71 protein-coding genes, 1 rRNA gene and 1 other annotated feature (2 of these 73 only partly in view) are annotated in these 55,225 nt (G+C 48.1%); of the genes, 69 read left to right on the top strand and 3 right to left on the bottom strand.

The genetic code is table 11. The features are described 5' to 3' along the window. The 4 genes from BJP58_RS16775 to gltX all read left to right on the top strand — a co-directional run. Positions 1-350 carry the end of a PIN/TRAM domain-containing protein gene (locus BJP58_RS16775; RefSeq protein ID WP_194544710.1) on the top strand. 739 nt of this gene lie to the left of the window's left edge, so only the last 350 of its 1,089 coding nucleotides appear in the window; the start codon falls outside the window, past its left edge; its stop codon occupies positions 348-350. Between the two features lie 77 nt (positions 351-427). After that, on the top strand, positions 428-1,123 hold the full coding sequence (gene ispD / locus BJP58_RS16770) for a 2-C-methyl-D-erythritol 4-phosphate cytidylyltransferase (protein ID WP_233355097.1): 696 nt from the start codon (positions 428-430) through the stop codon (positions 1,121-1,123). Continuing rightward, on the top strand, positions 1,120-1,608 hold the full coding sequence (gene ispF, locus BJP58_RS16765) for a 2-C-methyl-D-erythritol 2,4-cyclodiphosphate synthase (RefSeq protein WP_071221032.1): 489 nt from the start codon (positions 1,120-1,122) through the stop codon (positions 1,606-1,608). Before ispD ends, ispF begins: the two co-directional genes overlap by 4 nt. A gap of 70 nt (positions 1,609-1,678) precedes the next feature. Then, positions 1,679-3,142 carry a glutamate--tRNA ligase gene (gene gltX, locus BJP58_RS16760; RefSeq protein WP_071221031.1) on the top strand — a complete coding sequence of 488 codons (1,464 nt, stop codon included), beginning with the start codon at positions 1,679-1,681 and terminating at the stop codon, positions 3,140-3,142. A 254-nt stretch (positions 3,143-3,396) separates the two neighbouring features. On the opposite strand, the gene BJP58_RS16755 is transcribed toward gltX, so the two are convergent. Continuing rightward, positions 3,397-3,621, bottom strand: a complete 225-nt coding sequence (locus tag BJP58_RS16755) for a hypothetical protein (RefSeq protein ID WP_194544708.1) — start codon at positions 3,619-3,621, stop codon at positions 3,397-3,399. A gap of 181 nt (positions 3,622-3,802) precedes the next feature. On the opposite strand from BJP58_RS16755, the gene cysE reads away from it, so the two are divergent. The 61 genes from cysE (at position 3,803) to BJP58_RS16450 (ending at position 50,463) form a co-directional block, all read left to right on the top strand. Next, entirely contained in the window at positions 3,803-4,492 is a 690-nt protein-coding gene (gene cysE / locus BJP58_RS16750; RefSeq protein WP_194544960.1) for a serine O-acetyltransferase, read from the top strand. Positions 4,493-4,550: 58 nt separating this feature from the next. Then, a complete protein-coding gene (gene cysS, locus BJP58_RS16745) occupies positions 4,551-5,957 on the top strand; it encodes a cysteine--tRNA ligase (protein ID WP_194544707.1) in 1,407 nt (468 codons plus the stop codon). After that, a complete protein-coding gene (locus BJP58_RS16740; protein ID WP_194544706.1) occupies positions 5,954-6,397 on the top strand; it encodes a Mini-ribonuclease 3 in 444 nt (147 codons plus the stop codon). The genes cysS and BJP58_RS16740 overlap by 4 nt, the downstream gene beginning before the upstream one ends. A gap of 87 nt (positions 6,398-6,484) precedes the next feature. Then, complete coding sequence (rlmB, locus tag BJP58_RS16735; RefSeq protein ID WP_113061177.1) at positions 6,485-7,237, top strand: 23S rRNA (guanosine(2251)-2'-O)-methyltransferase RlmB; 753 nt, start codon at positions 6,485-6,487, stop codon at positions 7,235-7,237. Positions 7,238-7,242: 5 nt separating this feature from the next. Continuing rightward, positions 7,243-7,761, top strand: coding sequence for an NYN domain-containing protein (locus tag BJP58_RS16730; RefSeq protein WP_071221026.1), 519 nt, complete (start codon positions 7,243-7,245; stop codon positions 7,759-7,761). Positions 7,762-7,966: 205 nt separating this feature from the next. Continuing rightward, a complete protein-coding gene (gene sigH, locus BJP58_RS16725; RefSeq protein WP_194544959.1) occupies positions 7,967-8,611 on the top strand; it encodes an RNA polymerase sporulation sigma factor SigH in 645 nt (214 codons plus the stop codon). Positions 8,612-9,186: 575 nt separating this feature from the next. Then, positions 9,187-9,336, top strand: a complete 150-nt coding sequence (gene rpmG, locus BJP58_RS16720) for a 50S ribosomal protein L33 (protein WP_006212941.1) — start codon at positions 9,187-9,189, stop codon at positions 9,334-9,336. A gap of 24 nt (positions 9,337-9,360) precedes the next feature. Next, complete coding sequence (secE, locus tag BJP58_RS16715) at positions 9,361-9,552, top strand: preprotein translocase subunit SecE (protein ID WP_006212940.1); 192 nt, start codon at positions 9,361-9,363, stop codon at positions 9,550-9,552. Between the two features lie 21 nt (positions 9,553-9,573). After that, complete coding sequence (gene nusG, locus BJP58_RS16710) at positions 9,574-10,107, top strand: transcription termination/antitermination protein NusG (RefSeq protein ID WP_006212939.1); 534 nt, start codon at positions 9,574-9,576, stop codon at positions 10,105-10,107. Between the two features lie 71 nt (positions 10,108-10,178). Further along, positions 10,179-10,604, top strand: coding sequence for a 50S ribosomal protein L11 (gene rplK, locus BJP58_RS16705; RefSeq protein WP_076326233.1), 426 nt, complete (start codon positions 10,179-10,181; stop codon positions 10,602-10,604). A gap of 80 nt (positions 10,605-10,684) precedes the next feature. Then, complete coding sequence (rplA, locus tag BJP58_RS16700) at positions 10,685-11,377, top strand: 50S ribosomal protein L1 (protein ID WP_009591966.1); 693 nt, start codon at positions 10,685-10,687, stop codon at positions 11,375-11,377. 69 nt (positions 11,378-11,446) lie between these two features. Beyond that, positions 11,447-11,605 (top strand) — a sequence feature (ribosomal protein L10 leader region). Positions 11,606-11,663: 58 nt separating this feature from the next. Further along, positions 11,664-12,167, top strand: a complete 504-nt coding sequence (rplJ, locus tag BJP58_RS16695) for a 50S ribosomal protein L10 (RefSeq protein WP_009591975.1) — start codon at positions 11,664-11,666, stop codon at positions 12,165-12,167. Between the two features lie 67 nt (positions 12,168-12,234). Then, positions 12,235-12,597 (top strand): 50S ribosomal protein L7/L12, encoded by a 363-nt coding sequence (gene rplL, locus BJP58_RS16690; protein ID WP_076326231.1) that lies wholly within the window; start codon positions 12,235-12,237, stop codon positions 12,595-12,597. 183 nt (positions 12,598-12,780) lie between these two features. After that, complete coding sequence (locus BJP58_RS16685; RefSeq protein ID WP_194544958.1) at positions 12,781-13,386, top strand: class I SAM-dependent methyltransferase; 606 nt, start codon at positions 12,781-12,783, stop codon at positions 13,384-13,386. Between the two features lie 348 nt (positions 13,387-13,734). Then, positions 13,735-17,280, top strand: a complete 3,546-nt coding sequence (gene rpoB / locus BJP58_RS16680; protein WP_071221023.1) for a DNA-directed RNA polymerase subunit beta — start codon at positions 13,735-13,737, stop codon at positions 17,278-17,280. Positions 17,281-17,373: 93 nt separating this feature from the next. Then, positions 17,374-20,988, top strand: a complete 3,615-nt coding sequence (rpoC, locus tag BJP58_RS16675) for a DNA-directed RNA polymerase subunit beta' (RefSeq protein ID WP_194544705.1) — start codon at positions 17,374-17,376, stop codon at positions 20,986-20,988. A gap of 171 nt (positions 20,989-21,159) precedes the next feature. Continuing rightward, positions 21,160-21,411, top strand: a complete 252-nt coding sequence (locus tag BJP58_RS16670; RefSeq protein ID WP_015737626.1) for a ribosomal L7Ae/L30e/S12e/Gadd45 family protein — start codon at positions 21,160-21,162, stop codon at positions 21,409-21,411. Positions 21,412-21,551: 140 nt separating this feature from the next. Next, complete coding sequence (rpsL, locus tag BJP58_RS16665) at positions 21,552-21,971, top strand: 30S ribosomal protein S12 (RefSeq protein ID WP_006212930.1); 420 nt, start codon at positions 21,552-21,554, stop codon at positions 21,969-21,971. Positions 21,972-22,024: 53 nt separating this feature from the next. Further along, positions 22,025-22,495, top strand: coding sequence for a 30S ribosomal protein S7 (gene rpsG / locus BJP58_RS16660; RefSeq protein ID WP_006212929.1), 471 nt, complete (start codon positions 22,025-22,027; stop codon positions 22,493-22,495). A gap of 48 nt (positions 22,496-22,543) precedes the next feature. Further along, positions 22,544-24,625 (top strand): elongation factor G, encoded by a 2,082-nt coding sequence (fusA, locus tag BJP58_RS16655; RefSeq protein ID WP_090914106.1) that lies wholly within the window; start codon positions 22,544-22,546, stop codon positions 24,623-24,625. Between the two features lie 95 nt (positions 24,626-24,720). Further along, positions 24,721-25,911: an elongation factor Tu gene (tuf, locus tag BJP58_RS16650; protein WP_194544704.1), complete on the top strand. Its 1,191-nt coding sequence runs from the start codon at positions 24,721-24,723 to the stop codon at positions 25,909-25,911. A gap of 456 nt (positions 25,912-26,367) precedes the next feature. Next, positions 26,368-26,676: a 30S ribosomal protein S10 gene (rpsJ, locus tag BJP58_RS16645; protein ID WP_009589214.1), complete on the top strand. Its 309-nt coding sequence runs from the start codon at positions 26,368-26,370 to the stop codon at positions 26,674-26,676. 41 nt (positions 26,677-26,717) lie between these two features. Continuing rightward, entirely contained in the window at positions 26,718-27,341 is a 624-nt protein-coding gene (gene rplC / locus BJP58_RS16640) for a 50S ribosomal protein L3 (RefSeq protein ID WP_009589211.1), read from the top strand. A 26-nt stretch (positions 27,342-27,367) separates the two neighbouring features. Beyond that, entirely contained in the window at positions 27,368-27,991 is a 624-nt protein-coding gene (gene rplD, locus BJP58_RS16635) for a 50S ribosomal protein L4 (protein WP_071221019.1), read from the top strand. Next, on the top strand, positions 27,991-28,284 hold the full coding sequence (gene rplW, locus BJP58_RS16630) for a 50S ribosomal protein L23 (RefSeq protein ID WP_006212919.1): 294 nt from the start codon (positions 27,991-27,993) through the stop codon (positions 28,282-28,284). The genes rplD and rplW overlap by 1 nt, the downstream gene beginning before the upstream one ends. Before the next feature lie 29 nt (positions 28,285-28,313). Next, a complete protein-coding gene (gene rplB, locus BJP58_RS16625) occupies positions 28,314-29,144 on the top strand; it encodes a 50S ribosomal protein L2 (protein ID WP_076326223.1) in 831 nt (276 codons plus the stop codon). Positions 29,145-29,215: 71 nt separating this feature from the next. Then, positions 29,216-29,491, top strand: coding sequence for a 30S ribosomal protein S19 (gene rpsS, locus BJP58_RS16620; RefSeq protein ID WP_006212917.1), 276 nt, complete (start codon positions 29,216-29,218; stop codon positions 29,489-29,491). Positions 29,492-29,527: 36 nt separating this feature from the next. Beyond that, positions 29,528-29,860, top strand: coding sequence for a 50S ribosomal protein L22 (gene rplV, locus BJP58_RS16615; protein WP_015737624.1), 333 nt, complete (start codon positions 29,528-29,530; stop codon positions 29,858-29,860). 13 nt (positions 29,861-29,873) lie between these two features. Continuing rightward, entirely contained in the window at positions 29,874-30,539 is a 666-nt protein-coding gene (rpsC, locus tag BJP58_RS16610; RefSeq protein ID WP_006212915.1) for a 30S ribosomal protein S3, read from the top strand. A gap of 2 nt (positions 30,540-30,541) precedes the next feature. Continuing rightward, a complete protein-coding gene (gene rplP / locus BJP58_RS16605) occupies positions 30,542-30,976 on the top strand; it encodes a 50S ribosomal protein L16 (RefSeq protein WP_009589221.1) in 435 nt (144 codons plus the stop codon). Next, positions 30,966-31,163, top strand: coding sequence for a 50S ribosomal protein L29 (rpmC, locus tag BJP58_RS16600; RefSeq protein WP_007132561.1), 198 nt, complete (start codon positions 30,966-30,968; stop codon positions 31,161-31,163). Before rplP ends, rpmC begins: the two co-directional genes overlap by 11 nt. Positions 31,164-31,208: 45 nt before the next feature. Further along, on the top strand, positions 31,209-31,475 hold the full coding sequence (gene rpsQ, locus BJP58_RS16595; RefSeq protein ID WP_009589223.1) for a 30S ribosomal protein S17: 267 nt from the start codon (positions 31,209-31,211) through the stop codon (positions 31,473-31,475). Positions 31,476-31,511: 36 nt separating this feature from the next. After that, on the top strand, positions 31,512-31,880 hold the full coding sequence (gene rplN / locus BJP58_RS16590) for a 50S ribosomal protein L14 (RefSeq protein ID WP_006212911.1): 369 nt from the start codon (positions 31,512-31,514) through the stop codon (positions 31,878-31,880). Positions 31,881-31,957: 77 nt separating this feature from the next. After that, positions 31,958-32,314, top strand: coding sequence for a 50S ribosomal protein L24 (gene rplX, locus BJP58_RS16585; RefSeq protein WP_006212910.1), 357 nt, complete (start codon positions 31,958-31,960; stop codon positions 32,312-32,314). 28 nt (positions 32,315-32,342) lie between these two features. After that, positions 32,343-32,885, top strand: a complete 543-nt coding sequence (gene rplE, locus BJP58_RS16580; RefSeq protein WP_007132558.1) for a 50S ribosomal protein L5 — start codon at positions 32,343-32,345, stop codon at positions 32,883-32,885. Positions 32,886-32,931: 46 nt separating this feature from the next. Beyond that, on the top strand, positions 32,932-33,117 hold the full coding sequence (locus tag BJP58_RS16575) for a type Z 30S ribosomal protein S14 (protein WP_074961883.1): 186 nt from the start codon (positions 32,932-32,934) through the stop codon (positions 33,115-33,117). A 33-nt stretch (positions 33,118-33,150) separates the two neighbouring features. Further along, on the top strand, positions 33,151-33,549 hold the full coding sequence (rpsH, locus tag BJP58_RS16570) for a 30S ribosomal protein S8 (RefSeq protein WP_006212908.1): 399 nt from the start codon (positions 33,151-33,153) through the stop codon (positions 33,547-33,549). 29 nt (positions 33,550-33,578) lie between these two features. Next, complete coding sequence (rplF, locus tag BJP58_RS16565) at positions 33,579-34,121, top strand: 50S ribosomal protein L6 (protein ID WP_071221018.1); 543 nt, start codon at positions 33,579-33,581, stop codon at positions 34,119-34,121. A 111-nt stretch (positions 34,122-34,232) separates the two neighbouring features. After that, positions 34,233-34,601, top strand: a complete 369-nt coding sequence (rplR, locus tag BJP58_RS16560; protein WP_071221017.1) for a 50S ribosomal protein L18 — start codon at positions 34,233-34,235, stop codon at positions 34,599-34,601. Between the two features lie 26 nt (positions 34,602-34,627). After that, on the top strand, positions 34,628-35,125 hold the full coding sequence (gene rpsE, locus BJP58_RS16555; protein WP_009589212.1) for a 30S ribosomal protein S5: 498 nt from the start codon (positions 34,628-34,630) through the stop codon (positions 35,123-35,125). Between the two features lie 12 nt (positions 35,126-35,137). After that, positions 35,138-35,323: a 50S ribosomal protein L30 gene (gene rpmD / locus BJP58_RS16550; RefSeq protein ID WP_006212904.1), complete on the top strand. Its 186-nt coding sequence runs from the start codon at positions 35,138-35,140 to the stop codon at positions 35,321-35,323. Positions 35,324-35,369: 46 nt separating this feature from the next. After that, positions 35,370-35,810 carry a 50S ribosomal protein L15 gene (gene rplO / locus BJP58_RS16545; protein ID WP_006212903.1) on the top strand — a complete coding sequence of 147 codons (441 nt, stop codon included), beginning with the start codon at positions 35,370-35,372 and terminating at the stop codon, positions 35,808-35,810. Beyond that, positions 35,810-37,108 carry a preprotein translocase subunit SecY gene (gene secY, locus BJP58_RS16540; protein WP_194544703.1) on the top strand — a complete coding sequence of 433 codons (1,299 nt, stop codon included), beginning with the start codon at positions 35,810-35,812 and terminating at the stop codon, positions 37,106-37,108. Before rplO ends, secY begins: the two co-directional genes overlap by 1 nt. Positions 37,109-37,197: 89 nt before the next feature. Then, positions 37,198-37,842: an adenylate kinase gene (locus BJP58_RS16535; protein WP_194544702.1), complete on the top strand. Its 645-nt coding sequence runs from the start codon at positions 37,198-37,200 to the stop codon at positions 37,840-37,842. A gap of 5 nt (positions 37,843-37,847) precedes the next feature. Next, on the top strand, positions 37,848-38,600 hold the full coding sequence (gene map / locus BJP58_RS16530; RefSeq protein ID WP_006212900.1) for a type I methionyl aminopeptidase: 753 nt from the start codon (positions 37,848-37,850) through the stop codon (positions 38,598-38,600). Positions 38,601-38,609: 9 nt separating this feature from the next. Further along, positions 38,610-38,915, top strand: a complete 306-nt coding sequence (locus BJP58_RS16525; protein ID WP_194544701.1) for a KOW domain-containing RNA-binding protein — start codon at positions 38,610-38,612, stop codon at positions 38,913-38,915. 2 nt (positions 38,916-38,917) lie between these two features. Continuing rightward, positions 38,918-39,133 carry a translation initiation factor IF-1 gene (gene infA, locus BJP58_RS16520; protein ID WP_006212898.1) on the top strand — a complete coding sequence of 72 codons (216 nt, stop codon included), beginning with the start codon at positions 38,918-38,920 and terminating at the stop codon, positions 39,131-39,133. Positions 39,134-39,264: 131 nt separating this feature from the next. After that, complete coding sequence (gene rpmJ / locus BJP58_RS16515) at positions 39,265-39,378, top strand: 50S ribosomal protein L36 (RefSeq protein WP_003333770.1); 114 nt, start codon at positions 39,265-39,267, stop codon at positions 39,376-39,378. 20 nt (positions 39,379-39,398) lie between these two features. Next, a complete protein-coding gene (rpsM, locus tag BJP58_RS16510) occupies positions 39,399-39,767 on the top strand; it encodes a 30S ribosomal protein S13 (protein ID WP_006212897.1) in 369 nt (122 codons plus the stop codon). 19 nt (positions 39,768-39,786) lie between these two features. Continuing rightward, complete coding sequence (gene rpsK, locus BJP58_RS16505; RefSeq protein ID WP_009589209.1) at positions 39,787-40,182, top strand: 30S ribosomal protein S11; 396 nt, start codon at positions 39,787-39,789, stop codon at positions 40,180-40,182. 134 nt (positions 40,183-40,316) lie between these two features. Next, positions 40,317-41,261, top strand: a complete 945-nt coding sequence (locus BJP58_RS16500) for a DNA-directed RNA polymerase subunit alpha (RefSeq protein ID WP_071221012.1) — start codon at positions 40,317-40,319, stop codon at positions 41,259-41,261. 39 nt (positions 41,262-41,300) lie between these two features. Beyond that, positions 41,301-41,666: a 50S ribosomal protein L17 gene (gene rplQ / locus BJP58_RS16495; protein ID WP_194544700.1), complete on the top strand. Its 366-nt coding sequence runs from the start codon at positions 41,301-41,303 to the stop codon at positions 41,664-41,666. Positions 41,667-41,978: 312 nt separating this feature from the next. After that, on the top strand, positions 41,979-42,761 hold the full coding sequence (gene truA / locus BJP58_RS16490) for a tRNA pseudouridine(38-40) synthase TruA (protein WP_194544699.1): 783 nt from the start codon (positions 41,979-41,981) through the stop codon (positions 42,759-42,761). Between the two features lie 308 nt (positions 42,762-43,069). After that, complete coding sequence (gene rplM, locus BJP58_RS16485; protein WP_071221009.1) at positions 43,070-43,507, top strand: 50S ribosomal protein L13; 438 nt, start codon at positions 43,070-43,072, stop codon at positions 43,505-43,507. Between the two features lie 20 nt (positions 43,508-43,527). Next, positions 43,528-43,920 (top strand): 30S ribosomal protein S9, encoded by a 393-nt coding sequence (rpsI, locus tag BJP58_RS16480; RefSeq protein WP_006212891.1) that lies wholly within the window; start codon positions 43,528-43,530, stop codon positions 43,918-43,920. Positions 43,921-44,240: 320 nt separating this feature from the next. Further along, entirely contained in the window at positions 44,241-44,693 is a 453-nt protein-coding gene (locus tag BJP58_RS16475) for a MarR family winged helix-turn-helix transcriptional regulator (RefSeq protein WP_071221008.1), read from the top strand. A gap of 9 nt (positions 44,694-44,702) precedes the next feature. After that, on the top strand, positions 44,703-46,352 hold the full coding sequence (locus BJP58_RS16470) for an MDR family MFS transporter (protein WP_194544698.1): 1,650 nt from the start codon (positions 44,703-44,705) through the stop codon (positions 46,350-46,352). Positions 46,353-46,541: 189 nt separating this feature from the next. Continuing rightward, entirely contained in the window at positions 46,542-47,234 is a 693-nt protein-coding gene (locus BJP58_RS16465; protein ID WP_194544697.1) for a phosphoadenylyl-sulfate reductase, read from the top strand. Positions 47,235-47,291: 57 nt separating this feature from the next. Next, positions 47,292-48,461, top strand: a complete 1,170-nt coding sequence (sat, locus tag BJP58_RS16460; RefSeq protein WP_194544696.1) for a sulfate adenylyltransferase — start codon at positions 47,292-47,294, stop codon at positions 48,459-48,461. Between the two features lie 70 nt (positions 48,462-48,531). Then, positions 48,532-49,305: an N-acetylmuramoyl-L-alanine amidase CwlD gene (cwlD, locus tag BJP58_RS16455; RefSeq protein WP_194544695.1), complete on the top strand. Its 774-nt coding sequence runs from the start codon at positions 48,532-48,534 to the stop codon at positions 49,303-49,305. A 63-nt stretch (positions 49,306-49,368) separates the two neighbouring features. Continuing rightward, positions 49,369-50,463 carry an Mrp/NBP35 family ATP-binding protein gene (locus BJP58_RS16450; protein ID WP_194544694.1) on the top strand — a complete coding sequence of 365 codons (1,095 nt, stop codon included), beginning with the start codon at positions 49,369-49,371 and terminating at the stop codon, positions 50,461-50,463. An 81-nt stretch (positions 50,464-50,544) separates the two neighbouring features. Here BJP58_RS16450 and gerD read toward each other — a convergent pair whose 3' ends face one another. Further along, positions 50,545-51,255 carry a spore germination lipoprotein GerD gene (gene gerD, locus BJP58_RS16445; RefSeq protein WP_194544693.1) on the bottom strand — a complete coding sequence of 237 codons (711 nt, stop codon included), beginning with the start codon at positions 51,253-51,255 and terminating at the stop codon, positions 50,545-50,547. 238 nt (positions 51,256-51,493) lie between these two features. On the opposite strand from gerD, the gene BJP58_RS16440 reads away from it, so the two are divergent. Then, on the top strand, positions 51,494-52,087 hold the full coding sequence (locus tag BJP58_RS16440; protein WP_076326206.1) for a KinB-signaling pathway activation protein: 594 nt from the start codon (positions 51,494-51,496) through the stop codon (positions 52,085-52,087). A gap of 69 nt (positions 52,088-52,156) precedes the next feature. Here the strand turns inward: BJP58_RS16440 and pdaB are convergent, their stop codons facing one another. Continuing rightward, positions 52,157-52,960, bottom strand: coding sequence for a polysaccharide deacetylase family sporulation protein PdaB (gene pdaB / locus BJP58_RS16435; protein ID WP_071221000.1), 804 nt, complete (start codon positions 52,958-52,960; stop codon positions 52,157-52,159). 94 nt (positions 52,961-53,054) lie between these two features. Here pdaB and BJP58_RS16430 point away from each other — a divergent pair, with 94 nt between their 5' ends. The 3 genes from BJP58_RS16430 to BJP58_RS16420 all read left to right on the top strand — a co-directional run. Beyond that, positions 53,055-53,663 (top strand): stage II sporulation protein M, encoded by a 609-nt coding sequence (locus BJP58_RS16430; protein WP_194544692.1) that lies wholly within the window; start codon positions 53,055-53,057, stop codon positions 53,661-53,663. A 211-nt stretch (positions 53,664-53,874) separates the two neighbouring features. Further along, positions 53,875-54,105, top strand: a complete 231-nt coding sequence (locus BJP58_RS16425; RefSeq protein WP_009592811.1) for a hypothetical protein — start codon at positions 53,875-53,877, stop codon at positions 54,103-54,105. A gap of 368 nt (positions 54,106-54,473) precedes the next feature. Next, positions 54,474-55,225 (top strand): 16S ribosomal RNA (locus tag BJP58_RS16420); it runs 804 nt beyond the window's last position.

The following is a 55,225-nucleotide window of genomic DNA, read 5'->3' as shown; positions in this document are numbered from 1 at the left end:
GCAAGCTGGTGAAGCTGGCCAAAGTGCTTCAGGGCAAAGTGGTCACCAATGATTTTAACTTGAATAAGGTTTGCGAGCTGCAGGGTGTGTCGGTCCTGAACATTAATGATCTCGCTAACGCGGTCAAACCGGTGGTCCTGCCAGGGGAAGAAATACTGGTACAGATTATCAAGGACGGCAAGGAGCATGGTCAAGGCGTCGCGTATCTGGATGACGGCACGATGATTGTCGTGGAGGGCGGGCGCGAGTACATCGGCACGATGATGGAAGTGCTCGTTACCAGCGTACTGCAAACCTCGGCGGGCCGAATGATCTTCGCAAAACCAAAACTGTTGGAAAAAGCCCAGTAAAGGGGTATGATGGGGATATACATATCCGCTATTCGTCCGTTTAGGGCGTGTTGGGTTAGACAGGAGTTTGGTGCTTGATGAGTAACTTTGGCGCTGTCATTGTAGCGGCGGGAAAAGGAACGAGGATGGGCACCCGGGAGAGCAAGCAGTACCTGGCTCTGAACGGAAAGCCCATTATCGTTCATACGCTTGAAGCATTCAGCCGGATACCATGGCTGCAGGAAATTGTGCTTGTGACGGGGATGGAGGATGTCCATCGCTGCGAATCCTGGATACAGGAATACGGTTTGGACAAGGTGTCCGCTGTAATCCCGGGGGGAAGCGAGAGGCAGCAGTCCGTATACCAAGGCATCAAGCAAATTTCTTCAGAATGGGTAATGATACATGACGGCGTAAGACCGTTTGTAACGCAAGAGGAGATTGAAGCCTGCCGCGATGCGGCAATCCGCGAGGGCGCCTCGGTACTTGGGGTTCCCGTGAAGGATACGATTAAACAGGTGAACGGTAAGGGGCAGATTACAGGCACCCCGGACCGTCAAAGTCTGTGGGCCGTTCAGACCCCACAGGCTTTTCGTCTTTCCGACCTGCTGTCCGCCCATGAGGCAGCGGCGAAGGATGGGTTTACAGGCACCGACGATGCCATGCTGATGGAGCGGGCAGGACATCCGGTAACCGTGGTGGAGGGGAAATACAGCAATATTAAAATCACCACGCCGGAGGATCTGGAATATGCAGCTTTTTTACAGAAACGTAAGGGAGAGGACATGGAATGATTCGAGTAGGACAGGGGTTTGACGTACATCAGCTTGTAGAAGGAAGGCCGTGCATCATCGGAGGCGTCACGATTCCTTATGAGAAAGGGCTTCTCGGGCACTCCGACGCCGACGTGCTGCTGCACGCCGTAACGGACGCGATCCTGGGGGCGCTTGGGCTCGGCGACATTGGGCGCCACTTTCCCGATAACGATCCTGCCTTTAAAGACGCCGACAGTCTGAAGCTTTTGGAGCAGGTATGGGTCATGGCCAAGGAACGCGGGTATACACTTGGTAATATCGATTCCACGATTATTGCGCAGAAGCCAAAGATGGCGCCTTATATTCCGCAGATGGCGGAAGTGATCGCCAAAGCGCTGGATGCTGAGGTGGATCAGGTGAACGTGAAGGCGACCACTACCGAGCAGCTCGGGTTTACCGGCAGGGGCGAAGGAATCGCCGCGCAATCGGTTGTCTGCCTCGTAAAAGGTGTGCTATCATCTTGAAGTATGTGTTCAATAAGGGGATATTTTGAGCTAGGAATCTTGAAAGAATAGGGAAGCGGAGGGGTTTACAATGACCGGAGAAGTCCGCGTGCGCTATGCACCGAGTCCAACGGGACATTTACATATCGGCAATGCCAGAACGGCATTATTCAATTATTTATTCGCCCGCAAGAACAACGGGAAATTCATTATCCGTATCGAGGATACGGATGTAAAACGCAACGTAGAAGGCGGAGAGCAAAGCCAGCTGAAATACTTGAAGTGGCTTGGCATGGACTGGGATGAAAGCGTGGATGTCGGGGGCGAGTACGGGCCTTATCGCCAGACCGAGCGTCTTGATATTTATAAACAATATTGGCAGGACCTTCTGGATCGCGGGCTTGCTTACCGCTGCTATTGCACGGAAGAAGAGCTGGAGCAGGAGCGGGAAGAGCAGATGGCTCGCGGCGAAACGCCGCGCTATTCCGGGAAGCACCGGGAGTTGACGGAAGAGCAGCGGCAGGCGTTTGAGGCTGAAGGCCGTGTGGCCAGCATCCGCTTCCGCGTTCCGGAAGATCGTATCTACACATTCGATGATATGGTGAAGGGTACGATTTCGTTTAACAGCAAAGAGACGGGCGACTTCGTTATCGTCAAAAAAGACGGCATTCCTACCTACAATTTCGCGGTAGCCTTAGACGATCATCTGATGAAGATCAGCCATGTGCTCCGCGGAGAGGATCATATCTCCAATACGCCGCGCCAGCTGATGATCTATGAAGCCTTCGGGTGGGAGCCGCCTCAGTTCGGACATATGACCCTGATCGTGGGCGAGGATCATAAGAAGCTGAGCAAGCGTAATGAATCGATCATCCAGTTCATCGAGCAGTATGACCAGCTTGGCTATTTGCCTGAAGCGCTGTTCAACTTCATCTCGCTGCTTGGCTGGTCTCCGGAAGGGGAAGAGGAAGTGTTCTCCCAAGAGCAGCTGATCTCGATCTTCGACGAGCATCGTCTGTCCAAGAGCCCGGCGGTATTCGATACGAACAAGCTGGCTCACCTGAACAACACGTATATCAAGAATGCGGATCCGGATCGGATTGCCGATTTAGCCATTCCGCATCTGCAAAAAGCCAGCCGCTTGCCGTCCGAGCTAACGGCCGAGCAAGAGGAGTGGGCACGGGCGCTCGTGGCGCTCTATCAGGAGCAGCTGACGGCGGCTTCGGATATCGTGGATCTGTCGGAAGTGTTCTTCCGTACGCATCTGGAGCTGGATGCCGAAGGAATTGAAGTAATGGGCGGCGAGCAGGTGCCAGTCGTATTGTCGGCATTCCTTGCGAAGATCGAGCAGACGGATGAGTTTAACGCTCCGAAGATTGCGGCGCTGATCAAGGAAGTTCAGAAGGAGACCGGATTTAAGGGCAAACAGCTCTTTATGCCGATCCGCGTAGCCTTGACGGGACAAACCCATGGCCGCGACCTGAACCAGACAATCTGGCTGCTTGGCAGGGATCGCGTGCTTGACCGTTTGCGTTCTCAGATCAAAGGCGCATAAAATTCGGGCGGCTTCCTCGATAAACGTTCCTTGTCAGCCCGTATATCATCAGTTATAATTACACCAAACTATAAGTGAAGTATTCTTTGATCTAGGGTTTTTAGGATTATAAGCCCAGCGGAGGAGGCGGAATCGTTCTGGAGAAGCGAAGCGTTCGCCTTTGTCTTCCGATTTCAACCTAAGTAAAATATAGTTAAAGAAACTCGGAAGACAACAGCGATCGGAAGAAGGATCCGCAAACGAAGCGGTCATTATCACTGACTTAGATCAACAAATATAAAACGTATAAAAGCTACGATCAGGAGAAGTACGCGTTGAACAGGCACGTTCCAGAGAGGACAATCGGCAGAAGACAAGGACCACTTGAATTTGCCGGCTGAGAGTTGTCCCGTCGCCTGCAGCGGAAATGCACCTGTGAGCTGCATGGTTGAAGCGAACATAATCGTTAGATCATGCCGGTCGTCTGCCGTTAATGACATGAAGAGAATCGGTAGAATCCGTCCCTGACGAAGGGAGGAGACTTGTGCCGGTTCTAAGCAGAGTGGAACCGCGGTCTAGCGCCTCTGCAGCGATAAGCTGCAGGGGCGTTTTTTAGTTGCAGGAATAACGATGGATAGCAAGTTGCATGCGCGATTGGAAGAGGGGAAAGAGGGAGCGTTCATGTTTAAACAGATGAAATCGGATATTCGGACAGTGTTCGAGAATGACCCGGCTGCCCGGGGACTTTTTGAAGTGGTATTCACCTACTCGGGGCTTCACGCATTATGGGCGCACCGGGTAGCTCATGCATTATTTAAGCGGCGATGGTATACGCTGGCCCGGTTGATATCCCAGTTCAGCCGGTTTATGACAGGGATCGAGATTCATCCGGGAGCCCGTATCGGGCAGCGGCTGTTCATTGACCATGGGATGGGGGTTGTCATTGGAGAGACCTGTGAGATTGGGGATGACGTGGTGATCTACCAGGGGGTTACGCTTGGTGGAACCGGTAAGGAAAAAGGCAAACGGCACCCGACCATCGGCAACAACGTGGTCATCGGTTCGGGGGCGAAAGTGCTAGGTTCCTTTACGATTGGGGATAACTGTAACATTGGTTCCAATGCAGTCGTTTTAAGACCTGTTCCCCAAAACAGCACCGTTGTCGGCAATCCGGGAAAAATCGTGAAACAGAACGGGGAGCGGGTGCGCGACCGGCTGGATCACACGAATCTGCCCGATCCGATTGTTGATATGCTCCGCTCGATGCAGAAGGAGATCGATCAGCTCCGGGCGGAGCTTCATGAGAGCAAACGAAACCAGCCTCAAGGCATGGTATCCGAGGCCGTTGTGACTTCGGCCAAAGAAGAGTAAGCCCGTAAGCCGTGAAGGAATAATAAGCGATGGAATGAAAGGATTGAGATGATACCCTATGGCACTGCAAATCTATAACACGCTAACCCGCATGAAAGAAACGTTTGTTGCTCAGGAACCCGGGAAGGTAAAGATCTACGTGTGCGGTCCTACCGTGTACGATTATATCCATATCGGGAATGCTCGGCCGATGATCTTTTTCGACGTGGTTCGAGCTTACTTTGAGAACCAGGGTAATGATGTGAATTACGTGGTGAACTTTACGGATGTGGATGACAAAATGATCCGGAAAGCGGAGCAAACCGGGACGACCGTTCCGGAGGTCGCGGATAAGTTTATTAACGCCTATTACGAGGATCTGGACGGCCTTGGCATACCAAGAGCGACATTGAATCCGCGGGTAACGGACAATATGGAGAGCATTATCGAATTCATCCAGGAACTCATTGACCGCGACTTTGCTTATGAGAACGGGGGAGATGTATTCTACCGGACCCGCAAGTTTGACGATTACGGGAAGCTGTCCCAGCAAAATCTCGATGAGCTGCAATTCGGGATCCGGATTGAGGTGGATAAGCGGAAAGAAAATCCGGAAGACTTTGTTCTATGGAAAGCCGCGAAGCCTGGAGAGATCTACTGGAGCAGTCCTTGGGGCGACGGCCGTCCAGGCTGGCATATTGAGTGCTCCGCCATGGCCCGTCGTTATCTCGGGGATACGCTGGATATCCATGGCGGCGGCCAGGACCTGCAGTTCCCGCACCATGAATGCGAAGTTGCGCAGTCGGAGGCACTGACGGGCAAACCGCTGGCAAATTATTGGATGCACAATGGATATATCCGCATCAATAACGAGAAAATGTCGAAATCGTTAGGCAATGGTGTATTGGTTAAGGAACTTCGTGAACAATATACGAAAGAAGCTATCCGCTATTTCATGTTGTCCACCCATTACCGCAACCCGCTGAATTATAGCGATGAGGTGATGGAGCAGGCGCAGAACAGCGTGGAACGTCTGGCGAATGCGGCGGCTAATATCGAGCATCGATTGAGTACCGCGATCGGTTCGAAGGACGATAACGTAAGCCAGGAAGTTTCGGATAAAATATCGGCCGTCCTTGTCGAATTTCACCAGAAAATGCAGGATGATTTCAACACGCCGGACGCCATCACCGCCATGTTCCAATGGGCCAGCGAGGCGAATCAGCTGTTGAAGGAAGCCTCGATTCCTGCGGCGGACCTGCATGAAGTGCTGCGCGCTTTCAACGAAATGAACGGCGTGCTGCGCATCGTAAATACAGGCACGGATGAGTTGCTGGATGAGGAGATTGAAGCTCTGATTGCCGAACGTGTCGAAGCCCGGAAGAATAAAAACTGGGCCCGAGCGGATGAAATCCGCGACAAGCTGGCGGATGAAGGCATCGTGCTTGAGGATACGGCGCAGGGTATGCGCTGGCGGCGTAAATGAGCGGGCCTGAGTTTCATGATCCCGCAGTAGGCTGGTTCGATTTTCCGCCGTCGAAGCCGGCCCGGTTAATCCCGCCCATCGTGCTTGCCTATATCGGAGATGCCATTTATGAGGTGGCGGTGAGGCAGTTTTTGATATCGAGAGCGAATCTCCGCCCCCATCACTTGCACCGTTCGGCAACAGGATTTGTGTCGGCGAAGGCACAGAGCCGAATATTGGCTTATCTGGATCCGGAGTTGACGGAAGAAGAGCGCGATATTGTGCGTCAGGGACGCAACGCCAAATCTGGCAGCATCCCCAAAAATGCCGACGTCCTCGAATACCGGCATGCAACGGCATTTGAGACGCTGGTTGGGTATTTATATTATACGGGTGAGCAGGACCGGCTCCGTGAGCTCATAGGGAAGAGCATCGAGTATATTGAGGGGTCTGTTAAATAGACCGTTAGACAATATCGCATCACATTGAAACGATACAGCCGGTGTTTCCGCAAGGGGACGCCGGCTGATATGCAGGAGGAGAACTACATGTTGCAAGAAGAGGAAGTAGTAGCTGGTAAGCACTCCGTAACGGAAGCGCTCAAATCAGGACGTACGATCAACAAAATATGGATTGCCGAAAATGCGCAAAAGCACCTGACCCTGCCGATCATCGCGGAAGCGAAGAAACTGGGTATTGTCATTCAGCATGTGGACAAACGCAAGCTGGATCAGATGGTTCCGGGAGTTCAGCATCAAGGCGTGGTTGCCCAAGCGGCACCCTATGCTTATGTGGAAGTGGAGGATTTGCTGAAAGTTGCAGAGGAAAAAGGCGAACCGCCTTTCTTGCTGCTTCTCGACGAGATCGAGGATCCGCACAATCTGGGCTCGATTCTCCGGACGGCAGACTGCACGGGTGCTCATGGTGTCATACTGCCTAAGCGCAGATCCGCCCAAGTAACGGCAACGGTATCCAAAACATCCGCCGGCGCAGTGGAGTATGTGCCCGTAGCTAGGGTGACCAATCTGGGCCAAACCATCGATCAGCTGAAGGAAATGGGTGTGTGGGTTGTCGGGACCGTTGTTGATGCCGTTCAGGAATTGTATGACACCGAAGTTTTTGACGGGCCGGTTGCTATCGTTATCGGTAATGAGAATAAAGGGATGGGGCGTCTGATCCGTGAGAAATGCGATGTGCTTGTGAAACTGCCGATGGCCGGAAAGATCAACTCGCTTAATGCCTCGGTAGCCGCAGGTGTCGTTATGTACGAAGTGCTTCGCCGTCGCCGCCTTCAAGGTTAGCAATGATGGCCGATTGGCGGGATGTGCTGCTGGTCGACGGTTATAATATGATCGGCGGCTGGCCATATCTTGCGAAGCTCGCCAATAGCAGCATGCATGAAGCGCGAGACATGCTGCTGGAGAAATTAGCGGATTACCAGGCGTTCTCAGGCCTCAGAGTCGTGGTGATTTTTGACGCATACCGTGTTCCTGGACTGGGGAAATCCTACACGCAAGGCAAGGTTCAGGTGTTTTTTACGAAGGAGAAAGAAACCGCCGATGAGTGCATTGAACGGCTAGTCGGGGAGTTTAGCCACCGTCGGCGTAAAATTTATGTGGCGACCAGCGATTTAATTGAGCAGCACGTGATTTTTGCTCGGGGAGCACTCCGGCTGTCCGCCCGGGAATTGCTTAACGAGGTGGAGCAAAGTGAGCGCGAAGTGAAGCAAAAAATAACGAAAGAGCAGACCAAGAGCAGGAATACACTTGACGGGAAGCTGCCGCCGGATGTGAGACAGGCGTTCGAGCGCTGGCGAAGGGAATAGAACTGTTTTACACAATAGGGACGAGAGGTCGGCTCATTTGGAGAATGAAAACGGTATATGAATCTATGAAAAAGTTTACATTAAATGTTATTATCGGTCTATTTTAGGTAGAACGTAGTTGACGGTCTAGTAGACATCATATATACTTGTCATATATTTCAAGCGAGTGACGGGCTACCGTGCGTTCCGGGCCGGAGGGATTCTATTGAGTGTGGACCTCAAGGAAGTCATGTTGTCAGGGTATGATGTGATAAGCGATGAAGACATTGTCGAGGCGGTCCGCGAGGGTGATAGCGGGGCGCTGGAGTATTTGATCAATAAATACCGGAATTTTGTACGTGCTAAAGCCCGCTCCTATTTTCTGATTGGCGCTGACCGGGAAGATATTGTCCAGGAAGGCATGATCGGGCTGTACAAGGCAATTCGTGATTTTAAAGGGGATAAGCTGTCCTCGTTCAAGGCCTTTGCCGAGCTCTGCATTACCAGGCAGATCATTACGGCAATTAAGACCGCTACGAGACAGAAGCATATTCCGCTCAATTCGTATGTCTCATTGGACAAGCCGATTTATGATGAGGATTCGGACCGTACGCTGCTGGATGTCATTTGCGGTACTGCGGTAAGCGATCCGGAGGAACTGATCATCAATCAAGAGGAATTTGTCGGCCTGGAAGACAAGATGTCAGAGATCTTAAGCGAGCTGGAACGGAAAGTCCTGATGCTCTATTTGGACGGTCGATCCTATCAAGAGATTGCGGTAGATTTAAGGCGTCATGTAAAATCGATTGACAATGCACTCCAGCGTGTAAAGCGAAAGCTTGAACGTTATCTGGAAGTCAGGGATAATTAATAGCAAGTGTCGGATAAGAAGCAGAAGGCTCAATCAGAGCCTTTTTTTAATTGCCTGATCGTTATTGAATCAGGATGGCCGGCGAAGGATCTTTTTTATACTTTGTCGCCATTTATTTTTAGCTGGCAGATATGATAGGACGAAATTCAAAGATGTCCATTTTCGCAAAACGCAAAATGTGTAATATTTGGTGTTTCATCTCTTGGAAGATTGAACATACTGGATATAGACTAAATGCTATGCAGGATGGACAAAGACTGTGAAACGCCACAGTTTTTTACAGCGAGATGTTTACAATATTCCGGGGACTCATTCCCTGGTTTAGCTGGCAATGGCATTTATTGCAGCCCGCAATCAGAGAGAAAAAGGCTTGAAATGGCGCTATCCTTGTGATAAAGTGTTTTAGGTAGGCCTAAATTCGCGTGTTTTATGAATGGATCGTTGTTACAGCTTTTGGAACAACGGTTTTATTCATCTCGCAGAAATAACCGGGTTTCGATGAGAACAAGGTTGTTTCTACTAGGATCAATATCGATTCTTCTGATAAAGAAGGACGTCTTCGGGAGGTGCACATCATGCGGGTAATTATCACTTTGGCTTGTACAAGCTGCAAACAAAGAAACTACACAACCACCAAAAACAAGCGAAATCACCCCGACCGCATGGAGATGAAGAAATTTTGCAAGTTCTGTAACGAGCAAACTCCTCATCGCGAAACCAGATAGTTTTCTTTTGGAGGTGTAGTCGGCGTGAAACGTGGTTTCAAGTCTCTGTTTTCCTTTTTCTCTGAAAGCTGGGCGGAACTTAAAAAAGTTCGCTGGCCCAATCGTAAAGAACTGACGAACTATACTTTAATTGTTCTCGGCACCATTGTGTTTGTCACGATTTATTTTTGGGTTGTAGACATCGGTATTTCCGCTGTGATCGAAGCGATAATTTAGAAGGGTCCCAGGTGGCTTGATATGGAAAAAAGATGGTACGTAGTTCATACCTACTCTGGGTATGAGAATAAAGTCAAAGCCAATTTGGAAAAACGTGTCGAGTCCATGGGCATGGAGGACAAAATATTCCGCGTTCTTGTTCCGATGGAAGAAGAAATCGTAAACAAAGACGGCAAGAAAAAAACCGTCATGCGTAAAGTTTACCCGGGATATGTCTTGGTCGAAATGATTCAGACCGATGATTCTTGGTATGTTGTCCGCAATACACCAGGAGTGACCGGTTTTGTTGGTTCGACAGGGTCCGGTTCTAAACCGACGCCTTTGCTTCCAGAAGAAGTAGAACAGATTCTGAAGCATATGGGCATGGAAGAGCCGAAACCGAAGATCGAATTCGACATCAAGGAATCCGTTCGTATCAAGGTTGGTCCTTTTGCGAATTTTGTGGGCTCCGTGGAAGAGATTTTGGCTGAAAAGAGCAAGTTGAAAGTTCACGTCAACATGTTTGGACGGGAAACCCCGCTGGAGTTGGATTATACTCAAGTGGAGAAGATCTAATTCTTCAGGTTTCTTGTGGGAGGGCGTGTCAAAGCGTCCGCTACCACTATTGATGCAAGGAGGTGTCAACCATGGCTAAGAAAGTTATCAAGATTGTGAAACTGCAAATTCCTGCAGGTAAAGCGAATCCGGCTCCTCCAGTAGGTCCTGCATTGGGTCAAGCGGGTGTCAACATCATGGCATTCTGTAAAGAGTTCAACGCACGTACTGCTGATCAAGCTGGTCTGATCATTCCGGTTGAAATTTCGGTGTTTGAAGATCGTTCCTTTACGTTCATCACTAAAACTCCACCGGCTGCTGTTCTGCTTCGTGTGGCTGCTAAGATCGAAAAAGGATCCGGCGAGCCTAACAAGAAGAAAGTTGCTACTGTTAAGCGTGATGCTGTTCGTCAAATCGCTGAAACAAAAATGCCTGACCTGAACGCTGCATCTGTTGAAGCTGCAATGAAGATGGTAGAAGGTACTGCCCGTAGTATGGGTATCACAATCGAAGACTAATTATCTTTTGATTGAAACCGAACTAGGTTCGGATTATGTGGGAGGAATTTCCGCTAACACCACAAAGGAGGAAAACAAACATGGCTAAACACGGTAAGAAATACGTTGAAGCTGCGAAGCTGATTGACAGCGAAGCAACTTATGAGCCTTTGGAAGCTGTAGAGCTTGTGAAGAAGGCTGCAACTGCCAAATTCGACGAAACTGTTGAAGCGGCTGTACGTTTGGGTGTAGACCCACGTAAACAAGACCAGGCTGTTCGTGGTGTTGTTGTCTTGCCTCACGGCACAGGTAAAACACAACGCGTTCTGGTATTTGCAAAAGGTGAAAAAGCGAAAGAGGCAGAAGCTGCTGGCGCTGATTTTGTTGGCGATCAAGACATGATCAACAAAATCCAACAAGGCTGGTTCGAGTTCGATGTCTGCGTAGCTACACCTGATATGATGAGTGAAGTCGGTAAACTTGGCCGTCTGCTCGGTGGTAAAGGCCTGATGCCTAACCCTAAAGCTGGTACGGTTACATTCGATGTTGCTAAGGCTGTTCAAGAAATCAAAGCCGGTAAAATCGAGTACCGTCTGGACAAAGCAGGTCAAATTCACGCGCCGATCGGTAAAGTGTCTTTCGATGCAGCTCAATTGAATGAGAACCTCAAAGCTCTCATCGATGCATTGAATCGTGCGAAACCAGCTGCTGCTAAAGGTGTATACCTGAAAGGCATCGCTGTTTCCTCGACAATGGGACCAAGCGCTCGCGTGAACACAACCGTCTACAGATAATATTACCATTGACTTTGGTCAATGAGGTTTGATATTATGTAACAGTTGTGAGTCTTCGAGACTGACCCTTAAAGTTGAATATGCTTACCGTAGACAGTAGGTGCCCTAAGCAGGCTTAATTTCCTACCGAGGTGTTATGATAGAACGTCAACAATTTGTCCGGTTACTCCGGCCAAATGATGATTCATCAGGCCTTCGTGATTCTACGGAGGCTTTTTTAGTGCCCGTAGGAAGAGCGGAGAGCTTGGTGCTCTTACGCTACTAATACAACCAGGAGGTGTAATCATTGGCAAACGCAAAAGTGATTCAAGCGAAACAAGAAGCGGTTGATGTCGTTGCTGCTAAGCTGCGCGAGAGCGTATCGACAGTAGTTGCTGACTATCGCGGACTGAACGTTGCGCAAGTAACTGAACTTCGTAAACAGCTTCGTGAAGCTGGCGTCGAGTTCCAAGTACTCAAAAACACGCTGCTTCGCCGTGCAACTGCGGCAGCAGAGCTGACTGATCTGGACGAAGTCTTGACTGGTCCAACAGCTGTTGCATTTGGTACCAATGACGCTGTCGCTCCAGCAAAAATCCTTAACGATTTTGCTAAGAAAAACGACGCGTTGAAATTGAAAGGCGGCGTAGTAGAAGGCCGTGTAATCGGAGAGAGCGAAATCAAAGCTCTGGCAGAACTTCCGTCCCGCGAAGGTCTCCTCTCCATGCTCCTCAGCGTGCTTCAAGCTCCAGTGCGCAACTTCGCGCTTGCAGTTAAGGCTGTTGCTGAGAAGGAAGAACAAGGCGCATAAGCTTTGTCTTGCTGAAGCTGTGTAACAACAACTATAAAATCTTAATAATAAATGGAGGTTCAACCCAATGAGCAAAGAGCAAATCTTGGAAGCAATTAAAGGTATGTCCGTTCTGGAACTGAACGATCTCGTAAAAGCAATCGAAGAAGAATTTGGTGTAACTGCTGCAGCTCCAGTAGCTGTTGTAGGTGGCGCTGGTGCAGCTGAAGCTGCTGAGCAATCCGAATTTGACGTAATCCTGACTAGCGCAGGCGCGTCCAAAATCAACGTAATCAAAGTGGTTCGCGAAATCACAGGTCTTGGCTTGAAAGAAGCAAAAGAACTGGTTGACAACGCTCCAAAACCATTGAAAGAAAAAGTAGCTAAAGAAGAAGCAGAAGCTGTTAAAGCTAAATTGGAAGAAGCAGGCGCATCCGTAGAAGTTAAGTAATTAACTTCTTGAGATTCACGTCAGCAAGAATCAAACCCCTTGAATATTTGTTCAAGGGGTTTGTTATTGTGGCGGGGAGATCACATGGTACTGATTCTCCGCAAGAAAGGTTATACTGGGATAAGAGCGCTTAAGAGCGAAATATCTTAGGCGGGCAGACTTTGATTCAAGACGGAGGAAATGATGCCGAATCAACATTATTACTCGAATCAGCCGGAAATTGCTCATGACCGTAAGGAGTTAAAGACGGAGCTTCGGGGGCAGACTTTCAACTTTATCAGTGACGCGGGCGTATTCTCTAAGAGCGGCGTGGATTATGGCAGCAAGGTTTTAATAGAAGCTATGAACTTTAACCAGCATGCTGAAGTATTGGATGTTGGCTGCGGATATGGTCCGATCGGTCTGTCAGCGGCAAAAATGGCTGCGCAGGGCCATGTGACGATGATCGACATTAATAGCCGTGCTGTCGAATTAGCCAAGGAGAATGCGAAACGTAATGGTATATCCAATGTGACCATCTTGGAGAGCGATTTGTTTGCTGCGGTGCAGGGTCAGCAATTCGACGTGGTTCTCACCAATCCGCCGATTCGTGCCGGGAAAGAGACGGTGCATGCCATATTCGAAGAAGCGTGGAAGCATCTGCGTGAGGATGGGCAGCTGTGGGTTGTGATTCAGAAGAAGCAAGGCGCGCCTTCAGCGAAAGCGAAGCTGGAGAGTCTATTTCATCAGGTCGAGGAAGTAACGAAGGATAAAGGATACCGGATATTCAAAGCGACGAAATCTTCTTAAAATAGTTCGACTAGGCTGTTGACTTGGGTATGCTGGTATGGTATTATTATAAAATGTCAGTATTAGGATGGTCTCTTTGTCTTTAGTTGGCTGAAATGTCAAGACTTAATGTGTGGAAAGATGCATAAAGTCGATCATATTGACGTATAATATGTACATTTTGGGCAAATCTACAGGATATGAGATGATTATCATAACCATGGATAAGCTGCTCTTTTTTCGAAAAGGTATTCGATAAGGGCTTTTCTCTATTTATGGGAGTGTCCTCTGTATGTTCCATTATAGTGTTACAAACAGAGGTTCGCAATGAAATTTTTAAAGTGAGTAGACATGAGGGGTGAGTTTAAGTTGGCAGGACATCTTGTTCAATATGGTCGACGCACTCGGCGAAGTTATGCTCGTATTAACGAGGTACTCGAAGTTCCGAACCTGATTGAAATCCAACAAAAATCTTATGAATGGTTTTTGGAGGAAGGACTCCGCGAAATGTTCCAGGACATCTCGCCGATTCAGGATTTCACAGGTAATTTGGTGCTAGAGTTCATTGACTACAGCCTTGGAGAACCGAAATACACCGTCGATGACGCGAAAGAACGCGACGTTACTTATGCGGCGCCGCTCCGCGTGAAAGTCCGGCTCATTAACAAGGAGACCGGAGAGGTCAAGGAGCAGGAAGTGTTCATGGGAGACTTCCCGTTAATGACGGAAACCGGAACATTCATTATCAATGGTGCCGAACGGGTTATTGTCAGCCAGTTGGTTCGCTCTCCCAGCGTCTATTTCAGCACAAAAGTGGATAAAAACGGTAAGACGACGTACACTGCAACAGTTATCCCTAACCGCGGCGCTTGGCTTGAACTGGAGATGGACGCGAAGGACATTATCTATGTCCGGATCGACCGTACCCGTAAAATCCCTGTAACGGTACTTTTACGTGCACTTGGTTTTGGTACAGATGCCGAGATTCTGGATCTTCTGGGCAATGATGAATATATTCAAAATACGCTGGATAAAGACAACACCGACTCCACGGAAAAAGCGCTCATCGAAATCTATGAACGTCTTCGTCCGGGCGAGCCGCCAACACTGGAGAATGCGAAGAGCCTTCTCGTTGCCCGTTTCTTCGATCCGAAGCGTTATGATTTGGCTAACGTTGGTCGCTACAAGATCAACAAGAAGCTTCATATTAAGAACCGCCTCTTTAATCAGCGTTTGGCAGAGAGTTTGATAGACATCGATACGGGTGAGATCATTGCAGAAGCTGGTCAAACCGTAGACCGCCGTCTTTTGGACGAGATCATGCCTTACCTTGAGAAGAGCGTAGGCTTCAAGAACTATCATGTTACCGGCGGTGTGATGGACAGCGAGGATATCCCGCTGCAAACGATCGATGTATTCTCTCCGATTGAGGATGCCAAAGTCGTGAAGGTCATCGCGAACGCAAACATTGATAAATCGGTGAAGCATATTACACAGGCAGATATCATTTCTTCCATCAGCTATTTCATCAACCTGCTGCATGGGATTGGCAATACGGATGATATTGACCACCTGGGTAACCGTCGTCTGCGTTCCGTAGGCGAATTGCTTCAAAATCAGTTCCGTATCGGTTTGTCCCGGATGGAACGTGTCGTTCGTGAAAGAATGTCGATTCAGGATGCAAACGTGATTACGCCGCAGGCGCTTATCAACATACGTCCGGTTATCGCATCGATTAAAGAGTTCTTCGGAAGCTCCCAGCTGTCGCAGTTCATGGATCAGACCAACCCGCTTGCGGAACTGACCCATAAACGTCGTCTGTCTGCTCTCGGACCCGGCGGTTTGACTCGTGAGCGTGCGGGCTTTGAAGTGCGGGACGTTCACCACAGTCACTATGGCCGTATGTGTCCGATCGAGACGCCGGAGGGACCGAACATCGGTCTGATCAACTCCTTGTCGACGTTTGCGCGCATCAACGAATATGGCTTCATTGAAGCTCCGTATCGTTGGGTGGATCCGAAGACCGGTAAAGTAACGGACCAAATCGATTACCTGACTGCAGACGAAGAGGATAACTACATCGTTGCCCAGGCGAACGCCGAGCTCAACGAAGATGGTACCTTCGCTGACGAAATGGTTATCGTCCGTTATAACAAGCAGTCCGATAACATCCTTCCTATGCCGAGCGACCGTGTAGACTACATGGACGTATCGCCTAAGCAGGTCGTGTCGGTAGCGACGGCGCTCATTCCGTTCCTTGAGAACGATGACTCCAACCGCGCGCTGATGGGATCCAACATGCAGCGGCAGGCTGTTCCGCTTCTTATTCCTAAAGCTCCGCTCGTCGGAACCGGAATGGAACACAAGTCTGCGAAAGACTCCGGTGTATGTATTGTATCCAAACATGACGGGATTATTGAACGTTCATCCGCTAATGAAATCTGGGTCCGCCGTGTGGAAAATGTCGACGGACAAGAAGTCAAAGGCGATCTTATTAAACATAAATTACACAAATTTATGCGTTCGAACCAAGGAACATGCATCAATCAGCGTCCAATCGTTAAACGCGGCGATGTCATCAAAAAAGGTGACATTCTCGCAGACGGTCCATCCACGGAGATGGGCGAATTGGCACTGGGCCGCAACGTCGTTGTTGCGTTCATGACTTGGGAAGGTTACAACTACGAGGATGCGATTCTTCTCTCCGAGAAACTGGTCAAAGAGGATGTGTACACTTCGATTCATATCGAGGAGTACGAATCCGAAGCTCGCGACACGAAGCTCGGACCGGAAGAAATTACGCGTGATATTCCTAACGTAGGTGAAGAAGCACTGAAGAACCTTGACGAGCGCGGAATTATCCGCATCGGTGCCGAAATCAGCGCCGGAGATATTCTCGTAGGTAAGGTAACGCCTAAGGGTGTAACCGAGCTGACGGCTGAAGAGCGTCTCCTGCATGCGATCTTCGGTGAGAAGGCTCGCGAAGTGCGCGATACCTCGCTGCGCGTTCCTCACGGTAGTGACGGAATCATCGTAGACGTGAAGGTGTTTACACGTGAGAACGGTGACGAATTGCCGCCGGGCGTTAACCAACTGGTTCGTGTTTACATCGCACAGAAACGTAAAATCTCCGAAGGTGACAAAATGGCCGGACGTCACGGTAACAAAGGTGTCGTTGCCCGTATTTTGCCTGAAGAAGATATGCCGTTCCTGCCAGATGGCACGCCGGTTCAAGTTGTGTTGAACCCTCTAGGGGTTCCATCACGGATGAACATCGGTCAGGTGCTCGAGGTTCACTTGGGTATGGCTGCGCTCCAGCTCGGCATTCACGTGGCTTCACCGGTATTTGACGGTGCAAGCGAGTATGACGTGTTTGACACGATGGAAGAAGCAGGCATGCAGCGCAATGGTAAGACCGTATTGTACGACGGACGGACGGGTGAACGTTTTGAACGTGAAGTTACCGTCGGCGTCATGCACATGATCAAGCTCGCGCACATGGTTGATGATAAAATTCACGCCCGTTCTACGGGACCATACTCTCTCGTTACGCAGCAGCCGCTGGGTGGTAAAGCTCAGTTCGGTGGACAGCGCTTCGGTGAGATGGAAGTGTGGGCACTTGAAGCTTACGGTGCTGCTTATACGCTGCAAGAAATTCTTACCGTCAAGTCGGATGACGTGGTCGGCCGGGTGAAAACCTACGAATCCATCGTCAAAGGCGAGAACGTTCCGGAACCGGGTGTTCCTGAATCGTTCAAGGTATTGATTAAAGAGCTTCAGTCTCTTGGTATGGATGTCAAAATCCTGAGCGAGAATGAAGAGGAAATCGAGATGAAAGAACTCGATGACGAAGACGATGCTCAAGGTGATAAACTGAGCCTTAACTTGGAAGGCACTGAAGTCGGAGTGGAATAACGGTCAATCATTCACCCCCGTCGGCTTATAAGTCGGCGGTGGTGTTATGGTCGTATAGCACATAAATAGGACTAGGTTGAGGAGGGTTGCTCCTTGTTGGACGTTAACAATTTTGAGTACATGAAAATCGGTCTTGCTTCACCGGAAAAAATTCGCTCTTGGTCTCGCGGAGAGGTGAAGAAGCCGGAAACGATTAACTACCGTACATTGAAGCCGGAGAAAGAAGGCTTGTTCTGTGAGCGGATTTTTGGTCCGCAGAAGGACTGGGAATGTCATTGCGGTAAGTATAAGCGTGTCCGTTATAAAGGAGTAGTCTGCGATCGCTGTGGCGTTGAAGTAACACGCGCTAAAGTCCGTCGTGAACGGATGGGTCATATCGAACTTGCGGCTCCTGTATCGCATATTTGGTATTTCAAAGGCATTCCAAGCCGTATGGGTCTGGCTCTGGATATGTCCCCACGATCTCTGGAGGAGATCATTTACTTCGCATCTTATGTTGTAACCGATCCGGGAGATACACCGCTGGAGAAGAAGCAACTGTTGTCCGAGAAGGAATATCGCAGCTACCGTGAGAAGTACGGTTACGGATTCCAAGCAGGCATGGGTGCTGAAGCGGTTAAGAAACTTCTTCAAGACATCGACATTGACAAAGAGCTTGAGTTCCTTAAGGAAGAATTGCGCACTGCACAGGGTCAGCGCCGCAACCGGGCCATCAAACGCCTGGAAGTAATTGAGGCGTTCCGTAACTCCGGCAACAATCCGGAGTGGATGATCATGGATGTGCTGCCGGTCATTCCGCCGGAGCTTCGCCCGATGGTTCAACTTGATGGTGGACGCTTTGCGACCTCCGACTTGAACGATCTGTACCGTCGTGTTATTAACCGGAACAACCGTCTGAAAAGACTGCTGGATCTCGGCGCGCCGGATATTATCGTTCAGAACGAGAAGCGCATGCTGCAGGAAGCTGTCGATGCACTGATCGATAACGGCCGCCGCGGTCGTCCGGTCACAGGTCCTGGTAACCGTCCGCTTAAATCCCTCAGCCACATGCTGAAAGGTAAACAAGGACGTTTCCGTCAGAACTTGCTCGGTAAACGGGTTGACTATTCCGGTCGTTCCGTTATCGTTGTAGGTCCTTACCTGAAAATGTATCAATGCGGTCTGCCTAAGAAAATGGCGCTTGAGCTCTTCAAGCCGTTTGTTATGAAAGAACTGGTCAACAAAGGCCTTGCACATAATATCAAGAGTGCGAAGCGCAAAGTAGAACGTGTAAGTCCAGAAGTATGGGATGTGCTCGAAGAGGTTATTAAAGAGCATCCGGTTCTTCTGAACCGTGCACCGACGCTTCACAGACTCGGTATTCAAGCATTTGAACCGATTCTGGTTGAGGGCCATGCGATCCGTCTTCACCCGCTCGTATGTACAGCGTATAACGCTGACTTTGACGGTGACCAAATGGCGGTTCACGTTCCTTTGTCAGCTGAAGCTCAAGCTGAAGCACGTCTTTTGATGCTGGCATCGGGTAACATTTTGAACCCGAAAGACGGTAAGCCGGTTGTTACGCCTTCTCAGGATATGGTACTGGGTTCCTTCTATCTGACTATGGATAACAAGGAAGAAAAAGGTACCGGCATGATTCTGGGCAGCGTGAACGAAGCGGTTTCCGCTTATCAGCGTGAAGCAGCTGGTCTGCATGCACGCGTAGCGATTCCGGTGAAAGCTCTTGGCAAAACCAGCTTCACGGAAAAACAGCAGGATGCGATTTTGATTACGACGATCGGCCGGATTATCTTCAACGAGATTTTCCCTGCCAGCTTCCCGTACATCAATGAAGCGACTCGTACGAACCTGCTGCAAGGCACGCCTGAGAAGTATTTCGTGTACGAGAAGGGTGCAGATATTCAAAAAGTGATTCAGGAACTGCCAATCAGCGGTGCTGTTGGTAAGGAATATCTGGGTTCCATCATTGCACGCTGCTTTGAAACGTACCATACAACGGAAACCTCTGTGATTTTGGATAAAATCAAGCAGCTCGGTTTCACCTATTCCACTCGAGCAGGCGTAACGGTTGCGGTCTCCGACGTTATCGTACCTGACGAGAAAAATGAAATTCTGAAAGAGTCCGACGAGAAGGTTAAAGTGGTAACGAACCAATATCGCCGCGGCTTGATTACGAATGAAGAACGTTATGATCGTGTTATCGATATCTGGTCCAAGACCAAGGACGATATCACGGATGTACTCATGAAATCGATGGACCGCTTTAACTCCATCATGCTCATGGTAGATTCCAAAGCACGGGGTAACAAATCGCAGATCACTCAGCTCGGCGGTATGCGGGGTCTGATGGCGAACCCGTCGGGTCGTATCATCGAACTCCCAATCAAATCGAACTTCCGTGAAGGACTGACGGTACTCGAGTACTTCCTGTCCACGCACGGTGCGCGTAAAGGTCTTGCCGATACGGCGCTTCGTACCGCTGACTCCGGTTACTTGACTCGTCGACTTGTTGACGTAGCCCAGGATGTTATCGTTCGCGAAGATGAGTGCAGCACGGATAAAGGCTTTACCGTTAGCCGTATTCAGGACGGTAAAGAAGTTATCGAGGATCTCTACGACCGTATTGAGGGACGTTATGCATTTGAAACTGTCCGTCATCCGGAAACGAAAGAGATCATCGTGAACCGTAACGAATTGATTGACTCCGACAAAGCTGAGGAAATCGTAGCAGCTGGCGTTGAGAAGCTTCAAATTCGTTCCATCTTGAGCTGCCGTGCGCGTTATGGCGTCTGCAAAAAATGTTACGGCCGTAACCTGGCTACTGGTAAGCATGTTGAGATTGGTGAAGCGGTTGGTATTATCGCAGCTCAATCCATCGGCGAGCCGGGAACACAGCTCACGATGCGTACGTTCCACACAGGCGGCGTTGCCGGCGATGATATTACACAAGGTCTTCCGCGTATCCAGGAGCTCTTTGAAGCCCGTAATCCTAAAGGTCAAGCGACCATTAGTGAGATCGACGGTGTGGTTAAAGAGATCCGCGAAACGAAGGACCGTCGTGAAATCGAAGTACAAGGTGAAGCTGAGACTAAGGTTTACGCTGTTACCTATGGCTCCCGTCTGCGCGTAAGCGAAGGCAAGCAAATTGAAGCCGGGGATGAACTGACCGATGGTTCCATTGATCCGAAGGAAATGCTTCGTATCAAAGGTATCCGTGGCGTGCAGAACTACATCCTTCAGGAAGTTCAACGCGTATACCGTAACCAAGGCGTAGAAATTAATGATAAACACGTTGAAGTTATGATCAGACAGATGCTGCGTAAATTCCGTATCGTTGATGCGGGAGATACGACCCTGCTGCCAGGCTCCTTCGTGGATATGCATGAATACGAGACAGCTAATAAAGACGCTATTCTCTCCGGGAAAGAACCAGCGGTTGCTAAACCGGTTCTCCTCGGGATTACAAAAGCATCTCTCGAAACGGATTCGTTCTTGTCAGCAGCCTCCTTCCAGGAGACGACTCGCGTGTTGACTGACGCTGCCATCAAAGGTAAAGTCGATCAGCTGCTTGGTCTGAAAGAGAATGTTATCATTGGTAAACTGATCCCTGCAGGTACCGGTATGAACCGTTATCGCAGCGTGAAGTTCGAGGGACAAAACGATGTGAATGACGAAAGTCAGGAACTCGAAACAGCTTCTATAGATTAAGAAACAGTCAGGTGATGAGGAGATTTCCGTATCTTAAGATGCGGAAGACCTCCTCGTCCCAAAGTTTCTTTTTTCCTGATTTAATAGCTTGACATCGATTAGGGCAGATGCTAATATAGCAAAGGTGCGTGAATAGTTTCTTTGTTCCCTGTTCTTTTGGAGGAATGACTTATGTCTAATGATAAAGGATTACAGGATGCACACATCAAGATTGGCACCAAACAAACGATGAAGGCCGTTGAATCCGGTTTGGCTACAGAGGTTTATGTGGCTGAAGATTGCGACCAACGTTTGATTTCAAAAGTCGTATCCGAGTGTGATAAGAATGGCGTGCATATCAACTATGTACCCACGATGATAGAGCTTGGAGAAGCATGCGGTATTGAAGTTGGTGCAGCTATGGTAGCTGTCTTGAAATCATGATTTGAGAAATCGTTTTTGTTGGAGAAGACGTTACTTCTCTCGGCAAAAACTTTTCATTTGTTCTTTTATGAACCGCCTGGGTCTGTGGACTTAAACGAGGTTTGTAATCGAATGATAAATACGGGAAGGGGGTGGCAAGCATGCCAACAATTAACCAACTGGTTCGCAAGGGCCGTCAAGCTAAAGTTTACAAATCGAAATCTCCAGCTCTTCAAAAAGGTTTTAACGCTTTGAAACGTGAGGAGACCGACTTGAGCGCTCCGCAAAAACGCGGTGTATGCACTCGTGTAGGCACAATGACGCCGAAAAAACCGAACTCCGCACTTCGTAAATATGCTCGTGTTCGCTTGACGAACCGCATTGAGGTGACGGCTTACATTCCGGGTATCGGACATAACTTGCAAGAGCACAGTGTTGTATTGGTTCGCGGTGGACGGGTAAAAGACCTTCCGGGTGTACGTTACCATATCGTTCGCGGCGCACTTGATACCGCTGGTGTAAACAACCGGATGCAAGCTCGTTCCAAATACGGCACGAAGCGTCCTAAAGCAAAAAGCTAATTGATGCTCATGTTTTCGTAACATGACTCATGACTGAAGAAAGGGGGATATCCATGCCACGCAAAGGTCCAGTAACTAAAAGAGACGTGCTGCCAGATCCAGTGTATAACAGCAAGCTGGTAACTCGTCTGATCAACCGCATCATGTTGGATGGTAAAAGAGGTGTTGCTCAAAGCATCCTTTACAATTCGTTCAACATCATCAAGGAACGTACTGGTAATGATCCGATGGAAGTGTTTGAAGCAGCTATCAAGAACATCATGCCAGTATTGGAAGTTAAAGCTCGTCGTGTCGGCGGTGCTAACTACCAGGTTCCGATCGAAGTTAAACCAGAGAGACGTACATCCCTTGGATTACGTTGGCTCGTAAACTACTCCCGCAACCGCGGCGAGAAAACCATGGAAGAGCGTTTGGCGGCTGAGATCATCGATGCTTCCAACAACACAGGCGCTTCCGTTAAGAAACGCGAAGATACACACAAAATGGCTGAAGCGAACAAAGCGTTTGCTCACTACCGTTGGTAGGATTCAGCAACTAATTAATACTTCTAATTTTGAAGGGAGACTATTCGCATGGCGACAAGAGAGTTCTCCTTGAAAAATACACGTAATATCGGGATCATGGCGCATATTGACGCTGGTAAAACGACCACTACAGAGCGGATTTTGTTCTATACAGGCCGTACGCACAAAATCGGGGAAGTTCACGAGGGTGCAGCTACAATGGACTGGATGGAGCAGGAGCAGGAGCGCGGTATCACGATTACATCCGCTGCGACTACCGCTTCTTGGAAGGGTCATCGCGTTAATATTATCGACACCCCGGGGCACGTTGACTTCACAGTAGAAGTTGAACGTTCCCTTCGTGTATTGGATGGGGCAGTAGGTGTATTCAGTGCGAAAGAGGGCGTTGAACCTCAGTCGGAGACTGTTTGGAGACAAGCAGACCGTTATGGAGTTCCGCGGATCGCATACGTAAACAAAATGGATATTATCGGTGCCGACTACTTGAACGTAGTTAAAGATATGAGAGAGCGTCTGCAAGCGAATGCGGTAGCGATTCAGCTTCCGATCGGTGCAGAGAATGATTTCATTGGCATCATCGATATTATCGAGGAAAAAGCTTATATGTATAAGGATGACCTCGGTCAAAATATCGAAGAAACCGAAATTCCAGCAGAATTCAAGGATCAAGTGGAAGAGCTTCGCAACGAGCTTGTTGAGAAGGTAGCAGAACTTGACGAAGACTTGACAATGAAATATCTTGAAGGTGAAGAAATCACCATCGCTGAGTTGAAAGCTGCTCTGCGTAAAGGTGTTGTCGAAGTTAAGATCTTCCCGGTTATCTGTGGATCTTCTTACCGTAACAAAGGCGTTCAGCTGATGCTTGATGCCGTAATCGATTATTTGCCGGCTCCAACTGACGTTCCAGACATCAAGGGTACCCTTGAAGACGGAACTGAAGCTATCCGTCATTCTTCCGATGAAGAGCCGTTCTCGGCTTTGGCATTCAAAATCGCTACGGACCCTTATGTTGGTAAGCTGACATTCTTCCGCGTATACTCCGGTGTACTGCAATCCGGCTCTTACGTACTGAATGCAACTAAAGGTAAGCGTGAGCGCATCGGTCGTATCCTTCAAATGCATGCGAACAGCCGCCAAGAAATTTCCGAAGTATTCGCCGGAGATATCGCAGCTGCCGTAGGTTTGAAAGATACGGGTACAGGTGATACACTATGTGATGAGAAAAACCCGGTTATTCTGGAGTCCATGAACTTCCCTGATCCGGTTATCGAAATCGCAGTAGAACCTAAGACGAAAGCTGACCAAGATAAAATGGGTGTGGCTCTCGGTAAGTTGACGGAAGAGGATCCAACTCTTCGTGCACATACTGATGAAGAAACAGGCCAAACGATCCTGGCAGGTATGGGTGAGCTTCACTTGGACATCATCATCGACCGTATGCGTCGTGAGTTCAAGGTAGAAACTAACGTGGGTAAACCACAAGTAGCTTACCGCGAAACATTCCGTGCACCAGCTCGCGTTGAAGGTAAATTCGTTCGTCAGTCCGGTGGTCGTGGACAATACGGTCACGTATGGGTTGAGTTCGAACCTCTGGAACCAGGTAGCGGTAACCAATTCGACAGCAAAGTTGTCGGTGGTTCGGTACCAAGAGAATACATTGGTCCAGCACAACAAGGTATTGAAGAGCAAATGAAGAACGGTGTACTCGCCGGCTTCCCGCTTGTTGACGTTAAAGCAACAATCGTTGACGGTTCTTACCATGATGTTGACTCCAATGAAATGGCGTTTAAAATCGCCGGTTCCATGGCTCTGAAAGCAGCTAAAGACAAGTGTAAGCCTGTCCTGCTTGAGCCAATCATGAAAGTTGAAGTTACCGTGCCTGAGGAATACATGGGCGACGTAATGGGTATGCTGAACTCCCGCCGTGGACGTATCGAAGGTATGGACTCCCGTGGTGGTACTCAAATTATCCGTGCGAAAGTACCTCTTTCCGAAATGTTCGGTTACTCCACTACCCTTCGCTCCGGTACACAAGGACGCGGTGTGTTCTCCATGGAACTCTCCCACTACGAAGAAGTTCCTAAGAATATCTCCGATGAAATTGTGTCCAAGATCAAAGGCGGAGAGTAATAACGTTTTACCTGCTGGATAGGAGGCGGGACCAACATCCCGTTAACTCCGCTTCCGGCCTAACATATATATCCCCTTAAGGAGGAATTGTTCAAATGGCAAAGGCTAAATACGAACGTACGAAACCCCATGTTAACATCGGTACTATCGGTCACGTTGACCATGGTAAAACAACTTTGACAGCTGCAATCACATCTGTATTGTCCAAAACTTACGGTGGTGCTGCAATGTCTTTCGACCAAATCGACAAGGCTCCAGAAGAGCGCGAGCGCGGTATCACAATTTCGACTTCCCACGTTGAATACGAAACTGATACTCGTCACTATGCACACGTTGACTGCCCAGGTCACGCTGACTATGTTAAAAACATGATCACTGGTGCTGCTCAAATGGACGGAGCAATCCTGGTTGTATCCGCAGCTGACGGCCCAATGCCGCAAACTCGTGAGCACATCCTGTTGTCCCGCCAAGTAGGCGTTCCTTACATCGTTGTATTCTTGAACAAATGCGACATGGTTGAAGACGAAGAGCTCTTGGAATTGGTTGAGATGGAAGTTCGCGACCTGCTGAGCGAGTATGACTTCCCAGGCGACGACACTCCGATCACTCGTGGTTCCGCTCGTGAAGCTCTGCAAAACCCAGAAGGCGAATGGGCACAAAAAATCGTTGAAATGTTCAAAACAATCGACGAGTACATCCCATTGCCTGAGCGCGACACTGACAAGCCTTTCTTGATGCCTGTCGAGGACGTATTCTCCATCACTGGTCGTGGTACCGTTGCTACAGGTCGTGTAGAGCGTGGTACGATCAAAGTTGGTGACGAGATCGAAATCGTTGGTATCGCTGAAGAAACTAAGAAATCCGTTGTTACGGGCGTTGAGATGTTCCGTAAATTGCTGGATTCCGCACAAGCTGGTGACAACATCGGTGCATTGCTTCGTGGTGTTGAGCGTACTCAAATCGAGCGCGGTCAAGTACTTGCTAAGCCTGCTTCCGTTAAACCACACACAGAGTTCACAGCTCAAGTATACGTACTGAGCAAAGAAGAAGGCGGACGTCATAAGCCTTTCTTCACTGGCTACCGTCCACAGTTCTACTTCCGTACTACGGACGTAACTGGCGTGATCAACTTGCCAGAGGGTTCTGAAATGGTTATGCCTGGTGATAACATCACTGTAACGGTTAGCCTGATCAACCCAATCGCGATTGAAGAAGGAACTAAGTTCTCCATTCGTGAAGGCGGCCGTACCGTAGGTGCTGGTTCCGTTGCAAGCATCATTAAATAATTAAGGCTTACGAACAGCCTTGAATATAGCAACAGTGTATTGTAACGAGTAACAATGTGATGTCCTGATAAAAGAGTCTGATCCTTTGGATCAGGCTCTTTTCCTATTTGAGATCGGTTCGAGTAACCTGATTACAAGCTCCGAAGGATATTAGCGGTTTAGATTCGAAACTATCTATTATATAGAAGAGATCACATACAATATGATATGCGTGAGCGATGAAGTCTATTAACCAAGTCCTGCAACTTTCGGTTAATGATGCAAATACATATTAATTATGAATTAGTGCTTGCAATACGCCTATCTTTTATATATAATAGTGAATGTTGTTCTGCGACGTTGCGATGATGTGAGAGGTTACCGACACACCCGGCCCCTTTGCCATGAGGTGGGTGGTTGGAAAATTTTCGCGGAGTATGTCCGATACCAAATTGGGCGATAGAAGGAGGGAATAAAATGGCAAAGCAAAAAATTCGTATTCGCTTGAAAGCATACGACCACAGAGTTCTTGATCAATCCGCTGAGAAAATTGTTGAGACAGCAAAACGTTCGGGTGCTGGTGTATCCGGTCCGATCCCGCTGCCAACTGAGAAACAAGTAATTACCATTCTCCGTGCGGTGCACAAGTATAAGGATTCTCGGGAACAGTTCGAAATGCGTACACATAAACGCTTGATCGACATCGTGAACCCGACTCCACAAACTGTGGATGCCTTGATGCGCTTGGACCTGCCGTCCGGTGTAGATATCGAAATCAAACTGTAAGCACTGCATAATGAATTAGAGAAGAGAAAAGAGGTGTCAACATGAAAGGTATCTTAGGTAGAAAGCTCGGAATGACTCAAGTGTTTACCCCTGAGGGTGTTGTAATTCCTGTAACGGTTATCGAAGCAGGTCCTTGTGTTGTTCTTCAAAAGAAAGATCTGGAAAACGACGGATACGAAGCGATTCAAGTCGGTTTCTCTGATAAGAAAGAGAACAGATCTAACAAACCAGAAGCAGGCCATGCGAAAAAAGCAAACACTGCGCCTAAGCGCTACGTTCGCGAAATTCGCGGTGTTGACCTCGCGAGTGTCGAGGTTGGACAAGAGCTGAAGGCTGATGTCTTCGCAGAAGGCGAATTTGTTGACGTAACGGGTATTTCCAAAGGTAAAGGTTTCCAAGGTGTAATCAAGCGTTGGGGCCAAAGCCGCGGACCAATGTCTCACGGTTCCCGTTATCACCGTAGACCAGGTTCCATGGGTTCGATCCAGGCAAACCGTGTTCCTAAAGGAAAGCGTCTGCCAGGTCACATGGGCAATGAGACAGTTACGATTCAAAAGCTCGAAGTTGTTAAAGTCGATGCAGAGCGTAACGTAATCCTTGTAAAAGGTTCCATTCCTGGACCTAAAAAAGGTTTCGTTCAAATCAAAGAAACGGTGAAGAAATAATCGCCTAAAGAAAGGAGGAACAAACAATGCCTAAAGTAGCACTTTATAATGTCAGCGGTAGCCAAGTTGGCGAAGTAGAATTGAATGAAGCTGTATTCGGCATCGAGCCGAACGCACACGTATTGCACAGTGCAGTATTGTTGCAGCGCGCTTCGCTTCGTCGTGGTACCCACAAAGTAAAAGGACGTTCTGAAGTACGCGGCGGCGGACGTAAGCCTTGGAAACAAAAAGGTACTGGCCGTGCTCGTCAAGGTTCGATCCGTTCTCCACAATGGAAAGGCGGCGGTGTGGTATTTGGACCAACTCCGCGCAGCTACACATTTAAACTTCCTAAGAAAGTTCGTCGTTTGGCTATCAAATCCGCATTGTCTTCCAAAGTGATTGACAACGCGATTATCGTATTGGATCAATTGACGCTGAATGCGCCGAAAACGAAAGAGTTTGCTAACATTCTTAGCAACCTGAAAGTAGGCCGTAAAGCTCTGATCGTTGCTCCAAGCTATGATGATAATGTAGCCCTTTCCGCTCGTAATATTCCTGGTGTGAAATTCGTAGCGGCTGACGGCATTAATGTTCTTGACGTACTGTCGTACGATCAACTGATCATTACGAAGGAAGCAGTTCAGAAGGTAGAGGAGGTGCTCGCGTAATGAAAGACCCACGCGATATAATCAAGCGCCCGGTGATCACGGAACGTACGGCTGACTACATGGCAGAGCTGAAATATGCTTTTGAAGTGGATATCCGTGCTAACAAGACCGAGATCAAGCAAGCTGTCGAATCTATTTTTAAAGTTAAAGTATCGAACGTGAATACGATGCGTGTTCCTGCTAAACCAAAGCGTTATGGCCGTTATTCCGGTTACACAACCGAATGGAAAAAGGCAATCGTGACTTTGGCTCCAGACAGCAAACCGCTCGAGTTCTTTGAATCGGTTGAATAAGAATTTCTTAAGTAAGGAGGGAAAATTCAGTGCCTATTAAAAAGTATAAACCGACATCCCCGGCTCGACGCAACATGTCCGTGTCGACTTTCGAAGAAATCACCACGAATCAGCCGGAGAAATCGTTGTTGGCTCCGCTGAGCAAAACAGCTGGCCGTAACAACCAAGGTAAAATTACGGTTCGTCACCATGGCGGCGGACACAAGCGTAAATACCGTATCATCGACTTCAAACGGAATAAAGACGGCATTCCAGGTCGCGTTGCTACAATCGAATACGACCCGAACCGTACTTCCAACATCGCTCTGATTCACTATGTAGATGGTGAAAAACGTTATATCATCGCTCCTAAAGGTCTGAAAGTTGGAGACCAAGTAGTATCTGGAGTAGGTGCTGACATCAAGATCGGTAACTCACTTCCACTGGAAAACATTCCGGTAGGTACCGTTATCCACAACATCGAGTTGAAACCAGGTAAAGGCGGACAATTGGTTCGTGCTGCTGGTACAGAAGCTCAACTTCTCGGTAAAGAAGATAAGTACGTAACTGTTCGTCTTTCTTCCGGTGAAGTTCGTCGCATCCTGAAAGTTTGCCGTGCAACTATCGGTTCTGTGGGTAACCAAGACCATGAGTTGATCAAAATCGGTAAAGCTGGTCGTAGCCGCTGGCTTGGACAACGTCCTGAAGTACGTGGTGTCGTCATGAACCCTAACGATCACCCTCACGGTGGTGGTGAAGGCCGCGCTCCAATCGGACGTAAATCGCCTATGTCTCCATGGGGTAAACCAACCCTTGGTTACAAAACACGTAAAAAAGGTAAAGCTTCTGACAAATATATCGTTCGCCGCCGCACGAAGTAATGCGCGATTGTGCATAACTTCGTGACAGGCTCGAAGGTAACGAGACAATTTGGTGAAGGGAGGATTTCAATATGAGCCGTAGTTTGAAAAAAGGACCTTTTATTGACGGATATCTGCTCAAAAAAGTGGAGGACATGAACGCCGCAAGCAAAAAGGCTGTGATCAAAACCTGGTCCCGCCGCTCCACTATTTTCCCGCAATTTATCGGTCACACGTTCGGAGTATACGATGGCCGTAAACATGTACCTGTATATGTAACAGAGGACATGGTAGGACACAAGTTGGGTGAGTTCGCTCCAACTCGTACCTACAAAGGTCATGAAGATGATAAGAAAACAAGAAGATAATTAATGAAGCTCTTTGTTTGAGAGGAGGTTAAACATATGGAAGCAAAAGCACATGCTAGATCGATTCGTATTGCTCCTCGTAAAGCTCAACTCGTTGTTGACTTGATCCGCGGTAAGCAAGTCGGCGAAGCGATCGCAATTCTTCGTCACACTCCGAAAGCTGCATCTCCGGTTGTTGAGAAGCTTTTGAACTCGGCTATCGCTAACGCTGAGCATAACTACTCTTTGGATGTAACTAAATTGGTTGTGACGCAAGCTTATGTCAACCAGGGACCGACTATGAAACGTTTCCGCCCGCGTGCGATGGGACGTGCAAGCCGGATCAATAAACGCACCAGCCACATTACTTTGGTGGTAGCTGAAAAATAAGGAGGGAAAACGTGTGGGCCAAAAGGTAAATCCAGTAGGACTCCGTATCGGTATTATCCGTGATTGGGAATCCAAATGGTATGCAGGCAAAGACTTCGGTGATCTTTTGCTGGAAGACGTGAAAATCCGTGAATACCTGAAAAATAAATTGAAAGACTCCGCTGTATCCCGTATCGAAATCGAGAGAGCGGCTAATCGTGTGAACGTGACGATCCACACTGCGAAGCCAGGTATGGTTATCGGTAAAGGTGGTTCCGAAGTAGAAGTACTGCGCGGACAAGTGACTAAAATTGCCGGCGGTAAAAAAGTTCACATCAACATTTCTGAAATCAAAAACCCTGAACTGGACGCTATTCTTGTTGCTGAAAGCATTGCACAACAGCTGGAACGTCGTGTATCTTTCCGTCGTGCACTGAAACAAGCGATTCAAAGAACTATGCGCTCTGGAGCAAAAGGGATTAAAACATCGGTCAGCGGACGTCTTGGCGGAGCCGAGATTGCTCGTACGGAAGGCTACAGTGAAGGAACTGTTCCACTTCATACGCTTCGTGCAGACATCGACTATGGTACAGCAGAAGCGCATACGACTTACGGCCGTATCGGCGTGAAAGTATGGATCTATCGTGGAGAGGTTCTTCCTACGGCTAAGAAACAAGCTGCTCAGGAAGGAGGCAACTAATCATGTTGGTACCAAAACGTGTAAAACACCGCAAACAACAGCGCGGCCATATGAGAGGTCAAGCTAAAGGCGGTACTGAACTGAACTTCGGCGAATTCGGTCTGCAAGCAACAGAACCAGGCTGGATCACGAACCGTCAGATCGAGGCTGCTCGTATCGCGATGACTCGTTACATTCGTCGTGGCGGTAAAGTATGGATTAAGATTTTCCCAGATAAGCCGATTACTCAAAAGCCTCTCGAAGTGCGGATGGGTAGCGGTAAAGGTAACGTTGAGAAATGGGTTGCCGTTGTAAAACCAGGCAAGATCATGTTTGAACTTGGAGGCGTGTCCGAGGAAATCGCCCGCGAAGCGATGCGTCTCGCCGCTCACAAGCTGCCTGTTAAAACGAAGTTTGTGAAACGAGAAGAAGTGGGTGGTGAAGCAAATGAAAGCTAATGAACTGCGCAACTTAACCACTGCAGAAATCGAGCAAAAAATCGCCGGATTTAAAGAGGAACTCTTTAACCTCCGTTTTCAATTGGCCACAGGCCAGCTTGACAACCCGACTCGGATCCGTGACGTTCGCAAAGAAATAGCTCGTGCTAAAACCGTTATCCGTGAAAGAGAACTTGGGATTAGTTAATGAAGCAGAAACTCGACGTTCTGTATTCAGGAAGGAGGCTAACAAATGAGCGAAGAACGCAATGCTCGTAAAGTGCAAATTGGTAAAGTTGTCAGCGATAAAATGGATAAAACCATTGTTGTAGCTGTTGAAACCTATAAGAAGCATGACTTGTATCACAAACGCATTAAATACACAAAAAAATTTAAAGCGCATGATGAGAACAATCAAGCTCAAATCGGAGATACCGTTAAAATCATGGAAACTCGCCCTCTCTCCAAAGACAAGCGCTGGAGATTGGTAGAAGTGGTTGAAAAAGCGGTAATCATCTAAGATATGATCAGTTTTTGATGGAAGGAGGAAATTTAAATGATTCAACCATTTACACGTTTAGCTGTTGCTGACAACTCCGGTGCGAAGGAACTGATGTGTATCCGCGTATTGGGTGGTACTGGTCGTCGTACAGCTCAAATCGGTGATTTGATCGTATGTTCCGTCAAACAAGCAACACCAGGCGGCGTTGTCAAAAAGGGTGATGTAGTAAGAGCGGTAGTCGTTCGCACGAAACGTTCTGTACGTCGTAAAGACGGATCTTACATCTCATTTGACGAGAATGCAGCTGTTGTTGTTAAAGACGACAGAAGCCCACGCGGAACTCGTATTTTCGGACCAGTTGCTCGCGAACTTCGCGAAAGAGACTACATGAAAATCGTTTCCTTGGCTCCGGAAGTAATCTAATAACACCCCAAAAAGTGACGTAACTTTTCGGGAACCCGATAAATAGTTGAACTGGCTAGTCATAGGAGGTGTAACGAATGCCTAAAGTGAAAAAAGTCCTGGAATCCCATAGCAACAAACTGCACGTGAAAAAAGATGATACAGTTATCGTCATCAGCGGTAAAGACAAAGGCAAAAAAGGCCGTGTCATCGCAGCGTACCCTCGTGAAAATCGTGTTTTGGTTGAAGGTGTGAACATGATTAAGAAGCACCAGAAGCCAAACCAAATGAACCCACAAGGCGGTATCATCGAGAAGGAAGCTCCGATCCATGTATCGAACGTTATGCACGTTGATCCGAAGAGCGGAAAAGTAACCCGTATCGGTTACAAAGTACTGGACAACGGTAAAAAAGTTCGCGTAGCTAAAAGATCCGGAGAAGTTATCGATAAATAAGACGGTTTAGAAAGGAGGTCCTTGAATCATGGCAGCAAGAATGAAAGAACGTTTTTTGAACGAAGTAACTCCTGCTCTGATGCAGAAGTTTAGCTATAAGACAGTAATGCAGGTACCAAAAATCGAGAAGGTTGTCATCAACATGGGTGTAGGTGACGCTGTAGCTAACTCGAAGGTGCTTGATTCCGCTGTGAACGACATGCAGCTGATTGCTGGTCAAAAACCGGTTATCACCCGTGCGAAGAAATCCATCGCGGGATTCAAACTGCGTGAGAACATGCCGATCGGTGTGAAGGTAACACTGCGCGGTGAGCGTATGTACTACTTCCTCGACAAGCTGTTCAACGTTACACTTCCACGTGTACGTGACTTTCAAGGCGTGTCCACCAAAGCATTTGACGGACGCGGTAACTATACGCTCGGTCTGAAAGAGCAACTCATTTTCCCTGAAATTGAGTATGACAAAGTGGATAAAGTTCGCGGTATGGACATCGTTATCGTAACGACTGCTAAAACCGACGAAGAATCCCGTGAACTGCTTGCTCAACTGGGCATGCCTTTCGCGAAATAAGACGGTTGTCCTTTTCTCCGAAACTATTTAGGAGGTGTCAGGCTAAGTGGCAAAAACTTCGATGAAAGTTAAACAACAACGTACACCGAAATACAAAGTACGGGCATATACCCGTTGTGAACGTTGTGGTCGCCCACATTCGGTACTGCAGAAGTTTAAAATTTGCAGAATTTGTTTCCGTGAATTAGCTTATAAAGGCCAGATTCCTGGCGTGAAAAAAGCAAGCTGGTAAGAAGTTTATAAACGGGAAGGAGGTTTATCCTACATGACTATGTCCGATCCAATTGCAGATATGCTAACTCGTATTCGTAACGCGAACACGGTTCGCCACGAAACAGTAGAAATGCCTGCTTCGACGATTAAAAAACAAATCGCTGACATTTTGAAGCGTGAAGGCTTCATCCGTGATGCAGAGTTTGTGGAAGACAATAAACAAGGGATCATTCGTGTATTCCTGAAATATGGTTCCAACAACGAACGTGTAATCACAGGTCTGAAAAGAATCAGCAAACCAGGTCTTCGCGTTTACACGAAGAGCAACGAAGTACCTCGCGTACTTGGTGGTTTGGGTATTGCGATCATCTCCACGTCTAAGGGAGTTATGACCGACAAAGAAGCTCGTCAATCCAAAGCTGGCGGAGAAGTTCTCTGCTACGTATGGTAATCAACGTCACAAGATAGGAGGTGTAATGAATGTCCCGTATTGGTCGTAAACCAATTGCTATTCCAAACGGTGTGGAAGTCACACTGGATAACACTGTAATCACTGTTAAAGGACCTAAAGGTACCTTGACTCGTGAACTGCATAAAGACATGCAAATTACAGTAGAAAACAACGAGATCAATGTTGTTCGTCCTTCCGACAACAAAACACATCGCTCTCTTCACGGCACGACCCGCAGCGTTGTCTCGAATATGGTCAACGGTGTAACTGAAGGATTCTCGAAAAACCTTGAGTTGGTAGGTGTCGGATACCGTGCAAGCAAATCCGGAGATAAAATCGTTCTGAACGTGGGTTACTCCCACCCAGTTGAAATTACACCGGAGCCAGGTATCGAGTTCGACGTACCGGCAAACACAAAAATCACGGTTCGTGGTATCGATAAAGAGCGCGTAGGTGCATACGCTGCTAAGATTCGTTCCGTACGTGAGCCTGAGCCATACAAAGGTAAAGGTATTAAATACGAAGGTGAACGCATTATCCGTAAGGAAGGTAAAGCTGGTAAGAAGAAATAAGTTAGCTGACCGGGGATTTACCTGGTGGATAACTTACTTCTTCTCCCATACTTACCCGATGCGTCTAAAAGTGAAGCTCTTAAGGCAAAACTGAAGGGAGGAAATGGAAGCATGATCACGAAACAAGACAAGAACAAAGCTCGTCTGAAAAGACACCTGCGTGTCCGTAAGAAAATCCAAGGCACAGCAGAACGTCCACGTCTGAACGTGTTCCGTTCTTCGAAACACATCTATGCTCAATTGATCGACGACGTGGCTGGCGTGACTTTGGCATCAGCTTCTACGCTGGATAAAGAACTGGCTAACGACATCAAGAACGGCGGAAGCGTTGAATCCGCTCGTAAAGTCGGCGAACTCGTTGCAAAACGTGCTGCAGACAAAGGTTACAAAGTGATCGTATTCGATCGTGGTGGATACTTGTATCATGGACGTATTCAAGCACTTGCAGAGGCAGCTCGCGAGGCAGGCCTTGAATTCTAAGATATTTTCAAAAGGAGGTAAACGACTTGCGTGTAGATCCTAACACTTTAGAACTGACTGAAAGAGTAGTAAACATTAACCGCGTTGCTAAAGTTGTAAAAGGCGGACGTCGCTTTAGCTTTAGTGCACTGGTAGTTGTCGGTGATGGCAAAGGTTGGGTAGGAGCAGGTATCGGTAAAGCAGGCGAAGTACCGGATGCAATCCGCAAAGGTATTGAAGATGCTAAGAAAAACCTGATTCACATTCCACTTGTTGGAACAACTATTCCTCACCTCGTAACAGGTCACTTCGGAGCAGGCCGAGTATTGTTGAAGCCGGCATCTGAAGGTACTGGGGTTATCGCTGGCGGACCGGTTCGTGCAGTACTTGAACTGGCTGGCGTAGGCGACATTTTGACAAAATCTCTAGGTTCTTCGAACTCCATGAACATGGTCAATGCGACTTTGGAAGGGTTGTCCCGCCTGAAGCGTGTTGAAGATGTTGCCAAGCTTCGCGGCAAATCCGTCGAAGAGCTGTTGGGTTAAGGAGGGAATCTCATGGCTAAACTTGAAATCACCCTCGTACGCAGCGTGATTGGTCGTCCAGAGGATCAGCGTGCAACCGTGAAAACACTCGGACTTCGCAAAATCAACCATTCCGTGGTTCAAAGCGACAATGCTGCAATTCGCGGAATGATTAAGAAAGTAAATCACCTGGTTTCTGTTAAAGAAATCGAAGGTTAATCCCGGGCAGTTTATTCCCGGACATATTAAGGAGGTGCAACGAACGATGAAGTTACATGAGCTGAGCCCAGCACCTGGATCCCGCAAAGAGCGCAAGCGCGTTGGACGCGGTACTAGTAGCGGTACGGGTAAAACGTCGGGTCGCGGTCACAAAGGACAAAACTCTCGTTCCGGCGGTGGTGTACGTCCAGGCTTCGAAGGTGGACAGAACCCATTGTATCGTCGTCTTCCGAAGCGCGGTTTCGTAAACCCAACTCGGAAAGAGTACGCGATTGTGAACATCGAAGAACTTAACAGCTTTGCAGCAGGTACTGAAGTGACTCCAGAAGTTTTGGTTGAGAGCGGTATTGTTAACAATACAAAGAGCGGAATCAAAATTCTTGGCAACGGTGAAGTTACCGTTTCTTTGACTGTAAAAGCTAATAAGTTTTCTCAATCTGCGGTAGAGAAGATCGAGGCTGCCGGCGGTAAAACCGAGGTGATCTAATGTTTAAGACCCTGAAAAATATATGGCGTGTGGATGACCTTCGCAAGCGTATTTTGTTCACCTTATTCGTTCTGATCATCTTCCGTATTGGATCCTTTGTTCCGGTTCCCGGTGTTAACAAAGATGTTTTTACCCAGACGAATCAGGCAGGCAATGAGTTGTTCGGTCTTCTTAACACGTTCTCGGGGGGCGCACTATCGCAGTTTTCGATCTTTGCCCTTTCGATATTTCCATATATTACTGCGTCCATTATCGTACAGTTGTTGTCGATGGACGTCATTCCAAAGTTTGCGGAATGGAACAAACAAGGGGAACACGGGAAGAAACAGTTGGCTCAAATTACTCGTTATGGTACGGTAATATTGGGTTTGATCCAGGCATTCGCAATGTCCATCGGGTTTAACCGTATGTATGGCATGGATATGGTTCCTGGAGCAACGTTTATCGATTTTGTTGTTATTGCGATCGTGCTTACCGCAGGTACATCATTCCTGATGTGGCTCGGCGAACAGATTACGGAACGCGGAATCGGTAACGGTATTTCGATCATTATCTTTGCAGGTATCGCTGCTGGTATCCCGATGCACATTCGGACTACGATCGAATCGAACTTCATTCAGGATGGTCAAGTGTTCATGAACATTCTGAAGGGTGTCATCATCCTACTGATTTTGGTTCTGATCATTACCGGTGTTGTATTCATTCAGCAAGGTATCCGTAAAATTCCGGTTCAATACGCGAAGCGTGTTGTAGGAAACAAAATGTACGGCGGACAGAATACACACATTCCACTCAAGATTAACGGAGCAGGCGTTATTCCGGTAATCTTTGCGATGTCACTGCTGCAGTTCCCGGTTATCCTCGCTAGCTTCTGGGGACACCAGAATTGGGCGAAATGGGTTACGGCGAATCTGGCTTATGACAGCCCGCTTGGAATGGTACTGTATGTACTCATGATCATTGGTTTCACGTTCTTCTACACTTTCGTGCAGATGAATCCGAACCAAATGGCTGATAATATGAAGAAGAACGGCGGCTATGTACCGGGCATTCGTCCTGGTAAAGCTACCGAGAAGTATCTGACCCGGGTTATGACCCGTCTGACCATGACAGGAGCTCTGTTCCTGGCCGTGATCTCCGTACTTCCGGTGTTCTTTGGATCACTTGCAGGTCTTCCGCGTACGGTTCAGATTGGTGGTACGTCCCTCTTGATCGTGGTCGGTGTTGCACTGGATACGATGAAGCAGATCGAAAGCCAACTGATCAAACGTCATTACAAAGGTTTTATCAATAAATAGGCGATAGGTTCCGGCGAGTGGTCTGTATCGCTTCCCGGCGCCTATTGTGTTGTTCTTGCTAGTCAATCAAGGGGAGGGAGTGACGTAAGGTGAACATCTTATTCATGGGTCCTCCTGGGGCAGGAAAAGGGACGCAAGCAGAAAACATCGTGAATGAATTCGGTATTCCTCATATTTCAACAGGCGATGCATTTCGTCTCGCGATCAAACAAGGAACTCCCATCGGGATTAAAGCGAAGGAATTCATGGATCAGGGTCTGCTGGTACCGGATGACGTAACGATTGGTATTGTGGAAGAGCGTCTGCAGCAGTCCGATTGCGAAAAAGGTTTTTTATTGGACGGTTTTCCAAGAACCCTTTCGCAAGCGGAAGCGCTGGATGACATTCTCGCCCGCTTGAATACTGGTCTCGATCACGTCATCAACCTGAAAGTTGATCGGGAAAAGCTTCTGGCTCGCCTTACCGGCCGCCGGATTTGCAAAAACTGTGGTTCGACTTATCATGTGATCTTTAATCCTCCTAAACAGGAAGGCATTTGTGATAAATGCGGCGGCGAATTGTACCAGCGCTCCGATGATAACGAAGAGAGCGTCGGCATTCGTTTAGACGAATATATCAACAAAACAGCACCACTCCTCACGTTTTATGAGAACAAAGGTCTTTTGCGTCAAATCGATGGTGATCAGGAAATCGACGCGGTTTCAACACAAATTGCGTCTATACTGAGAGGTTAAGTATAATGATCATTTGTAAATCCGAAACGGAACTGAGCTTGATGAGAGAAGCAGGAAGGATCGTGGCGGAATGCCACAAACTCCTTGCCGCTCATGTAGAACCGGGCATTACGACCGGGGAACTTGACCTTATGGCCGACAAGTTCATTCGAAGCCAAGGCGCTGTGCCATCTTTTAAAGGCTACAACGGATTTCCTTCCAGCATTTGCGCATCAGTCAACGAAGAATTGGTGCATGGATTTCCAGGCAAACGCAAATTAATCGAGGGCGATATCGTTACGTTTGATATCGGTGCACAGTACCAGGGTTACCATGGTGACTCGGCATGGACCTACGCTGTAGGAGAGATTTCCGAAGAGGCCCAGCGTCTGCTGGACGTAACGGAAGGATCGCTCTATGCTGGACTTGCGCTAATCAAACCCGATGTCCGCTTGTTTACAATCTCTCATGCCATACAGCGTCATATCGAGGATGCAGGTTTCTCTGTCGTCCGGGAATACGTTGGTCATGGTGTGGGTACCGATCTGCATGAGGATCCGCAAATTCCGAACTATGGCATCCCTGACCGCGGACCAAGACTCAAACCGGGCATGGTGCTCGCGATTGAGCCGATGGTCAATGCGGGTAAGCGGAACGTCAAGACGCTGGAAGACAACTGGACGGTTGTAACGGTAGACGGCTCACTATGTGCTCACTTCGAGCATACGGTAGCAGTCACGCCGGATGGCATGGAAATTTTGACGAAGCTGCCGGAATAGGGTGATAACATGAATAATGAAATCACGCTTCAGCCCGGTCAGATTGTTAAGATACTAAAAGGCAGAGATGCCGGACAGTATGCCGTTATCGTTTCGATTGAGGACAGCAGGTTCGTGTGGATCGCGGATGGGGACAAACGCAAGTTTGACGGGGCCAAGAAGAAGAATGTTCTTCATCTTGAACCTCAATCCTACATTAGCAGTGAAGTGGTAAACAGTTTGCAAGAAAGCGGTCGGGTTACAAACGGTAAACTGCGTTTCGCACTGGACCGGTTTGTATCCGATAAATCCAAGGCAGATCAGAAAGGAGACTAACTGTGGCTAAAGAAGATGTCATTGAAGTCGAAGGAACGGTCATTGAGCCGTTGCCGAATGCTACCTTTAAAGTCGAGCTGGAGAATGGTCATCAAATTCTCGCTCATGTTTCCGGAAAGCTGCGGATGCACTTTATCCGTATCCTTACAGGAGACAAAGTGGTTGTTCAACTCTCGCCGTATGATTTAACCAAAGGTCGTATCACGTACCGTAAATAGATTCAAGGTTCCCCTGGGGAATTAAGGAAAGCTGCGAAGCGGTTTTACTGACGTAAAACTCAGCAGCGGTAACAAACTACTTTAGTTTCGAAGCTGGTTTTACAACGTAAAACTTGGAGGAGGTAATTAGCATGAAGGTAAGACCTTCTGTAAAGCCTATTTGCGAAAAATGCAAAGTCATTCGCCGCAAAGGGAACGTAATGGTTATCTGTGAAAATCCGAAACACAAACAAAAACAAGGTTAAAGAAGGGGGTGTAGCGTAAAATGGCTCGTATAGCTGGTGTGGATTTGCCACGTGACAAACGCGTTGAGATCGCCTTGACTTACATTTTCGGAATCGGTAAAACGACTTCCCAGAAAGTACTGAAAGAAACTGGAATCAATGCAGACACTCGTGTCCGTGATTTGACAGAAGATGAAGTCAGCAAATTGCGCGAAACGATCGATGGTATGGTTAAGGTAGAAGGTGACCTGCGTCGTGAAATTTCCTTAAATATTAAACGTCTCACGGAGATCGGCTGCTACCGCGGTATTCGTCACCGTCGTGGATTGCCTGTTCGTGGTCAACGTACTAAAACGAATGCTCGTACACGTAAAGGTCCTCGTCGTACCGTAGCGAACAAGAAGAAATAAGAAAGGGGGATAATAGACAATGGCTAAACCAAAAAAAGTCGTACGTACTAAACGTCGTGACCGCAAAAATATTGAAAGTGGCGTGGCTCATATCCGCTCCACATTCAACAATACAATCGTAACGATTACGGATCCTCACGGAAACGCGATTTCTTGGGCAAGCTCCGGCGGCCTTGGATTTAAAGGTTCCCGTAAGTCGACCCCGTTCGCTGCGCAAATGGCTGCTGAAACAGCTGCCAAAGCGGCTATGGAACACGGTATGAAAGCGGTGGAAGTAATGGTTAAAGGTCCTGGTGCTGGTCGTGAAGCAGCAATTCGTTCTCTGCAAGCAGCAGGTCTCGAAGTCAACCTGATCAAAGACGTTACACCAATTCCACATAACGGATGCCGCCCACCAAAACGTCGTCGCGTATAATGAAGTCATCCTGTTAATGTGGTATAAATCCGTTGCAATCTGCTAATAATGGTTGTTTAGGCATACTACTACATGGATTACTGGATAAGATGACAGTTTCATATAGGAGCGACGTTTGAAGGAGGGGTACTTGCGTGATTGAAATCGAAAAGCCGAAAATTGAGACCGTTGATGTCAATGAAGATGGAACCTATGGGAAATTCGTAGTTGAGCCTCTGGAGAGAGGGTATGGCACGACGCTGGGGAACTCGCTTCGCCGCATCTTGTTATCCTCACTACCGGGAGCTGCAGTCACATCGATTCAAATCGATGGCGTGCTGCATGAATTTTCCACGATTCCGGGTGTCATGGAAGACGTGACCGAGGTCATCCTGAACCTGAAAGCTTTGTCTCTGAAAATTCATTCCGATGAAGAGAAAGTGTTCGAGATTGATGCGGAGGGTGAAGGGGTTGTTACTGCTGGTGACATCCGTGCGGATAGTGATGTGGAGATTCTGAACCCAGATCTTCATATTGCAACGCTCGGCCCTGGTGCAAGACTTCATATGCGTATTTTTGCCAGTCGCGGTCGTGGCTATGTCCAGGCGGATCGGAACAAACGCGATGACCAGCCTATCGGCGTCATTCCCGTCGATTCGATCTATACTCCGATTAGCCGTGTTAACTACGGTGTGGAAAATACGCGTGTTGGTCAAGTAACCAACTACGATAAACTGACGCTTGAAATTTGGACGGATGGCAGCATCCGCCCGGAAGAAGCTGTTAGTCTCGGCGCGAAAATCTTGACTGAGCATCTGTTCCTCTTCGTAGGTCTGACCGACGAAGCGAAGGATGCTGAGATCATGGTTGAGAAAGAAGAAGACAAGAAAGAAAAAGTGCTTGAAATGACGATCGAAGAGCTGGATCTTTCCGTTCGTTCCTACAACTGCTTGAAACGTGCCGGCATTAATACGGTACAAGAGCTGACCACGAAAACCGAAGAGGATATGATGAAAGTCCGGAACCTCGGACGCAAATCCTTGGAGGAAGTACAAGAGAAGCTTGAGGAGTTGGGCCTGGGACTTCGTACGGAAGAATAGCATAGATTCGGCTTAGCTTAGCAAAGGAGGGAAAAACACATGGCATACCAAAAGTTGGGCCGCGATTCCAGTGCGCGTAAAGCGTTGTTCCGTGACCTGGTAACCGACCTTTTCTTATATGAGCGCATTCAAACGACTGAAGCCAAAGCGAAAGAAGTTCGTTCGATCGCTGAGAAGTTGATCACAAAAGCAAAAAAAGGTGATCTTCACGCTCGTCGTCAAGTAGCTGCATTCGTGCGTCGTGAAACAGTAGACGGTGAACAAGATGCAATCCAAAAATTGTTCTCCGAAATCGCTCCTCGCTACGTAGAGCGTCCAGGCGGATACACTCGTATCCTGAAACTGGGACCTCGTCGTGGTGACGCAGCTCCAATGGTTTACTTGGAACTGGTAGATCGCGCGTAATATAGCTTTGTTCCATTGAAGTGACTGTAGTTATGTATGCCCGGCTCTGTAGATGTTTATTCTTGGAGCCATGAACGGGAAGTGGTGCGAGATATAGTCGATCATCTGGTTCGACTCGTCTCGACTACTCCATGGGCAACAATAACGGGGACCTTCTAGTCATGTGGCTGACTCGAAGGGTTCGGCTTAACATGATGAAAAGGAGCTCCTATGGGGCTCTTTTTTTGATGGATGTAGAATGTATAAGTTATCAGCGAAGCTGATGACATTCTATAAGCGAAAGAAACTTCCGCTATACTCAGGAGGTCAGCAATGCGTAATCTTCTGATGAAGGTCAGTTACGATGGTACCGATTATAACGGCTTTCAGACCCAGCCCGGTGGCCACACGATTCAGGACTATTTGGAGGAAGCGATCCGCCGTTTGTCTGGTGAACAGCTCAAGATTACGGCTTCAGGCCGGACAGATGCTGGGGTGCATGCTCGTGCCCAAGTATTCAATTTCTACACAGCTTCTCCAATTCCCGTTGAGCGTTGGTGTATGGCATTAAACACCTGGCTGCCGGAAGATATCGTGGTTTCGGATGCGATGGAGGTACCCATGGAATTCCATTCCCGGCACGCAGCGAAACGCAAAACCTATCGTTTTACCATCAATGCTAACCAATATCCGGATCTATTCAATCGGCGGTACCAGATCCATCATCATGGGAAACTGGATATCGCAGCCATGGAGCAGGGACTTTCTCATCTGATCGGAACGCATGACTATACAACGTTTGCGTCACGGAAGTCAACGAAGCCGTCTCACGTTCGTACTATTTTTGATGCCTGGATCGAGAAGGATACGTCTATGTGCCGTCCCGGCACGAGAGATCAAGGAGTCATTCATACGTACGTATCCGGGAACGGGTTTCTGCAGCATATGGTTCGGATCATTATGGGGACGTTGATTGAGGTAGGAGAAGGCAAGCGCCATCCGGATGACATGTTGGTCATACTGGAAGCCAAAAACCGGGCAGCAGCCGGCCCGACAGCCATGGGCAAGGGCCTGATGTTATGGGAAGTGGAGTATGATATCGCCGGAAAGGACTAACCCAATGCCCGTCGATATCAGACCACGGATAAGGCGATCACATAAAGAAGAAGAAATCACTTCTGGATGTGATGGGCGACTTGTTTGAATTACACGCATGGTGTAAGGTGGAAAACCAAAAAACACTTGCGGAAGTGGGCGTAATCCTGTATTATATAAGTTGTGTTTTCTTAACGGCTCTCCCACAGCCCCGGTTAAGAAAATGCCGAATGCAAGACTGCAACACCATGACAATGCTTTAAACATGAATGAAGATAAATAATGAAAATTAATGATGATTTTCGGACGAATACAAGGAGGAACTATACATGCGTACCACCTATATGGCGAAGCCAAATGAAGTTGAGCGCAAATGGTACATCGTTGATGCCGAAGGCAAGACGCTTGGCCGTTTGGCAAGTGAAGTTGCGGCTCTGATCCGCGGCAAACATAAGCCTCAATTCACTCCACATGTTGACACAGGGGATTTCGTGGTTGTTATCAACGCCGAGAAAATCCACCTCACTGGCAAAAAGATGGAGAACAAAAAATACTATCGTCACTCCCTGCATCCAGGTGGATTGAAAGTAACTACAGCTCAAGACCTGATTGCGAAATACCCAGAGCGTGTAATCGAAAGCGCGGTTCACGGCATGCTTCCTAAAACTCGCATGGGCGAGAAAATGAAGCTGAGACTGAAAGCATATGCAGGCACAGCACATCCACATGAAGCACAAAAACCAGAAGCTTACGAACTTCGCGGTTAATTATAAAGGAGGACAGTTTCATGGCACAAGTACAATACTATGGGACAGGTCGTCGTAAACACTCGGTAGCACGTGTACGCCTCGTACCGGGTGAAGGACGCATTGTCATCAATAAACGTGATATTAATGAATACTTCGGTTTGGAAACACTCAAGCTGATCGTTAAACAACCTTTGAATCTGACAGAAACACTGGGCAAATATGACGTGCTTGTCATCGCTCACGGTGGCGGCATCTCCGGTCAAGCTGGAGCAATCCGTCACGGTATCTCCCGTGCTCTTCTGAAAGCAGATCCAGAATTCCGTCCTTCTCTGAAAAGAGCTGGATTCCTGACTCGCGACCCTCGTATGAAAGAGCGTAAGAAATACGGTCTTAAAGCAGCTCGTCGCGCGCCTCAGTTCTCCAAACGTTAATATTTGCGACTTACCAAGCCCTTGGCCATTATGGTCAAGGGCTTTTTTATGTTTAGAGAAAGCGGTTGTCCACAAAGATATTCACAGGATGGACAATTCACTCCGATTTCGTTGGCCAAATCTAGAACCGGTTGTTCACATGATGTGCACAACCTGCGAATAGATGGATGTAGATAGGGATGATCTTACATCGTTAACCACTTGACTTGATATGTAAATAGAGATATATTATTAATTGCGAATTAATTAAGTACTTAAATAATTAATATTTAATCATTAATTAAATAAGTAATTTTCGGACCAGAGAAGGGGGGATATGGTTGGATCGCAATGAAGAGATTTTCAAGGTGTCGTCGATGTTCCGGGCACTGCTGAAGAACATTCATCAGGAATGGAACAAGTCGAGCGCCGGGAAGTACAACTTAAGCTTTCCACAATTTCAGGTGCTGTATGTATTAAAGCTGCGAGGGCCACTGAAGGTATCGGAGCTTGCCGAAGCTTTGTCTTTAACACCGCCGGCTATAACCGGCCTAACGGATAAATTGGTTGCGGAAGGATACTTGCAAAAAGAGCGTGCAGAGGATGACCGGAGAGTTGTCAACATCACACTCTTGGAACCGGGTCTAGATGTAATTAGGAAAGTGAAGAAGGATCAGAAGGAAATGATTCAGGGGTTTTTCAATTTTCTCTCTGAGGAAGACATTCAGCATTTGAGAAGAATCTTCTCCTTGATGCTGTCAAACATAGATAAAGACAATCACAACAACGGGTAGAGGTGGAGCATGGAGCATTTAACGCTTAAACGTAAAGTTTCAATTATGATTGCGATCATGGCTGCGATGTTCTTCGCAGCCATTAACCAGACGATAACGAGCACCGCAATGCCGCGGATTATCGCCATTCTTGATGGCATGGATTATTATACATGGACCATCAATATTTATTTGTTAACATCAACGATCGCAACGATATTGGTAGGTAAGCTGTCCGACATGTTCGGGCGTAAGCCGTTTATTTTGATAGGTATATTATTTTTTATGTTAGGGGCTTTCCTGACGGGTACATCAACAGACGTGTATCAATTCATTATTTATCGCGGTATTCAAGGTATAGGTGCCGGTATTATTCAATCAACCGCATTTATGTCGGTCGGGGACTTATTTCCACCGCGCGAACGTGGCAAATGGATGGGTCTGATGACCGCGGTATTCGGTTTTTCCAGTGTACTTGGCCCTACGCTTGGCGGATATCTGGTCGATAACATCGAATGGCGTTGGTTATTCTGGATCTTCCTGCCGCTGGGTGTAGTAGCCTTTATCATGATTTGGACGTTGTTTCCGAAGGTTGAACGCAAGCCTGGCCAGTCCATTGACTATTTGGGTTCCTTATTCCTTACAACGTCCATCGTTCCTTTACTGCTGGCCTTTTCTTGGGCTGGTACGGAATATGCTTGGGGATCACCGCAGATTATTGGTCTCATCGCAGCTTCAGTCGTATCGGCTTTTATCTTTATCTTGGTAGAGATGAAGGCGAAGGAGCCGGTATTGCCACTTAGTTTGTTCAAAAATAGTGTCGTTACGGTTTCTAATCTGATTGGATTTTTTATGAACTTTGGTCTGATGGGTGCCATGATTTATATTTCCTTCTATGTTCAAGGTGTGCTTGGCATCTCACCAACCTATGCCGGTTATGTAACCATCCCGATGTCGATTTTCATGATGGGTACGAGTGCTATAGCAGGTCAACTCATCGCTAAAAGCGGTAAGTACAAACGGTACGCACTTCTTGGAGTTCCCATTATGATGGTCGGTATGGGCATTATGGTGTTCATGGACAACATTTGGCTTACGGTAGTTAGTACCATTATTTTTGGTATCGGTCTTGGTTTGGGTATGCCGGTATTCTCGCTGGCTACGCAGAATGCGGTACCCCACAATGAACTCGGTGTAGCAACGGCATCATCCCAGTTGTTCCGTAATCTCGGCGGCACAATCGGGATCGCGGTTATGGGAACGGTTATGTCGAATAATCTGACGAAGAATTTGAAGGAAGCACTTCAGTCGACGAATGCACCGGATTTTAGCACGGTGGATCCACAGCTGGCACAGCAGATGTTGTCCTTCGCTAATCCGCAGACACTGATGAATAAACCGCTGATCGAACAAACGCAGGCAAGTCTTCCTGCCGATGTACAGTCTTTGTTCGCGCAAATGATCGACAGTATCCGCGATGCACTTGGAAATACATTGTCCATGGTGTTCCTCACAGGTACGTTAGTCCTCGTAGTCGCGCTGCTGCTTGTGTTCTTCTTAAAGGAGATTCCGCTGCGAACGACGAATCAGGCATCCGCTCCCAAATCCGACGACTCGGAAGGGAAGAGTGCCGGCGCAGGTACTAGAGCTAAAGAGGTATCGGTGGCAACAACAGACTAAGATTGGTATTTGTCAAAATGTTTGGAAATCGAAGAGAAAGAAGACCCTTTCTGCTTATGCAGGAAGGGTTTTTTCGTTTATCATGGTAACGATTTGATGTTGACATTTATTAGGAATGTTTTATACTGTATTTAATTCATATTATTTCAGTAGGATTATCGGGATTAATATCGGGGGAGGCATCCAATCATGAATTTGCTGGAGAAAGAGGATTTGATTCGAGTGCAAGCAGAAGAGCTTGAGCATGCATCGGCTGAGGAAGTCATCGCATATGCGATCAAGACATTTCCCAATATAACGTTTGCTTGCAGCTTTGGAGCAGAAGATGTGGTATTGGTGGACATGATTCAAAAGATTAGCCCGTCGACGGATATTTTTTATCTGGATACCGATTTTCACTTCAAGGAAACGTACGAAACGCGGGATCGTATGGCCGAACGTTATGGCCTGGAATTCGTGCGGGTCTCTCCGCTCATTACGCCTGAAGAGCAAGCGGCACAGTATGGTGAAGCATTATGGAGCGTCAGCCCGAATGAGTGCTGCAACATCCGAAAGGTAGAGCCATTGACCCGGATTCTGTCTCAGTATGAGGCTTGGATTACAGGGATACGAAGAGATCAAGCCCCTACCCGGGCGAATTCGAAGAAGATTGAATATGATACCAAGTTCGGTTTGGTGAAGTTCAATCCGATCGCGGCATGGACTAGCGAGGATGTGTGGAACTATATCCGAACTAATGAGATCATCTACAACCCGCTGCATGATCAGAATTATCCGAGCATTGGCTGCGAATATTGCACACGACAGGTCATGCCAGGAGAAGACCCACGTGCTGGACGCTGGTCAGGTCATGAGAAGACGGAATGCGGACTTCATAAATAAACGAATCATGATGTACTTAGGATCGTACAGTTACAGCATAAGAAGGAGGAATTATTCATGACAGCCATACTCCCTCATGGCGGTACGCTGGTACAGCGGGTAGCCCAAGGAGCAGAGCGTGAAGATTTATTGAAACAGGTCGACACTCTTCATAAGATCCCCGTAAACGCTTGGAGCATCTCGGATCTGGATTTGATCGGGGTCGGGGCATTTTCGCCACTGCAAGGATTTTTGAACGAGCAGGATCACAAGTCTGTGGTTTCCTCTATGCGTTTAGCGGACGGTACGGTCTGGAGCATACCGGTTACCCTGGCTGTTGATGAGGATACAGCGGCTAAACTTGCCGTCGGCGAGAAGGCGGCCCTTGTAGGCGAAGAAGATGGGGTCGTCTACGGCGTTATCGATGTAGAGAGCGTCTATCAGGTGGATCAGCAAGCTGAGGCTGTTCAAGTATTTAAGACGGATGATCCGGAGCATCCCGGCGTGAAGAAACTTTTCGAACGTCCTTCAATCTATGTAGGCGGGCCGATCCAAGTGCTGAATCGTCCGCAGCCGGAACGGTTTGGCGAGTTTTATTTTGATCCGGCAGAGACCCGGGAACAGTTCAAAGCGAAGGGCTGGAATACAGTTGTAGGCTTTCAGACACGTAATCCGGTTCACCGTGCACATGAATACATTCAGAAGAGTGCCATGGAAATCGTAGACGCACTATTCCTCAATCCGCTTGTAGGAGAGACCAAATCGGATGACGTTCCTGCCAATGTGCGAATGAAGAGCTATCTGACCTTGCTGGAGAACTACTATCCAGCGGATCGCACCTTCCTGGGCGTATTTCCGGCTGCCATGCGTTATGCGGGGCCTAGAGAAGCTATATTCCATGCAATGGTCCGTAAAAACTATGGCTGTACCCATTTTATCGTTGGCCGGGATCACGCAGGAGTCGGTGACTATTACGGCACGTATGAGGCTCAGGAAATTTTCAAGAATTTCACTGCAGAAGAGTTGGGTATTACCCCGCTGTTCTTTGAGCACAGCTTCTTCTGCACCACTTGCGGAAACATGGCTTCAAGCAAAACATGCCCTCATCCTAAGGAGGCTCATCTGACCTTGTCGGGAACGAAGGTTCGTGGCTTGCTTCGCGAAGGACAGTGCCCGCCACCGGAATTTACGCGCCCCGAAGTCGCGCAAGTGTTAATCGAAGGCATGAAAGAGCAGATTACGGTCTAACCAAGGCATAAATAGCCACCTTGTCCCATATGATGGAGTAGAACAACTCATGGGACGAGGTGGTTTTGTTATGTCCAGGCGGAGATCGGACAAGGTTACGGTATGGATATCGCTAAAGAGAGTCAAGCAAACCCTGATTGGAGCTGCGCTGCTGGCACTGCTCATTGTCGTTGTAACATACGAAATCCCCTCTGCCAAAACGTCGAATACCTGGAGTTTGCCGCTTGCCGGCAAAGTCATTGCCCTTGATGCAGGACATGGCGGGCCAGATGGGGGGGCGGTAAGCCGACAAGGCGTCATCGAGAAGGATGTAAACCTGGCCATCACCTTGTATTTGCGTGATTATTTACAGCAGGCAGGCGCACTCGTCATTATGACAAGAGAAGGAGACTATGACCTGGCTGCAGAAAGCACAAAGGGGTATTCCAAGCGTAAAACGGAAGACCTCAAGCAACGCGTTCGGATGATCGAGGAGAGTAAGGCGGATCTGTTTATCAGCATGCATCTGAACAGCATTCCGTCCAATCGGTGGAGAGGGGCGCAGACCTTTTTCCCTCCAAATAACGGGGAAAGTCAAAAACTCGCTGAATTGATTCAGGCAGAAATACGGCATAACCTGGAGAATACGCAGCGTTTGGCCAAAACGGATGATAAGATATTTTTGCTTCAAGCTCTGCGCATGCCTTCTGCCTTGGTAGAGGTCGGTTTCTTGTCCCATCCGGAGGAATCCGAATTGCTGCGTGATGAGAAATACCAGAGAAAGGTCGCAGCCTCTGTGTATAATGGCATTTTGCGATATACGTCCGGAGAGTCCGCCAGCGAGTCGTCACAAGCTGCAGAGTAATGGTATAATGGACAGGAATATCGAAACATTGTCTATTCCATTACATAGAGCAGAGGTGCTTATATGCTGACTAGAGAAACGGTACAGGAGATACTCCAGCCTTTACGCGATCCCGAAACCGGAAAGAGCTTAATGGAGCTCCAGCGTATTCGAGATATTGTTGTGAAGGAACGCACGGTCCGATTATCCGTGACTTACAGCAGTGAAGATGTACGCGCTTCCTTGGAGGCGCAGATCAGAGAAATTCTTGAAGCTATGGGGGCAGAAGATATACATATCCGCATGCGCCCTCTGGACAATGCCGTTAGCGGAGCAGCCCGTGAGGAAGATAACGATCGCGAGAAGCTGACAAAAGGACATGCCGCCGGCATGGAGCAGAATATGCTCCTTAGCGAGCAATCCGGCGTTCATTTCATTGCGATTGCAAGCGGCAAAGGCGGCGTGGGTAAATCCACCGTTACGGTGAATTTAGCTGCAGCTTTGGCTCGGCAAGGCAAGAAGGTAGGCTTGATTGATGCCGATATTTATGGCTTCAGCGTACCGGATATGATGGGCATTGAAGAGGGGCCGTCCGTAACCGAGGAGGGTGTCATCCATCCGGTTGAGCGTTTTGGTGTCAAGGTGATGTCCATGGGCTTCTTCATCCGCGAGAATAGTCCGGTGATTTGGCGCGGACCGATGCTTGGCAAAATGCTGCGTCAATTTTTCACGGATGTCGCTTGGGGGGATTTGGACTACATGCTGCTGGACCTGCCGCCAGGGACAGGGGACGTGGCGCTGGACGTGCATCAGATGATTCCGCAGAGCAAAGAGATCATCGTAACCACCCCGCATGCTACGGCGGCGTTTGTAGCTGCCAGAGCGGGTGCCATGGCCCTGCAGACCGATCATGAAATCTTAGGCGTCGTCGAGAACATGTCTTATTATGTCTGCTCCCATGGCGGGGAGAAGGATTATGTATTTGGTCGTGGAGGCGGAGGGAAGCTTGCAGAAACGCTTCATACCGAGCTGCTCGCGCAGCTTCCGTTGGGAGCGCCGGATAACCACCCTTCAGAGCCGGACTTCTCCCCGTCGGTGTATAAGGCAGGTACCGAGAGCGCAGGGATCTACGATGAAATCGCCGCAAGGATTGCAGGCAAGCTTGAGGAATCCATCTAGATGGTCAATAAGCATATAATGAAACAGGCTCCCTAGTTAGGGAGCCTGTTAATGTTTATGGGAGAGATGGGGAAGTGCTGCTTAACTGCCGCCGCCTTCACCGCCTCCTTCTTCTCCTTCACCGCCGCCTTCACCGCCACCTTCACCACCGCCGCCGCCTTGCTCTTCTTGTCCTTGTCCTTCTTTTTTCTTCTCCACTTTAGGCTGAAGTTCGTCTTTTACAACCGTTTTAAGCAGTTCCAGCACCTCCATGCGGAACAGCGGGTTCTGCATAGCTTCCTGCATCACGGTCATGGACTGTTTGCGATAATCCGGGGTATTGGTCAGTTCAAGAAACGATTTCATCACGTCCGGAGATTTTAACATATCTTGAATCGCTTTTTGATAGGTTGGGTCTTTGATGAGCTGCATATGCAGCTGCTTGCTCTCGGAATTGATGGCTTTGGCAAAATCACCCGCGAATTGCGGATCGGTCATAATCTTCTCAATTTCCTTCTTATATTCCTCCGATACCAGTGTATCCTTAACGGCCATGCGAATTTGATCCCCGGACTGGGCGGACATCATCCGCATCCCCATGGATCCGCCGCTTCCGGAGGAACCGCCAGATCCACCGCCCAGCGCTTCCTCTACCGCTTTTTTACCTTCGTCGGTTTTCAGAATGTCGACCACCATGGACTTGATTTCTTTATATCCGAGCTGCGGGGACGAGCTTTGTTCTGCACCACAAGCGGTAAGCACCACGGCAGCAACGAAGACGATAATACATAAACGAAATAACGGCCACTTCATTACCGTTGTCCTCCTTTTTAAGATCATTGAATTTATAAGCGAAGCCGAACAAATTCGATAATCGCAAGAAAAACATCCGCAGCATTATAGGTAGGTCCTCTGGTGAAGTACGCTCGATCGATGTTTTTCTTACGGTTCTTCGCATAGTATGTGATGGATTTGCAGAAATATGTCGGATTCAGAATGGTTTTTTATTGTGAACGTTGGTAAAATAATGATCTGTGGGGGTGGAAGTTAGTTGAGCTTACGAAAGTGGTCTAAATTGTTTTTGAAAACGCTGCTCGTCGGGGCAGTGGCGGCATTAATTGTAGGTTTGATCCTGCAGTTGTTTAATGGCGCGATCGAATTTACGGGAATGGCCGATTTATTGATATACCCGCTGATTTTGTTGGGCTCCGGGGCACTGGTGAGCGTATACTCCCAGATGGGCTTTTTTGCGTACCTGACTTTAAATTATATGGGGATAGGCATATTCCGCCGAAAGACTTGGCAGTACATTCAGATTGTGTTGGCTGTTCTAGCATTGCTGGAGCTAATGTTCTTCCGTACCTTTGTCGGCGGATCCACTAGCCTGCAGCAGGATTTGATTTTAGGTATTTCCATTTTGGTTATTGCTGTTGTTGTTGCTTATCTCAAAGTGAAGAGCACGAATGCTAATGCATGGATTCCGACCCTCTTCTTCATGATGGCGATTTCCATTGTGGAGATTATCGGTGTACTGCAAATTGGAGTCAGCAACGCCACGATCTTTATGGTGGTACCATTGCTAATCTGTAATGCATACCAAATTCTGACGCTTCATAAAGTTACACAAGACGAAAAAAAGAGCTAACACCTTAGCTCTTTTTTTGTTAAACATTATTCAATTACAGGATTCAATTACAGGGTTCCTCTCGAGCGTTTAAAGTCCGCCTGCATCCTCGATGCTCTTCTGCAATGAAGCGTGATCACGAACCTCGGTGCCTTGGGCGCTGCCCTGTTGAAGCAGATCTGTTACCGTAACGAACTCGTAGCCTTTATTACGCAGTTCCTTGATGATGAGAGGGAGAGCTTCATGTGTTTGCTTCACGGAGTCGCTGGCATGCATCAGCACGATGTCTCCCGGATGTGCTTTGGAGACGACGCGGTCCACAATTTTGTCGACGCCGATATTCTTCCAGTCCCTGGAGTCGGTATCCCACTGGATCACCGTGTAGTTAAGGCTCTGGGCTATGCCGAGCACTCTTTTGTCAAAATCCCCGTTAGGCATTCGTATTAATTTGGGTTCTTGTCCGGTCATTGCGGTTAAAATAGTATGTGCCGAAGAAATCTGCTTGCGTATTTCCTCATCGGTGAGCGTGCTGTAATTATCGTGCTTGAAGCCGTGGCTCCCGATTTCATATCCGCTTTCCTTAATGGCATTCACGATATCGGGATGTGTTTTGCTCCATGGCGCAGACAGGAAGAAGGTTGCTTTTTGAACTCCATTGTCTTTTAAGGCCTGTAAAATAGGCTCTGCGCGTTTTTCGCCCCAGCTGATGTCAAACGTTAAAGCGATCTGTTTCTTATCCGTAGACACGCTGTAAATCGCTGACGGGTTGTTCTCGGAGAAGACCGAGATGTTGTCACTCTCCACATAAATAACGCCGATTGCAAAGATCGCCGCGGCAAGGACGAAGAAAAACCGCTTAATCTTTCTGCCGTTGAATACATAAAAAGAATTCATAATACGTGCGCCCCTCTCCCTTCAGTGTGCAATAGCTTGTTTACTTTCAACATATGCTCGTACTTGCGAGTTATACCAATTTAGGAGGTAGCGAATGTTACGTTTTAGCATTTTTCTCAGAGATTTAAGATCGATCCGGAAGGCATTGCTCTTGGCAGCGGTCTTATTTATCGCCGGAATCGTGGCGGGAGCAAGTTCAGAGGGGTTCGAGCAATTCCTTCTAGGTCAGCTTCAAGGATTAGGGGAGATTAGCCAGCAGCTCGGTTCCTCCGATCATCCCGAATGGAATTTCTTTGTCTTTATCTTTCTTAACAACAGCATTAAGAGCGTGCTGGTCATGTTCTCAGGCTTGCTGCTCGGCGTAATACCGTTCTTCTTCCTGGTCATTAATGGCATGGTGATAGGTTTCTTGCTGAAGGTTGTGGGGGAGAGCGGAGAGAGTCTGTTTGATCTGATTGTGAAAGGGCTGCTGCCACATGGGATCATTGAGATACCGGTCATTGTGATTGCCTGCGGGTATGGCCTGGCTTTTGGCGGGCTGGTATTGAGAAGTATTGTGGCAACAGGGGAGCGCAGAAGCGGGATAGGCGCGGAGTGGCGCGGGTTTTGGCGCAAGCTGGGTACTGCATCCTTATGGGTTGTCGTGCTGCTGCTCATTGCGGCAGTGATCGAAAGTACAATTACGTTGTGGCTGATGTCATAATTTTCCCTGAAATTGTGCATACCTAATAAAGCAGCTTAGCAGAGTAAAGAGAGAGCTGCGTGGACAGGACGTTCATCATAATGTGCAGACAGCATTCATTCGGTTTAGAGATCCCGCCAATACGGTTAATCACCAATACATAGGCAAGAGCAGCTTTAATCCGATTGAAGTGACGTTACATGTTCACTTAACTATACAAGGAGGTCCTATCATGCTGGGAATGCTATTCAATGAAAAAGAGTGCAAAGAGCTTGATTATGTACTGCGAAAAGAACTGGATGAGATGCTGCTGGATTTGAGCGACCAACGATTGGACCAAAACATCAGGCAGGCTATTGCTAACCGATATAAAACGGTGTTCCGCATGTATGCCCGGTTTGCACCGCAGAAGGAACTCTCCAAATATGCACGTAACGGGAAGTTTCCGCAAATCAAACATTAATTTTACGAAAAAGTGTTGACTAACCGGCTAAGTATATGGTAAATTAATTTTCGCTTCCTTTTCGAAGGTGATGCCGCCAACCGGCGGCCATCAAACTTCAAAACCAACTTCAAAAAAACTTTTTAAAAAAAGTACTTGCAAAGTTGATAGGAAGTATGATATATTATAAAAGTCGCCGCTGAGATGCGGATGACAAACAAGAAACACAGATTGATCTTTGAAAACTGAACAACGAGTGAGTAAAACGAACCACTTTGGTGGGACGTTGAAATAGAGAATTGAACAAATTCTCGTCAGTTGAGAAATGAGCAAGTCAAACATAGGATGGAACACCTCATCACCTTCGGGTATGAGATTCCTTCCGATCCTTATTGGAGAGTTTGATCCTGGCTCAGGACGAACGCTGGCGGCGTGCCTAATACATGCAAGTCGAGCGGACTTGATGGGGTGCTTGCACTCCTGATGGTTAGCGGCGGACGGGTGAGTAACACGTAGGCAACCTGCCCTCAAGACTGGGATAACTACCGGAAACGGTAGCTAATACCGGATAATTTATTTCACAGCATTGTGGAATAATGAAAGACGGAGTAATCTGTCACTTGGGGATGGGCCTGCGGCGCATTAGCTAGTTGGTGGGGTAATGGCTCACCAAGGCGACGATGCGTAGCCGACCTGAGAGGGTGAACGGCCACACTGGGACTGAGACACGGCCCAGACTCCTACGGGAGGCAGCAGTAGGGAATCTTCCGCAATGGGCGAAAGCCTGACGGAGCAACGCCGCGTGAGTGATGAAGGTTTTCGGATCGTAAAGCTCTGTTGCCAAGGAAGAACGTCTTCTAGAGTAACTGCTAGGAGAGTGACGGTACTTGAGAAGAAAGCCCCGGCTAACTACGTGCCAGCAGCCGCGGTAATACGTAGGGGGCAAGCGTTGTCCGGAATTATTGGGCGTAAAGCGCGCGCAGGCGGTTCTTTAAGTCTGGTGTTTAAACCCGAGGCTCAACTTCGGGTCGCACTGGAAACTGGGGGACTTGAGTGCAGAAGAGGAGAGTGGAATTCCACGTGTAGCGGTGAAATGCGTAGATATGTGGAGGAACACCAGTGGCGAAGGCGACTCTCTGGG

The organism is Paenibacillus sp. JZ16, from assembly GCF_015326965.1.
In the GTDB taxonomy this organism is placed as follows: Bacteria; Bacillota; Bacilli; order Paenibacillales; family Paenibacillaceae; genus Paenibacillus_AQ.
This window is presented reverse-complemented; position numbering and strand designations above follow the sequence as displayed.

Bases quoted from the DNA above. Each gene is read 5' to 3' on its own strand.
- ispD (WP_233355097.1), top strand. From the start codon at position 428: ATGAGTAACTTTGGCGCTGTCATTGTAGCGGCGGGAAAAGGAACGAGG.
- ispF (WP_071221032.1), top strand. From the start codon at position 1,120: ATGATTCGAGTAGGACAGGGGTTTGACGTACATCAGCTTGTAGAAGGA.
- gltX (WP_071221031.1), top strand. From the start codon at position 1,679: ATGACCGGAGAAGTCCGCGTGCGCTATGCACCGAGTCCAACGGGACAT.
- BJP58_RS16755 (WP_194544708.1), bottom strand. From the start codon at position 3,621: ATGTCATTAACGGCAGACGACCGGCATGATCTAACGATTATGTTCGCT.
- cysE (WP_194544960.1), top strand. From the start codon at position 3,803: ATGTTTAAACAGATGAAATCGGATATTCGGACAGTGTTCGAGAATGAC.
- cysS (WP_194544707.1), top strand. From the start codon at position 4,551: ATGGCACTGCAAATCTATAACACGCTAACCCGCATGAAAGAAACGTTT.
- BJP58_RS16740 (WP_194544706.1), top strand. From the start codon at position 5,954: ATGAGCGGGCCTGAGTTTCATGATCCCGCAGTAGGCTGGTTCGATTTT.
- rlmB (WP_113061177.1), top strand. From the start codon at position 6,485: ATGTTGCAAGAAGAGGAAGTAGTAGCTGGTAAGCACTCCGTAACGGAA.
- BJP58_RS16730 (WP_071221026.1), top strand. From the start codon at position 7,243: ATGGCCGATTGGCGGGATGTGCTGCTGGTCGACGGTTATAATATGATC.
- rpmG (WP_006212941.1), top strand. From the start codon at position 9,187: ATGCGGGTAATTATCACTTTGGCTTGTACAAGCTGCAAACAAAGAAAC.
- nusG (WP_006212939.1), top strand. From the start codon at position 9,574: ATGGAAAAAAGATGGTACGTAGTTCATACCTACTCTGGGTATGAGAAT.
- rplK (WP_076326233.1), top strand. From the start codon at position 10,179: ATGGCTAAGAAAGTTATCAAGATTGTGAAACTGCAAATTCCTGCAGGT.
- rplA (WP_009591966.1), top strand. From the start codon at position 10,685: ATGGCTAAACACGGTAAGAAATACGTTGAAGCTGCGAAGCTGATTGAC.
- rplL (WP_076326231.1), top strand. From the start codon at position 12,235: ATGAGCAAAGAGCAAATCTTGGAAGCAATTAAAGGTATGTCCGTTCTG.
- BJP58_RS16685 (WP_194544958.1), top strand. From the start codon at position 12,781: ATGCCGAATCAACATTATTACTCGAATCAGCCGGAAATTGCTCATGAC.
- BJP58_RS16670 (WP_015737626.1), top strand. From the start codon at position 21,160: ATGTCTAATGATAAAGGATTACAGGATGCACACATCAAGATTGGCACC.
- rpsL (WP_006212930.1), top strand. From the start codon at position 21,552: ATGCCAACAATTAACCAACTGGTTCGCAAGGGCCGTCAAGCTAAAGTT.
- rpsG (WP_006212929.1), top strand. From the start codon at position 22,025: ATGCCACGCAAAGGTCCAGTAACTAAAAGAGACGTGCTGCCAGATCCA.
- fusA (WP_090914106.1), top strand. From the start codon at position 22,544: ATGGCGACAAGAGAGTTCTCCTTGAAAAATACACGTAATATCGGGATC.
- tuf (WP_194544704.1), top strand. From the start codon at position 24,721: ATGGCAAAGGCTAAATACGAACGTACGAAACCCCATGTTAACATCGGT.
- rpsJ (WP_009589214.1), top strand. From the start codon at position 26,368: ATGGCAAAGCAAAAAATTCGTATTCGCTTGAAAGCATACGACCACAGA.
- rplC (WP_009589211.1), top strand. From the start codon at position 26,718: ATGAAAGGTATCTTAGGTAGAAAGCTCGGAATGACTCAAGTGTTTACC.
- rplD (WP_071221019.1), top strand. From the start codon at position 27,368: ATGCCTAAAGTAGCACTTTATAATGTCAGCGGTAGCCAAGTTGGCGAA.
- rplW (WP_006212919.1), top strand. From the start codon at position 27,991: ATGAAAGACCCACGCGATATAATCAAGCGCCCGGTGATCACGGAACGT.
- rpsS (WP_006212917.1), top strand. From the start codon at position 29,216: ATGAGCCGTAGTTTGAAAAAAGGACCTTTTATTGACGGATATCTGCTC.
- rplV (WP_015737624.1), top strand. From the start codon at position 29,528: ATGGAAGCAAAAGCACATGCTAGATCGATTCGTATTGCTCCTCGTAAA.
- rplP (WP_009589221.1), top strand. From the start codon at position 30,542: ATGTTGGTACCAAAACGTGTAAAACACCGCAAACAACAGCGCGGCCAT.
- rpmC (WP_007132561.1), top strand. From the start codon at position 30,966: ATGAAAGCTAATGAACTGCGCAACTTAACCACTGCAGAAATCGAGCAA.
- rpsQ (WP_009589223.1), top strand. From the start codon at position 31,209: ATGAGCGAAGAACGCAATGCTCGTAAAGTGCAAATTGGTAAAGTTGTC.
- rplN (WP_006212911.1), top strand. From the start codon at position 31,512: ATGATTCAACCATTTACACGTTTAGCTGTTGCTGACAACTCCGGTGCG.
- rplX (WP_006212910.1), top strand. From the start codon at position 31,958: ATGCCTAAAGTGAAAAAAGTCCTGGAATCCCATAGCAACAAACTGCAC.
- rplE (WP_007132558.1), top strand. From the start codon at position 32,343: ATGGCAGCAAGAATGAAAGAACGTTTTTTGAACGAAGTAACTCCTGCT.
- rpsH (WP_006212908.1), top strand. From the start codon at position 33,151: ATGACTATGTCCGATCCAATTGCAGATATGCTAACTCGTATTCGTAAC.
- rplF (WP_071221018.1), top strand. From the start codon at position 33,579: ATGTCCCGTATTGGTCGTAAACCAATTGCTATTCCAAACGGTGTGGAA.
- rplR (WP_071221017.1), top strand. From the start codon at position 34,233: ATGATCACGAAACAAGACAAGAACAAAGCTCGTCTGAAAAGACACCTG.
- rpmD (WP_006212904.1), top strand. From the start codon at position 35,138: ATGGCTAAACTTGAAATCACCCTCGTACGCAGCGTGATTGGTCGTCCA.
- rplO (WP_006212903.1), top strand. From the start codon at position 35,370: ATGAAGTTACATGAGCTGAGCCCAGCACCTGGATCCCGCAAAGAGCGC.
- secY (WP_194544703.1), top strand. From the start codon at position 35,810: ATGTTTAAGACCCTGAAAAATATATGGCGTGTGGATGACCTTCGCAAG.
- map (WP_006212900.1), top strand. From the start codon at position 37,848: ATGATCATTTGTAAATCCGAAACGGAACTGAGCTTGATGAGAGAAGCA.
- BJP58_RS16525 (WP_194544701.1), top strand. From the start codon at position 38,610: ATGAATAATGAAATCACGCTTCAGCCCGGTCAGATTGTTAAGATACTA.
- rpmJ (WP_003333770.1), top strand. From the start codon at position 39,265: ATGAAGGTAAGACCTTCTGTAAAGCCTATTTGCGAAAAATGCAAAGTC.
- rpsM (WP_006212897.1), top strand. From the start codon at position 39,399: ATGGCTCGTATAGCTGGTGTGGATTTGCCACGTGACAAACGCGTTGAG.
- rpsK (WP_009589209.1), top strand. From the start codon at position 39,787: ATGGCTAAACCAAAAAAAGTCGTACGTACTAAACGTCGTGACCGCAAA.
- rplQ (WP_194544700.1), top strand. From the start codon at position 41,301: ATGGCATACCAAAAGTTGGGCCGCGATTCCAGTGCGCGTAAAGCGTTG.
- truA (WP_194544699.1), top strand. From the start codon at position 41,979: ATGCGTAATCTTCTGATGAAGGTCAGTTACGATGGTACCGATTATAAC.
- rplM (WP_071221009.1), top strand. From the start codon at position 43,070: ATGCGTACCACCTATATGGCGAAGCCAAATGAAGTTGAGCGCAAATGG.
- rpsI (WP_006212891.1), top strand. From the start codon at position 43,528: ATGGCACAAGTACAATACTATGGGACAGGTCGTCGTAAACACTCGGTA.
- BJP58_RS16470 (WP_194544698.1), top strand. From the start codon at position 44,703: ATGGAGCATTTAACGCTTAAACGTAAAGTTTCAATTATGATTGCGATC.
- BJP58_RS16465 (WP_194544697.1), top strand. From the start codon at position 46,542: ATGAATTTGCTGGAGAAAGAGGATTTGATTCGAGTGCAAGCAGAAGAG.
- sat (WP_194544696.1), top strand. From the start codon at position 47,292: ATGACAGCCATACTCCCTCATGGCGGTACGCTGGTACAGCGGGTAGCC.
- cwlD (WP_194544695.1), top strand. From the start codon at position 48,532: ATGTCCAGGCGGAGATCGGACAAGGTTACGGTATGGATATCGCTAAAG.
- BJP58_RS16450 (WP_194544694.1), top strand. From the start codon at position 49,369: ATGCTGACTAGAGAAACGGTACAGGAGATACTCCAGCCTTTACGCGAT.
- gerD (WP_194544693.1), bottom strand. From the start codon at position 51,255: ATGAAGTGGCCGTTATTTCGTTTATGTATTATCGTCTTCGTTGCTGCC.
- pdaB (WP_071221000.1), bottom strand. From the start codon at position 52,960: ATGAATTCTTTTTATGTATTCAACGGCAGAAAGATTAAGCGGTTTTTC.
- BJP58_RS16430 (WP_194544692.1), top strand. From the start codon at position 53,055: ATGTTACGTTTTAGCATTTTTCTCAGAGATTTAAGATCGATCCGGAAG.
- BJP58_RS16425 (WP_009592811.1), top strand. From the start codon at position 53,875: ATGCTGGGAATGCTATTCAATGAAAAAGAGTGCAAAGAGCTTGATTAT.